The sequence below is a fragment of the Nitrospira sp. KM1 genome, from assembly GCF_011405515.1.
Lineage (GTDB): Bacteria > Nitrospirota > Nitrospiria > Nitrospirales > Nitrospiraceae > Nitrospira_C.
Window position 1 is genome coordinate 4,207,501 of sequence record NZ_AP022671.1, and the last position, 56,468, is coordinate 4,263,968.

At 54.0% G+C, this 56,468-nt stretch carries 55 protein-coding genes, 2 rRNA genes and 5 pseudogenes (2 of these 62 only partly in view); 38 read left to right on the forward strand and 24 right to left on the reverse strand.

Annotated features, from left to right (window positions below; translation table 11 throughout):
• Positions 1 to 2,837, forward strand: a 23S ribosomal RNA gene (locus W02_RS19880) (it extends 1,182 nt beyond the left edge of the window).
• 75 nt (positions 2,838 to 2,912) lie between these two features.
• Positions 2,913 to 3,029 (forward strand): 5S ribosomal RNA (gene rrf, locus W02_RS19885).
• Between the two features lie 505 nt (positions 3,030 to 3,534).
• Here the strand turns inward: rrf and W02_RS19890 are convergent.
• Positions 3,535 to 4,302, reverse strand: a complete 768-nt coding sequence (locus W02_RS19890; protein ID WP_173050915.1) for a hypothetical protein — start codon at positions 4,300 to 4,302, stop codon at positions 3,535 to 3,537.
• 668 nt (positions 4,303 to 4,970) lie between these two features.
• On the opposite strand from W02_RS19890, the gene W02_RS19895 reads away from it, so the two are divergent.
• The 3 genes from W02_RS19895 to W02_RS19905 all read left to right on the forward strand — a co-directional run bounded on the left by W02_RS19895 (position 4,971) and on the right by W02_RS19905 (position 7,453).
• Positions 4,971 to 5,585, forward strand: a complete 615-nt coding sequence (locus W02_RS19895; RefSeq protein ID WP_173050918.1) for a hypothetical protein — start codon at positions 4,971 to 4,973, stop codon at positions 5,583 to 5,585.
• A gap of 532 nt (positions 5,586 to 6,117) precedes the next feature.
• Positions 6,118 to 6,699: a hypothetical protein gene (locus W02_RS19900; RefSeq protein WP_173050920.1), complete on the forward strand. Its 582-nt coding sequence runs from the start codon at positions 6,118 to 6,120 to the stop codon at positions 6,697 to 6,699.
• Positions 6,700 to 6,703: 4 nt separating this feature from the next.
• A complete protein-coding gene (locus tag W02_RS19905) occupies positions 6,704 to 7,453 on the forward strand; it encodes a hypothetical protein (RefSeq protein ID WP_173050922.1) in 750 nt (249 codons plus the stop codon).
• Between the two features lie 884 nt (positions 7,454 to 8,337).
• On the opposite strand, the pseudogene W02_RS19910 reads toward W02_RS19905, so the two are convergent.
• Positions 8,338 to 8,496 (reverse strand): annotated as a pseudogene (locus W02_RS19910) (SDR family NAD(P)-dependent oxidoreductase); the annotation flags it as partial.
• Between the two features lie 155 nt (positions 8,497 to 8,651).
• On the opposite strand from W02_RS19910, the gene W02_RS19915 reads away from it, so the two are divergent.
• Positions 8,652 to 8,921, forward strand: coding sequence for a hypothetical protein (locus tag W02_RS19915; protein ID WP_173050926.1), 270 nt, complete (start codon positions 8,652 to 8,654; stop codon positions 8,919 to 8,921).
• 243 nt (positions 8,922 to 9,164) lie between these two features.
• A protein-coding gene (locus W02_RS19920) for an IS3 family transposase (protein WP_370467949.1) occupies positions 9,165 to 10,285 on the forward strand; the annotation gives its coding sequence in 2 pieces (ribosomal slippage) (positions 9,165 to 9,411 and positions 9,411 to 10,285; 1,122 coding nt in all).
• Positions 10,286 to 10,803: 518 nt separating this feature from the next.
• Here the strand turns inward: W02_RS19920 and W02_RS19925 are convergent.
• Entirely contained in the window at positions 10,804 to 11,280 is a 477-nt protein-coding gene (locus tag W02_RS19925) for a DUF2975 domain-containing protein (protein WP_173050928.1), read from the reverse strand.
• Between the two features lie 475 nt (positions 11,281 to 11,755).
• Between W02_RS19925 and W02_RS19930 the strand changes: the two genes are divergently transcribed.
• From W02_RS19930 to W02_RS19945, 4 genes are all read left to right on the forward strand, one after another.
• Positions 11,756 to 12,112 (forward strand): YciI family protein, encoded by a 357-nt coding sequence (locus W02_RS19930; protein WP_173050930.1) that lies wholly within the window; start codon positions 11,756 to 11,758, stop codon positions 12,110 to 12,112.
• Between the two features lie 108 nt (positions 12,113 to 12,220).
• Complete coding sequence (locus W02_RS19935; protein WP_173050932.1) at positions 12,221 to 12,706, forward strand: SRPBCC domain-containing protein; 486 nt, start codon at positions 12,221 to 12,223, stop codon at positions 12,704 to 12,706.
• 10 nt (positions 12,707 to 12,716) lie between these two features.
• On the forward strand, positions 12,717 to 13,157 hold the full coding sequence (locus tag W02_RS19940; RefSeq protein WP_197742079.1) for a GFA family protein: 441 nt from the start codon (positions 12,717 to 12,719) through the stop codon (positions 13,155 to 13,157).
• Between the two features lie 481 nt (positions 13,158 to 13,638).
• Positions 13,639 to 14,664, forward strand: a complete 1,026-nt coding sequence (locus tag W02_RS19945; RefSeq protein ID WP_173050934.1) for a hypothetical protein — start codon at positions 13,639 to 13,641, stop codon at positions 14,662 to 14,664.
• A gap of 65 nt (positions 14,665 to 14,729) precedes the next feature.
• Here the strand turns inward: W02_RS19945 and W02_RS19950 are convergent, their stop codons facing one another.
• Positions 14,730 to 15,233: a transposase gene (locus tag W02_RS19950; protein ID WP_173050936.1), complete on the reverse strand. Its 504-nt coding sequence runs from the start codon at positions 15,231 to 15,233 to the stop codon at positions 14,730 to 14,732.
• Positions 15,234 to 15,301: 68 nt separating this feature from the next.
• Here W02_RS19950 and W02_RS21850 point away from each other — a divergent pair, with 68 nt between their 5' ends.
• Complete coding sequence (locus tag W02_RS21850) at positions 15,302 to 15,427, forward strand: hypothetical protein (RefSeq protein WP_255458539.1); 126 nt, start codon at positions 15,302 to 15,304, stop codon at positions 15,425 to 15,427.
• A 380-nt stretch (positions 15,428 to 15,807) separates the two neighbouring features.
• Here W02_RS21850 and W02_RS19955 read toward each other — a convergent pair whose 3' ends face one another.
• Together W02_RS19955 and W02_RS19960 are read right to left on the reverse strand one after the other, a co-directional pair.
• Positions 15,808 to 16,959 carry an NAD(P)-binding domain-containing protein gene (locus tag W02_RS19955; protein ID WP_173050938.1) on the reverse strand — a complete coding sequence of 384 codons (1,152 nt, stop codon included), beginning with the start codon at positions 16,957 to 16,959 and terminating at the stop codon, positions 15,808 to 15,810.
• 177 nt (positions 16,960 to 17,136) lie between these two features.
• The gene (locus W02_RS19960; RefSeq protein WP_173050939.1) at positions 17,137 to 17,538 is read right to left on the reverse strand and encodes a hypothetical protein; all 402 of its coding nucleotides are present in this window, start codon (positions 17,536 to 17,538) and stop codon (positions 17,137 to 17,139) included.
• 226 nt (positions 17,539 to 17,764) lie between these two features.
• Here W02_RS19960 and W02_RS19965 point away from each other — a divergent pair, with 226 nt between their 5' ends.
• Positions 17,765 to 18,550, forward strand: a complete 786-nt coding sequence (locus tag W02_RS19965; protein WP_173050940.1) for an Fpg/Nei family DNA glycosylase — start codon at positions 17,765 to 17,767, stop codon at positions 18,548 to 18,550.
• Between the two features lie 503 nt (positions 18,551 to 19,053).
• Here the strand turns inward: W02_RS19965 and W02_RS19970 are convergent.
• Entirely contained in the window at positions 19,054 to 19,689 is a 636-nt protein-coding gene (locus W02_RS19970) for a hypothetical protein (RefSeq protein WP_173050941.1), read from the reverse strand.
• Positions 19,690 to 19,831: 142 nt separating this feature from the next.
• Here W02_RS19970 and W02_RS19975 point away from each other — a divergent pair, with 142 nt between their 5' ends.
• The 3 genes and pseudogenes from W02_RS19975 to W02_RS22305 all read left to right on the forward strand — a co-directional run.
• On the forward strand, positions 19,832 to 20,299 hold the full coding sequence (locus W02_RS19975) for a hypothetical protein (protein ID WP_173050942.1): 468 nt from the start codon (positions 19,832 to 19,834) through the stop codon (positions 20,297 to 20,299).
• A pseudogene (mazF, locus tag W02_RS22300) lies at positions 20,299 to 20,568 on the forward strand (endoribonuclease MazF). Before W02_RS19975 ends, mazF begins: the two are co-directional and overlap by 1 nt.
• A gap of 258 nt (positions 20,569 to 20,826) precedes the next feature.
• Positions 20,827 to 20,973, forward strand: a pseudogene (locus W02_RS22305) (FABP family protein); the annotation flags it as partial.
• A gap of 34 nt (positions 20,974 to 21,007) precedes the next feature.
• Here the strand turns inward: W02_RS22305 and W02_RS19985 are convergent.
• Positions 21,008 to 21,556 carry a nuclear transport factor 2 family protein gene (locus W02_RS19985; RefSeq protein ID WP_173050943.1) on the reverse strand — a complete coding sequence of 183 codons (549 nt, stop codon included), beginning with the start codon at positions 21,554 to 21,556 and terminating at the stop codon, positions 21,008 to 21,010.
• A gap of 221 nt (positions 21,557 to 21,777) precedes the next feature.
• Here W02_RS19985 and W02_RS19990 point away from each other — a divergent pair, with 221 nt between their 5' ends.
• Positions 21,778 to 22,392, forward strand: a complete 615-nt coding sequence (locus tag W02_RS19990) for an RNA methyltransferase (RefSeq protein WP_173050944.1) — start codon at positions 21,778 to 21,780, stop codon at positions 22,390 to 22,392.
• A gap of 40 nt (positions 22,393 to 22,432) precedes the next feature.
• On the opposite strand, the gene W02_RS19995 is transcribed toward W02_RS19990, so the two are convergent.
• Positions 22,433 to 22,582 (reverse strand): hypothetical protein, encoded by a 150-nt coding sequence (locus W02_RS19995; protein ID WP_173050945.1) that lies wholly within the window; start codon positions 22,580 to 22,582, stop codon positions 22,433 to 22,435.
• A gap of 94 nt (positions 22,583 to 22,676) precedes the next feature.
• Here W02_RS19995 and W02_RS20000 point away from each other — a divergent pair, with 94 nt between their 5' ends.
• The 3 genes from W02_RS20000 to W02_RS20010 all read left to right on the forward strand — a co-directional run bounded on the left by W02_RS20000 (position 22,677) and on the right by W02_RS20010 (position 24,085).
• Positions 22,677 to 22,922: a ribbon-helix-helix protein, CopG family gene (locus W02_RS20000; protein ID WP_173050946.1), complete on the forward strand. Its 246-nt coding sequence runs from the start codon at positions 22,677 to 22,679 to the stop codon at positions 22,920 to 22,922.
• On the forward strand, positions 22,922 to 23,338 hold the full coding sequence (locus W02_RS20005; RefSeq protein WP_173050948.1) for a putative toxin-antitoxin system toxin component, PIN family: 417 nt from the start codon (positions 22,922 to 22,924) through the stop codon (positions 23,336 to 23,338). The genes W02_RS20000 and W02_RS20005 overlap by 1 nt, the downstream gene beginning before the upstream one ends.
• A 234-nt stretch (positions 23,339 to 23,572) precedes the next feature.
• A complete protein-coding gene (locus tag W02_RS20010) occupies positions 23,573 to 24,085 on the forward strand; it encodes a nucleoside deaminase (RefSeq protein WP_173050950.1) in 513 nt (170 codons plus the stop codon).
• Between the two features lie 134 nt (positions 24,086 to 24,219).
• Here W02_RS20010 and W02_RS20015 read toward each other — a convergent pair whose 3' ends face one another.
• On the reverse strand, positions 24,220 to 24,705 hold the full coding sequence (locus W02_RS20015) for a hypothetical protein (protein WP_173050952.1): 486 nt from the start codon (positions 24,703 to 24,705) through the stop codon (positions 24,220 to 24,222).
• Between the two features lie 301 nt (positions 24,706 to 25,006).
• Here W02_RS20015 and W02_RS20020 point away from each other — a divergent pair, with 301 nt between their 5' ends.
• Positions 25,007 to 26,275: a M23 family metallopeptidase gene (locus W02_RS20020; protein ID WP_173050954.1), complete on the forward strand. Its 1,269-nt coding sequence runs from the start codon at positions 25,007 to 25,009 to the stop codon at positions 26,273 to 26,275.
• Between the two features lie 386 nt (positions 26,276 to 26,661).
• On the opposite strand, the gene W02_RS20025 is transcribed toward W02_RS20020, so the two are convergent.
• Positions 26,662 to 26,958, reverse strand: a complete 297-nt coding sequence (locus tag W02_RS20025; RefSeq protein ID WP_173050956.1) for a helix-turn-helix domain-containing protein — start codon at positions 26,956 to 26,958, stop codon at positions 26,662 to 26,664.
• 30 nt (positions 26,959 to 26,988) lie between these two features.
• A pseudogene (locus W02_RS22310) lies at positions 26,989 to 27,320 on the reverse strand (type II toxin-antitoxin system RelE/ParE family toxin).
• A 486-nt stretch (positions 27,321 to 27,806) separates the two neighbouring features.
• On the opposite strand from W02_RS22310, the gene W02_RS20035 reads away from it, so the two are divergent.
• Together W02_RS20035 and W02_RS20040 are read left to right on the forward strand one after the other, a co-directional pair.
• The gene (locus tag W02_RS20035) at positions 27,807 to 29,006 is read left to right on the forward strand and encodes a S9 family peptidase (RefSeq protein ID WP_173050957.1); all 1,200 of its coding nucleotides are present in this window, start codon (positions 27,807 to 27,809) and stop codon (positions 29,004 to 29,006) included.
• A 46-nt stretch (positions 29,007 to 29,052) separates the two neighbouring features.
• Positions 29,053 to 29,487, forward strand: a complete 435-nt coding sequence (locus W02_RS20040) for a VOC family protein (RefSeq protein ID WP_173050959.1) — start codon at positions 29,053 to 29,055, stop codon at positions 29,485 to 29,487.
• Positions 29,488 to 29,612: 125 nt separating this feature from the next.
• On the opposite strand, the gene W02_RS20045 is transcribed toward W02_RS20040, so the two are convergent.
• From W02_RS20045 to W02_RS20060, 4 genes are all read right to left on the reverse strand, one after another.
• Entirely contained in the window at positions 29,613 to 30,014 is a 402-nt protein-coding gene (locus W02_RS20045) for a hypothetical protein (protein WP_173050961.1), read from the reverse strand.
• 728 nt (positions 30,015 to 30,742) lie between these two features.
• Positions 30,743 to 31,078, reverse strand: a complete 336-nt coding sequence (locus tag W02_RS20050; RefSeq protein ID WP_173050963.1) for a hypothetical protein — start codon at positions 31,076 to 31,078, stop codon at positions 30,743 to 30,745.
• Positions 31,056 to 31,322, reverse strand: a complete 267-nt coding sequence (locus W02_RS20055; RefSeq protein ID WP_173050965.1) for a hypothetical protein — start codon at positions 31,320 to 31,322, stop codon at positions 31,056 to 31,058. Before W02_RS20055 ends, W02_RS20050 begins: the two co-directional genes overlap by 23 nt.
• On the reverse strand, positions 31,323 to 32,219 hold the full coding sequence (locus W02_RS20060) for a YEATS-associated helix-containing protein (protein ID WP_173050968.1): 897 nt from the start codon (positions 32,217 to 32,219) through the stop codon (positions 31,323 to 31,325).
• 433 nt (positions 32,220 to 32,652) lie between these two features.
• Here W02_RS20060 and W02_RS20065 point away from each other — a divergent pair, with 433 nt between their 5' ends.
• Both W02_RS20065 and W02_RS22315 read left to right on the forward strand, forming a co-directional pair.
• A complete protein-coding gene (locus tag W02_RS20065) occupies positions 32,653 to 34,605 on the forward strand; it encodes a C1 family peptidase (RefSeq protein ID WP_173050970.1) in 1,953 nt (650 codons plus the stop codon).
• Positions 34,606 to 34,774: 169 nt separating this feature from the next.
• A pseudogene (locus tag W02_RS22315) lies at positions 34,775 to 35,149 on the forward strand (SLATT domain-containing protein); the annotation flags it as partial.
• A gap of 386 nt (positions 35,150 to 35,535) precedes the next feature.
• On the opposite strand, the gene W02_RS20075 reads toward W02_RS22315, so the two are convergent.
• On the reverse strand, positions 35,536 to 35,892 hold the full coding sequence (locus W02_RS20075) for a hypothetical protein (protein ID WP_173050974.1): 357 nt from the start codon (positions 35,890 to 35,892) through the stop codon (positions 35,536 to 35,538).
• A 108-nt stretch (positions 35,893 to 36,000) separates the two neighbouring features.
• Complete coding sequence (locus W02_RS20080; protein WP_173050976.1) at positions 36,001 to 38,109, reverse strand: M6 family metalloprotease domain-containing protein; 2,109 nt, start codon at positions 38,107 to 38,109, stop codon at positions 36,001 to 36,003.
• Between the two features lie 567 nt (positions 38,110 to 38,676).
• Between W02_RS20080 and W02_RS20085 the strand changes: the two genes are divergently transcribed.
• The 3 genes from W02_RS20085 (at position 38,677) to W02_RS20095 (ending at position 41,106) form a co-directional block, all read left to right on the forward strand.
• Positions 38,677 to 39,036 (forward strand): hypothetical protein, encoded by a 360-nt coding sequence (locus W02_RS20085; protein WP_173050978.1) that lies wholly within the window; start codon positions 38,677 to 38,679, stop codon positions 39,034 to 39,036.
• Positions 39,037 to 39,282: 246 nt separating this feature from the next.
• Complete coding sequence (locus tag W02_RS20090; RefSeq protein ID WP_173050980.1) at positions 39,283 to 40,134, forward strand: C1 family peptidase; 852 nt, start codon at positions 39,283 to 39,285, stop codon at positions 40,132 to 40,134.
• Positions 40,135 to 40,185: 51 nt separating this feature from the next.
• On the forward strand, positions 40,186 to 41,106 hold the full coding sequence (locus W02_RS20095; RefSeq protein ID WP_173050982.1) for a hypothetical protein: 921 nt from the start codon (positions 40,186 to 40,188) through the stop codon (positions 41,104 to 41,106).
• A gap of 248 nt (positions 41,107 to 41,354) precedes the next feature.
• On the opposite strand, the gene W02_RS20100 is transcribed toward W02_RS20095, so the two are convergent.
• Positions 41,355 to 42,236, reverse strand: coding sequence for an exodeoxyribonuclease III (locus W02_RS20100; protein ID WP_173050984.1), 882 nt, complete (start codon positions 42,234 to 42,236; stop codon positions 41,355 to 41,357).
• Between the two features lie 315 nt (positions 42,237 to 42,551).
• Between W02_RS20100 and W02_RS20105 the strand changes: the two genes are divergently transcribed.
• From W02_RS20105 to W02_RS20125, 5 genes are all read left to right on the forward strand, one after another.
• Positions 42,552 to 42,998 (forward strand): SRPBCC family protein, encoded by a 447-nt coding sequence (locus tag W02_RS20105; RefSeq protein ID WP_173050986.1) that lies wholly within the window; start codon positions 42,552 to 42,554, stop codon positions 42,996 to 42,998.
• A gap of 204 nt (positions 42,999 to 43,202) precedes the next feature.
• A complete protein-coding gene (locus tag W02_RS20110; RefSeq protein ID WP_173050987.1) occupies positions 43,203 to 43,553 on the forward strand; it encodes a cupin domain-containing protein in 351 nt (116 codons plus the stop codon).
• Positions 43,554 to 43,613: 60 nt separating this feature from the next.
• The gene (locus tag W02_RS20115; protein ID WP_173050990.1) at positions 43,614 to 44,090 is read left to right on the forward strand and encodes a glutathione peroxidase; all 477 of its coding nucleotides are present in this window, start codon (positions 43,614 to 43,616) and stop codon (positions 44,088 to 44,090) included.
• A gap of 152 nt (positions 44,091 to 44,242) precedes the next feature.
• Positions 44,243 to 44,560, forward strand: a complete 318-nt coding sequence (locus W02_RS20120) for a hypothetical protein (RefSeq protein ID WP_173050992.1) — start codon at positions 44,243 to 44,245, stop codon at positions 44,558 to 44,560.
• A gap of 72 nt (positions 44,561 to 44,632) precedes the next feature.
• Entirely contained in the window at positions 44,633 to 45,193 is a 561-nt protein-coding gene (locus W02_RS20125) for a dihydrofolate reductase family protein (protein ID WP_173050994.1), read from the forward strand.
• A 44-nt stretch (positions 45,194 to 45,237) separates the two neighbouring features.
• Here W02_RS20125 and W02_RS20130 read toward each other — a convergent pair whose 3' ends face one another.
• Positions 45,238 to 45,732, reverse strand: a complete 495-nt coding sequence (locus W02_RS20130; RefSeq protein ID WP_173050996.1) for a hypothetical protein — start codon at positions 45,730 to 45,732, stop codon at positions 45,238 to 45,240.
• A gap of 751 nt (positions 45,733 to 46,483) precedes the next feature.
• On the opposite strand from W02_RS20130, the gene W02_RS20135 reads away from it, so the two are divergent.
• A complete protein-coding gene (locus tag W02_RS20135; RefSeq protein ID WP_173050997.1) occupies positions 46,484 to 48,775 on the forward strand; it encodes an amylo-alpha-1,6-glucosidase in 2,292 nt (763 codons plus the stop codon).
• Between the two features lie 105 nt (positions 48,776 to 48,880).
• On the opposite strand, the gene W02_RS20140 is transcribed toward W02_RS20135, so the two are convergent.
• Positions 48,881 to 49,552, reverse strand: coding sequence for an outer membrane beta-barrel protein (locus tag W02_RS20140; RefSeq protein WP_173050999.1), 672 nt, complete (start codon positions 49,550 to 49,552; stop codon positions 48,881 to 48,883).
• 280 nt (positions 49,553 to 49,832) lie between these two features.
• On the opposite strand from W02_RS20140, the gene W02_RS20145 reads away from it, so the two are divergent.
• From W02_RS20145 to W02_RS20155, 3 genes are all read left to right on the forward strand, one after another.
• On the forward strand, positions 49,833 to 50,843 hold the full coding sequence (locus W02_RS20145) for a cysteine synthase A (RefSeq protein ID WP_173051001.1): 1,011 nt from the start codon (positions 49,833 to 49,835) through the stop codon (positions 50,841 to 50,843).
• Positions 50,844 to 51,410: 567 nt separating this feature from the next.
• Entirely contained in the window at positions 51,411 to 52,193 is a 783-nt protein-coding gene (locus W02_RS20150) for a carbonic anhydrase (protein ID WP_173051003.1), read from the forward strand.
• A gap of 223 nt (positions 52,194 to 52,416) precedes the next feature.
• Positions 52,417 to 54,168, forward strand: coding sequence for a thaumatin family protein (locus tag W02_RS20155; RefSeq protein WP_173051005.1), 1,752 nt, complete (start codon positions 52,417 to 52,419; stop codon positions 54,166 to 54,168).
• A gap of 170 nt (positions 54,169 to 54,338) precedes the next feature.
• Here the strand turns inward: W02_RS20155 and W02_RS20160 are convergent, their stop codons facing one another.
• Complete coding sequence (locus tag W02_RS20160; protein WP_173051007.1) at positions 54,339 to 54,650, reverse strand: phosphoribosylpyrophosphate synthetase; 312 nt, start codon at positions 54,648 to 54,650, stop codon at positions 54,339 to 54,341.
• Positions 54,651 to 54,789: 139 nt separating this feature from the next.
• Between W02_RS20160 and W02_RS20165 the strand changes: the two genes are divergently transcribed.
• On the forward strand, positions 54,790 to 55,107 hold the full coding sequence (locus W02_RS20165; protein ID WP_197742081.1) for a hypothetical protein: 318 nt from the start codon (positions 54,790 to 54,792) through the stop codon (positions 55,105 to 55,107).
• A gap of 30 nt (positions 55,108 to 55,137) precedes the next feature.
• Here the strand turns inward: W02_RS20165 and W02_RS20170 are convergent, their stop codons facing one another.
• Together W02_RS20170 and W02_RS20175 are read right to left on the reverse strand one after the other, a co-directional pair.
• Entirely contained in the window at positions 55,138 to 55,626 is a 489-nt protein-coding gene (locus W02_RS20170; RefSeq protein ID WP_173051009.1) for a hypothetical protein, read from the reverse strand.
• A gap of 37 nt (positions 55,627 to 55,663) precedes the next feature.
• Positions 55,664 to 56,468, reverse strand: partial view of a transporter substrate-binding domain-containing protein gene (locus W02_RS20175; RefSeq protein ID WP_173051011.1) — the 3' portion only. Its footprint extends 674 nt past the window's final position; only the last 805 of its 1,479 coding nucleotides appear in the window; its start codon lies off the right edge, out of view; it ends in the stop codon at positions 55,664 to 55,666.

Sequence of the window (56,468 nt, forward strand, 5' to 3'; positions counted from 1 at the left end):
GTGCGTAATAGCTCACTGGTCGAGCGATGTTGCGCCGAAAATATAACGGGGCTCAAGTTTGTCACCGAAGCTGCGGACGTTCACCGTAAGGTGAACTGTGGTAGGGGAGCATTCTCTCAGCTGTGAAGGTTGACCGACAAGGACAGCTGGAGCGGAGAGAAGAGATTATGCAGGCATAAGTAGCGATAAATGATGTGAGAATCATCATCCCCGTAAACCTAAGGTTTCCTGGCCTATGTTCGTCAGGTCAGGGTTAGTCGGATCCTAAGCCGAGGTCGATAGACGTAGGCGATGGAAAACAGGTCAATATTCCTGTACCACTGTGATGGCGTTATCAGCGAAGGGGGGACGCAGAAGGGTAGGCACCGCCGGGTCCCTGGAATACCCGGTCCAAGCTGGTAGGCGGGTCTCGTAGGCAAATCCGCGAGGCCGTTACCGCCGAGAAGTGATGGGGAGGCCGCAAGGCCATAAACGGGCTGATCCCATGCTGCCGAGAAAAGCCTCGTAGCGAGTCGTCATAGTGTCCGTACCGCAAACCGACACAGGTAGGTGGGTAGAATATACCAAGGGGCGTGAGAGAACACTCCCTAAGGAACTTTGCAATTTAGCCCCGTAACTTCGGGAGAAGGGGTGCCACGCGTAGGTGAGGGTGTACAATCCGAGCCGATCGTGGTTGCAATAAAGTGGCTCTAGCGACTGTTTACCAAAAACACAGGACTCTGCGAACACGGAAGTGGACGTATAGGGTCTGACGCCTGCCCGGTGCTGGAAGGTTAACCGGAGGAGTTAGCCGCAAGGCAAAGCTTTGAAGGGAAGCCCCAGTAAACGGCGGCCGTAACTATAGAACGGACCACTGTAGTTCCGTAACAAATCTGGCTAAATGCTGGAACACCCGGTGTATCCTCCGATACTCGCCATGAAATCGATGGCAGTGACAATTCGCGAGGTGCGGGCAATCAGCAGGAAAGACTCAGATGATGCTCAACGTAAACGAGATTCCATCGGAGATCGGTCATTACTTGGCGGGTTTTACTGATGGGGAAGGAAGTTTCAATGTGTCGTTCCGTCCTCGGAACGATTACAAGCTTCCTTGGAAAGTCTCCCTCTGTTTCAACATCTCCCAACGAGACGAAGTCATCCTAGCGCTTTTCAAACGGCACCTGGGGTGCGGGACGATGCGACAGAGACAAGATGGCGTCTGGTACTACGAAGTAAACAACTTCACCGCCATCGTCGAGAACGTGATCCCGTTCTTTGAGCGCTTCGGGTTTCTTTCCGCAAAGAAGAAGCGTGACTTTTCAAAATTCAAACAGCTGGCCGACATGATGCGACAAGGGCACCACCTGACGCAGAAGGGAATCGAAGAGATTCTGAAAGTTCGGCTGATGATGAATGATGGAGGAAAGCGACGCTACCTCGATGCGGACATCCTGAAACAATTTGAGAATCCTCAGAGACTATATGCCGGACCTGCCGAAACACTGCAGGATGAGATAGTCCGAACTGTAGGGCAACCTACAGAGCTTGGCAGAAATGACCAAGCCCTCACAGATTCAAATCTGTAAGAGCAACAACATTGAACGGTCCTAAGGTAGCGAAATTCCTTGTCGGGTAAGTAACATTGCCCGTGGCGGGAGCAATCCCGTTCAAGCAACCGGCTCAAATCGGTGGAGCCCACACGGCGCCTTGCAGGGGCGCTGCGGGTAATACCGAGGGTAAGATCGTCGCAGGACGATCCCCGTAACGACTCAGGGGTTGAGATCCCTGGATGGAATTGTCCCAATTCCATAACACGCCGGCCCTGAAGATTAATCGAAGCGATCACTCAAATCGTGGGTTTCAGGTGAACGTATAGTCTGTGCCGCAGGAAACTGCGGAAGTACATGAAGTTCCGACCTGCATGAATGGCGTAACGACTGGAGCGCTGTCTCGGGGAGTGACTCAGCGAATTTGTTGTTCCGGTGAAGAAGCCGGGTGCCCGCAACTAGACGGAAAGACCCTGTGCACCTTTACTACAACTTGACATTGGATGTTGGAAAGAGCTGTGTAGGATAGGTGGGAGCCTGTGAAGCTTGGCCGCTAGGTCGAGTGGAGGCGACGTTGAAATACCACCCTGATCGTTCTGATATTCTAACTCGGCCCTGTGATCCAGGGCGAAGACAGTGTCTGGTGGGTAGTTTGACTGGGGCGGTCGCCTCCCAAAAGGTAACGGAGGCGCCCAAAGGTTCCCTCAGGCTGGTCGGTAATCAGCCGTCGAGTGTAAAGGCAGAAGGGAGCTTGACTGCGAGAGCGACAGCTCGAGCAGGGACGAAAGTCGGGCTTAGTGATCCGGTGGTTCTGTGTGGAAGGGCCATCGCTCAACGGATAAAAGGTACGCCGGGGATAACAGGCTGATCTCCCCCAAGAGTTCACATCGACGGGGAGGTTTGGCACCTCGATGTCGACTCATCGCATCCTGGGGCTGAAGCTGGTCCCAAGGGTTAGGCTGTTCGCCTATTAAAGCGGTACGAGAGTTGGGTTCAGAACGTCGTGAGACAGTTCGGTCCCTATCTGTTGTGGGCGGAGGAGAGTTGAGAGGGGCTTTCACTAGTACGAGAGGACTGTGAAGGACGGACCGCTAGTGTGCCGGTTGTCGTGCCAACGGCAGTGCCGGGTAGCTATGTCCGGTGTCGATAATCGCTGAAAGCATCTAAGCGAGAAGCGTGCCTCAAGATAAGCTCTCCCGGGGCGTATGCCCCCTAAAGACCACTCGTAGACCACGAGTTTGATAGGCTGGGTGTGGAAGGTCCGTAAGGGCCGTAGCTAACCAGTACTAATCGGTCGTGCGGTTTAACATCCTTTGCTCCTGATAGACATGGTCTTCAACAATCACACGGTGAAATGCCGTGAAGACCTGTTCAGTGTTGAATGTTCCCGGTGGCCATACCGGAGGGGCCACACCCGTTCCCATACCGAACACGGAAGTTAAGCCCTCCAAGGCCGATGCTACTGCTGCCGTGAGGCAGTGGGAAAGTAGGACGCTGCCGGGTTACAAAAAGGAGCCTGCTGGTGAAAACCAGCAGGCTTTCTTGTTTTTGTAACCCGTTGCAGCGTCCGTGAGGAAAGTCGAAGGGTTTTATCCGGCGACGTTGATTGTTGGAGAAGAAGGCTAGTGGTGCTTATCCGCTGACTGCAATTACGATAAGGCGATATGAGTCAGCGGTACGAACAAAGTTCGGTTTAGTCCTCCGTACGAGCGAGCTTGGTTTGGACCTCTGCTGGGTTACAACAAAGGAGCCTGCTGGAGTAATCTAGCAGGCTCCTTTCATTTTCAAGCTGGCAGCGATGACTACTTTTCAGAGGGCCGAAAGACCGATCAAGCGTGATGAGCGGGTCCTGTCCTGCCGAACAGCCCCACCGTGCTCGCACCCCCGCCCGGTGTGGGGTCCCCCGCTGCGCACGGTGCCAGGCCACCGCAAGAAGAATGTTTCACCCGTCGGCTAAATCATAGACACGCGCTGCAATCGCTTGTTGATCGTAGCGCTCTCAACGAGTTCATTTCCGATGAGAATTTAGTTTCCACTTCAAACTGACTCTTTTTTCTTTGGAAGGATCGAACTCATCAGATCCTTTGGACATGATCAGTTGCTGACCTGTGCAGGTGAGGATCACGAGTTCGCACGTGTGTTGGTAGTTGAGCAATCGTGCCTTCTTCCATCCCGCATCTGTGTTGCCAATCCTTAACCAATCATTACGACGCAAGAACAATTTTGCCGAGGTTTTGATTAGTTGATCATAGAATCTAAAAGGACTGTCTTGGACGATCTCTCGCAAATGAGGACTGAACAATCGGTAATACTTAGAAGCGTCCCAAAATGGAAGCGTGGAAACAGGTTGATCAGGAAGAATGAGAAGCCATACGAAATAGCGAGGCATCCCGACTTCCCCAAGGAGATGTTTGCAAACTGTTCCCCAGTAGTACCACAGTTTACTATCATCGCTTTGATCTCCATGTGGTAAGAACAGATACAGTTGAGCTCTATCCAGTGATTCAACCTCAAAGAAATATTTTGGGTCATTCACACCACCATAGACGTAATCAACCATTTGCCGCTGCCCAATCTTCCAGTCCGGCGGAAACGCATTACTTATCTCTTTGTGTACAGGTAGGTTCAGTCTCTTGCCAGTCTGCCGTGCTATAGGAGGAAATACATTATTTACAAGGCGCTTTCGCTTGAGAAACTCAGGGAGGAAACACTGTCCTTTTTGCACAATGGGATTAGATTCAAGGCTCCTTTTAAGGGCCAGGAAAAATCGCTCCATAGAGGACCTCCAATCGTCAAATGGCGAGAGCACCCGTATTCAATGGAGGTCGAAATTGTATGTGCAGGGATCCCTCAATACAAGTGTAGCCTCGGCATCTCGCTTTCGGCGAACCACATCTGATCGGCAAGTTCGGCAGCCCGAACCTCCGCAACTCGCGATGCGAGGATCCTGTCCGACCTTGCCGTTTGTGACGAGGCGAATGAGGTGTAGCCAGATGCTAGGTCGCAGGTCCGAAAGAACCGGAGGTGTATTCGTTGGATACATTGAGGATTATTTTGGCACCGAGAACGACGAAGATGGCTGCAGATCGTTCGTCGCAGTAGAACGGTCAATGTCGCAGACTCCTAAGTCCACCATCCCGCTGGATAACTACCCTTCAGCTAAGCGGGAGAGAATGGAGCACTGCAATCGCTTATAGATCGCAGCGCTCTGATGGTGGTTTCGCTTCAGTGATCACATTTCGCTGAGATTCGGATCAAGTCCCGCACGCTGCATGGCAACCCAACTATTGACATGCACCGTTGGCAAACGTAGCTTGTCCGGCATGGCTTGGCAACTTTCTAAGATCATGAACGTTGGAACAGCGAACCCAATTGTTGCACGTTTAGGGAAGAAACGGTGTCAAAATACCCGTCGCCCTTTGCGAAGTTGCAAGAGGAGAATCTATGAAGTACACGGAGAAAAGTGTTACGACAGGCTCCGCCGCACTGGTTGCACTCGCTGTCGTGGATACATTCGCGAGCATTCCGTCGTTCTTGCCCTGGCAACCAAGTACTTGGCCTCCAGCCCCAGTCAGAGTCGATGTGGGTTTCATCGGCAACCTGAGGAAGATCTTCGCCGAATCTGTTCTCGGAGAGATTCGCAACGTAATCGAAGACATTAAAAAGAGCAACGGCGACCTGCAGCACAGAGGCCATGTTGTGGCGATCGCACTCATGTGTGCCCTGGACTCAATTTCGTCTTACGGCTACCGAGGGCACAACGTCACCAAATTTGTAGGAGAGCATTTTCCAGGCGAGTACAAGCCATACGCCAACGACGTCTACCACCTGTATCGGAACAGCATGATTCATAGCTGGAATTTATTCGAGGCCGCCATACTCCCGGGGATCGAAAATATCACAAAGACTAAGGGAACTCTCTGCTTTGGGCTGCTGAATTTCTTTGGAGCACTAGAGAGTGGTGTCGAAGACTTCCTGAAGAAGCTGGCGACCGCCACTCACTTGCAAGCGAACACTCTCAATCGGTACAAAGCGCTGAGAAAAACCGCAAGACCGTAAGGATTGTCTGTGCGAGAGGGAAACCGTGTCGGGAGCAGTTTCAGCGTAACGGTGTGTGGCAGCGAGGGATTGGCTCAACAGTCCTCGGCATCCTGCGGACCGCACCTGTTCGGCAAGTCCGGTGACCCGAACCAAAAGATCCGCCATCCCAGTCAACAACATCTTCAGCTAAGCGGAAGAGAGGAATCCGCAATCGACCAAAGATCCTAGCGCTTCAGGGCCGCCGTGGCTGTGGGCATTCCGTGCAGAGCGCTGTGCTGGGATAGCATGTGAATACATCTGCTTGTGGAGAACCCTGTCTCGATTTTGAGATATGCCGGATTTGTGCGAAGCATCTTTTATTCGGATGACAGCGCAGGAGTGTACTTCTCAGGTGTTCATCGTCCGATCTGTGGTTGACACCAGTGATATCTGCCGCGTAATGTCCAATAATCTAACCAAAAGGTTGGTTGTCTGACCGATTCGAGCGAGTTGGAGGTCCTATGGCCAAAACTACTCCGAAGGCTGGTGGAACTCGAAAATCCGCTTCATCATGTTGGAAGCTGACCTGGCCGATGGTGATCTTACACAGATTACAAGCGCGATCACCCAAGCGATGAAGCAGGGTCAGCCGGGTGTCCGACAGCTAACGACGCACAGCACTGGCACTGGTAGCATACGGGAGCCACTCCCTGCAGCAAACGGGACAGCGCCAGAGATTAACGACGTCGACGACAACGCGGAGGTTGAGGTAAACGCAAACGATGGTGAATCGGCGATTGCCCCAAAGGGTCGCGTACCTCGGCGATTGCCAACACCGAAGGTACTCTCGGACGTTGACTTAAATTCCGGTGACGTTCCCTTTGAGGAATTCTCTAAAGAGAAGGGTCCAAAGGCGGCGCTGGGCCGGTACCTCGTTGTGGCGTATTGGTTCAAGACATACCGCCAGGTCGATGCTGTCAATAGTAACCACGTCTATACTTGTTACAAGAAGATGGGTTGGGGTACCGACATCAAAGACTTCGCTCAGCCTCTGAGAGACAATGCTCGGCAGGGCCGCGGTGAAATGAAAAAAGGCGCTTTTGTGATCAATCATATCGGCGAAGACATAGTTGAGAAGATGACCCCGGAGTAGATGTGTGCAGTTGGAGGACCTGAAGCGCGTCGTACCTGGATTCCAGGAGCTTTCACACCCTGAACGGATTAAACTCTTCACATGGTACCTGCATACCTATGCGGGGCGCGAGCGCGTAGACATCGATTCGATTCGGCGATGCTATGAACAATTGCATTATGGCGTGCCAAATCTTGCTCGCGACATGGCACGCCTAGCCGAGCGCAGACCGCCCGAGCTACTGAAAGACGCGACTGGTTACCGCTTGGAGGCCCGCGTGCGGGAGGTCTTCGACGGGAAATATGGCTATGCCCCGAGTAGCATCGCCGTTGCTAACCTGCTCGCTGATCTACCATCTCAGGTCCCTGGCGCGGATCAAAGTGACTTCCTCCGCGAGGCGCTAAACTGTTACCGAGTCAAATCGTTTCGGTCAGCTATCGTGATGGCATGGAACCTTGCGTACGACCACATGCTACGCTGGCTGCTCGCAGATGCCACACGCCTTCACACCTTCAATCAGCGCATCCCAATCCGATACCCAAAGAAGCAGGTGCGGATCGTGACGTTCGATGATTTCGAGGATCTAAAGGAGTCTGAAGTTGTAGAGATCGCGAGCTCGGCCGGGCTCTTAAACAGCGGAGTGATCAAAATTCTCGATAAGGAGCTCAAGCGCCGGAACAGCGCCGCGCACCCCTCACCGACGGTGTTTACCCAATATCAGGCCGAGGATTCTATTACTGACCTCGTCAACAACGTCGTGTTGCGACTGCGGTAGGGGCCAAGAAAAGGGGACAGCAACTGTCTTGAAAATCAAGCATGGGCACTCCGCTCCGGATTCCAGGGCGTGCGATGCTTGAGCATGGCATTGAAAACGAAAAGGGGACAGGCTGAATAAAATCGAGCGGGCGTAAATTAAGGGATCGTGAGTCACTGTTTTAAGTCTTCTCTCTGCTTGCCTAGGGAACTCGCCTCATCGATCAGCTTCGCTGAGATTCAGTTCAAACGACTCCTGCCGCGTCACCGACTCGCGGAGTGCGCAAAGAACAAAAGATGGGGCTCCGGTCTTGCCATACGACATCCACGGCAGCCGCGAATGTCAGGAGTTCGCCGTGTATTCCCATCTCGGCGGGTGGCCCGCCTGAGGTCGCGGTTCCAGGTCGAGTGTTGCATCTCACTGGTATCGACTGCATGATGTCGATGGACTATCATGCTCCTCCACTGCACCAAGAAACTGGCGGCCAAGCTGCCGCGAGAACTTTTCAAGGACGCAGCCCTCGCTGCCTCAGAAGGAGAACATCGTCAGCTTGGCGAATGGCATGGGCATCGGCTGATTCTGGATTGCCGACAGTGCGTGCTGTTTTGTCATGACCTCACGCGCTATGTGCTCTTTCCGGAATGCAATAGGGTCAGGTCTTGCAATCACACATCCGATGGTCATTTGCTTTTGAGCCCCCCAGGCAGGAGAAGCGTATCGCTGTTTCGCAGGCGTCCCCCAATTCGCGAGTCGGCCGAAGCCCAGGCGGCGTCGAACGGAGAGTCGGGGCTGTCGATATTGATGACCAGCGGGGCGTGATCGGAGGGTAAGTTTTTCCTTCTGCGCCTCGCGATCGATCTCGGCCTAGACAACGCGGTGGTTTAAAGGGCGCGCCGGGCGGATCACTGCACCGTTTCCCTCGTTGCCCCGTCCGACCCATCGGCGACTGCCACGCTGGTACCCTGGCGAGCGAATGCCAGCGCCGCCGCACGGCCGATGCCGCTCGCGGCCCCTGTCACGAACGCGACCTTGTCGGTATACGATCCATTTTTGTTCATGGCCATGTGTTTACTCCTCCTTCGTGTCTTCTCTTGTTTCTGGTTACTATTTTGGGCTTCCCCCGGACGTGCTCGGCAAGTTCTAAAATGGAACCATTTACGAGCAGACGACGAGGATTCTTCATTGATTTAAATAGAAGATTGGCCTATACATGCGGTCCATGAACAATGAAGCGATGGAAGAAATTAAGCGACATTTTGGTGTGATTGCCGAATCCCTTCGTAGCGATATTCAACAGATTGCCGAAGGGCACGATATGATCCGCCATGAATTGCGAACGCAACGTGAGGAAGTGAAGGAAGAATTCAAAGACGCCAAGTCGCTGATGCGGTTGTCATTCTCACAGCTTGACGAGCGAATTCACACGCTCGAAGCCGGTGTGTCTGCTGTTAAGACTCGCCTAGACCGTCTCGAATTCCGTCGGGGCTGACTGCACCCGTTCGCGTCTTTGTTCTTTCACCACTCGGTGACCCGAACCTCCCCAATTCGCGACACGAGGACCTCCATTCCCGCTAACATTACCGTTCTAGCTGCTGTCGCTATTCAGACTTGCATGGTGGGTGGACGGCTTAAGAGAGTGGGAAATTAACTGACGTCTCCCCCGAAAACGACGGCAACGTAAAACTGGAGTAGACTACCGGCTTCGACGGTCCTCGACGAAAGGAGTGGATCGATGAAGCGGTCGAAATTCTCGGAAGAGCAGATTGTCTACGCCCTGCGACAGGCCGAGTCGGGCACCCCGATTGGGGATGTCTGTCGGCAACTTGGGATAGCCGAGCAGACCTTCTACGCGTGGAAAAAGAAGTACGCCCACCTGGGAGTGAGCGAACTCCGACGGTTACGCCAGCTCGAGGAAGAAAATAGCCGGCTGAAACGGCTCGTGGCCGATCTCTCGCTGGATAAGCATATGCTGTCGGAGGCCTTGCGAAAAAAAGTCTGAGGCCCGCCCGCCGTCGAGAACTCGCGCACTGGTTGCACGAGACGTGCTCGGTGAGCTGTCTGCGGGCCTGTCGACTGGCGCAGTTTAGTCGCGCGGCCTGGTATCGAACAAGTCGGGCGAAAGATCAATCGGCACTACGGTTGCGTCTCCGTGATCTGGCTCACGCGCGACCCCGCTTTGGCTATCAGCGGATCTGGGTGCTGTTACGGCGTGAAGGGTGGGTGAGCAATCGCAAACGGGTGCGCCGCCTTTATCGCCTCGACGGTTTACAGCTGCGCATGCGGGTGCGGCGCCGCAAGCACATCGCGCTCCACCGGGGGCCGGCTCCGGTGGCGGTGGGTCCACACGAGCGCTGGAGCATGGACTTTGTGCATGATAGTCTCGCCGACGGCCGGCCGTTTCGGATTCTGACCGTCGTCGATAACTGGAGTCGCTCTAGCCCGGTGCTCGAGGTGGGATTTCGCATGACCGGCATGCTAGTGAGTCAGGTTCTGGATCGGGTGCTCGGCACAGCGGCGGGGCCGCGCTCGATTACGGTGGATCATGGGACGGAATTTCAGTCTCGCGCCTTGGAAGATTGGGCCTACCGTCGCGGGGTACAACTGGACTTCATCCGACCGGGCAAGCCCGTGGAGAATGCCTTCATTGAGTCATTGAATGGCCGTCTACGTGATGAGTGTTTGAATGTGCATCAGTTCGTCTCCTGGGCGGAGGCGCAAGCGATTGTCGAAGCCTGGCGGGTGGATTACAATCACCACCGCCCCCACAGCTCACTCGGCCACCTGACACCGATGGAGTTTGTCAGTCAACGTCAGATCATGCAGACCGTCGAGGAAGTCGTCTGTTCTGGGTAAGAGTTGTCTCCACACGGGGCCAACGTCATGACAGGCGTGCAGTAGAAGAGAGCCTGTCCCCATTTCCGGGTCTTCAGAAAACCAGAAAACGACCCGGCAGTAATATTTACTCCATTTTTTCAGCCTATCCCCTTCAGCTTAGGCTTAACCTCGGTTTTTCCGAAAAATGAGCTATAGTCCTGCCTCAGGGGAGGGGAATGTGGGTGACAAATCTGCCATAGAATGGACCGATGCTATGGGGCTGAACATAACTGGCGTAGGTTAGTCGACCGACCAGGAGATTCAGTAGAATCTCATTGATTGGCGTGGATTTTCGATAGACATTTTTGACGACACTACACGTATGCCGTGGGAGCATCGCTGATCCTTGCAGGTTTTATAGGGAGTGATTGTCACTGGATTCCGACTAGGAGAGAAATTGGGATTCTGGTAGGAACCTCATTGGACATTCTGCCGAAGAGTGAAAACGTCTGGCCAACATGACGTCGATATTGATACACATGGGCACGAACGGGACCTTATGCCGTCAAGTCATTTTCTGACTTCATGTCCATGGCGTTTTTCAGGATTCGCTCGAGGGCAGCCATTGCGGTAGCGACCACGACCGAGGCGAAGAAGATGAGGACCCCCATAAACACACCACCCGCTCGATCATCACTCTCGTGGAGCATGATGAAGACTTCTCCTCCTATGACGAATCCGATCAGGACGATCGCACAGTACTTGATGGTTCGCACCGATTTGACGGTCGAAGGTGAGAACTCCTTGCTCCGTCCGGCATACGCTAACACTTTGTATGCGTGATACAGCCCCATGAAAAATGGAATGGAGGCCGCGTACGCATACGCCAGGAAGGGGTCTTTGAAATAGATCGCAAACAGCGTGGCGTGCGCGTTTCGACCTTCGAAGTGCGGTTCAGAAAGTAAGAACGCGAGAGCGCCGACGGCGATGAGCACCAGCACAATCCGCAGAAATAGCGTCGCACCCGGTTTCATAAGCCACCTGGAGTTGGTAGGACGACGATGCCCAAGTTAGCGGAAGCATTTATAGTTGGTCAATGATATTTATCGTCGTGGTATGGGAAAAGAAAAGGGGACAGGCTGAATAAAAAAGGGGTAGAACGCGAACCAGCTCAGGCAACTTTTTCGAGAAAGTCTCATCGTGGTTTATCGTTGCCTCCGCAGGCACGGTGCAATTCGCGAATCCGCTGAAGTCCAGCTGATATCGAACGGACAGCCGAGGCTGGATTTTCCCTTCCGCTTCTCGCGATCGATCTCGGCTTAGTCTGCCTGATTGTTGCTCCGACGGCTGACGACCTCGCGAGTTGCCTGATATGACCGGTTGACTCCTGCCGGCGATTTCTCCTAACTAATTGATTCAATTCCACGGATACTCGATGTCGATTTCGGGCGTTGTGCACGACTATCTGACAAAAGCAGCGGTTCACATACACCTCGGAGCGTCGAAGCCATGAAATACCTGCTTCTATGTTGCCACGAAGAGAAAAAGCTGGATTCCATGTCCAGGAGCGAGTGCGACGCGATTATGGAAGAGACCGTGGTCTACTGCGAGGCGCTGAAGAAGAGCGGTCATCTCCTTGGGGTGGAACAACTCGAACCGATTCAGACGGCCACGAGTGTTAGAATCCAAAACGGGAAGTTGTCCGTGACCGACGGTCCCTTTGCTGAAACGAAAGAGCAGGTCGGCGGGTATTTTCTTATCGAAGCCCGTGACGTCAATGAGGCGATCCAGGTGGCCTCGAAGTTTCCGTCGGTGCGGTTTGGGACCATAGAGGTGCGGCCGGTCAGAGACTTTCCAGGCAGCTAGCCGCCGCGCAGGGCCATTGTGAAGGGCTCCTCGTGTGTCCGGCGTGTCGCACCATTCTGGCGTTTGTCTCGACGACAATGTATCAAAACTACAAACCGAAGGAAAAACATGACCACAAACACTAAAACACAGGAAGCGAACGAACTGAAACTCGTCATCACGCGCATTTTCGACGCACCTCGCGACATCATGTGGCGTGCGTGGACGGACACTGAGCGCTTCAAGCAATGGTTCAAGTCAAAGGACGGCATGAACATTCTTTCAGTCAAGATGGATGTGCGCGTCGGAGGAAGATACCGCATCCAAACGAGGCATCCTGAAAGTGAATACTTCACGTCAGTTGGCGTGTATCGCGAGGTGCATTCGCCCGAACGGTTGTTGTTCACGTGGGCATGGGAGAAGGATGGCAGCGAACCTGATTTCGGCGAGGCTGAACCGCCCGAAACGCTGGTGACTGTGGAATTTCATGCCTGCGGGAAGCAAACCGAAATGGTGTTCACGCAAACGACCTTCGCGTCTGCTCAAAGCCGCGATAATCACAGTCGAGGTTGGAGCGCGTACTTCGACCAATTGGCAAAGTTCGTGAAACAATAATGGAGCATCTATGACTACAATAACCACGCCTTTCAGCGGTGGCTGCGCGTGCGGAGCAATCCGCTACGAATGTTCGGCTGAACCCATCATGATGTTCAAGTGCCACTGCCGCGATTGCCAGCGGGTGACCGGTGGCGGATTCGTCCCTGGCTTGCTTATACCAGCGGCAGCGTTTCGTCTGACGAAGGGACGACCACGCTATCATTTCACGCCGAGTTTGGCGGGCGGCAACCACAAACGCGGGTTCTGTGCTGACTGCGGTTCGCGACTCACCGGCGGAGAGTCGGATGAACGACCCAGCGGATTTCTTGGAATCACCGCAGGTAGTCTGGACGATCCTAGTTGGTTTCGCCCGCAATTGGATTTCTTCGTTTCAGACGTACAACCATGGGACCAAATGGACCCGGTAATTCCGAAGCATGATCTCTATCCGCCAGTGCCCAAAGCCTAAAGGAATAGGCCTCATCAACTAGCTCCCTGAGATTCGGCTTCATAAAGCTCCCGCAGACGGCATCCGGTCGGCAATTCGGAGATCCAAACTCCGCCATTCGCGACGCGAGGTCCACCATCCCGCTCGCCAACACCCTTCAGCTAAGTGGGAGGGAATGCAGCGCTGCAATCGCTTATGCACCGCAGCACTTCTTAAAGACGTTCAGCTGTTCAGAGGAATGCGGCGGCACGAGCAAGCCTGGGGAAAGAGCCTGTCTCGGCAGGCTCGGGGGTGGGGGCGGGTGAGAAAGTCGCTCCGTTCGACGAGCCACCCGTATGGGAGTAGACTCACGCGTCCGCTAAGAAACAGACACTCGCCGGCAAATCGCTTATAGACCACAGCGCTCCAGGAGCCTTAGCGGCACTGTGACTTGACACAGAGCAAATCAATACTTAGCCTGCGGGGTGTGAAAGTCCTAAGATTTCCTCCATAAGGGGTAGTTTTGCGAAATCTTTCGTTTGATTTTAATCCTCGCACGCTTGTCGTCACATGCACAGAGCCTCATGCATCCCTTGCCGAGGCTTGGCCTTCTCTCGATGCCATATTTATTCCGACTCGTGGTCGGCCACAGTTTGTTCTAAGTCTCCTTCGGGACCTTCGACGTGAGGTCCCATCGACGCCAGTATTTCTGCTGCCGTCATCGAGTGATGAGTACAAATCGAATGGCAGTGAATTGTTCGAGAGCATACAGAGTTTATCCTCTAACGACGACATTGAGTTTGTAGAAGCAGTTCAGAGCCTGCATACTATGCAAAATGGGCTATTCGGGACTCGTGACATAGACTGGGACCTTCCAACAAAACGTAACTATGCTCTCTGGTACGCACGTCGCAATCGCTTCAGCCGTATTTTGTTGCTAGACGATGACATTCGTGACATTTCTGCCTCGATTATTAAGCATGGCAACTCTTTGCTTCAGAGTTTCATGGTCTGCGGTCTGTTTGTGGATGAGTTTCCGGATACCTCAGTTACAGGTCATGCCGAAATTGTTTTAGGGGAGGATGTGCGCACCTTCCTTAGCGGAAACTCTTTGTTTCTACGTGCAAATACCGATCTTGGCTTCTTTCCTAAGATTTATAATGAGGACTGGATCTTCATGATTCCGCATGTACATGCAAAGCAGGTAGCGGCGGCAGGTGTTATTCAACAAGAGCCATATGATCCATTTGTGAGTGCCGCTCTGGCGGAATTTCAAGAGCCAGGCGAGGTCATCGCTGATGGGCTACTTGCCCTTGTGAATGCTTGCGCCTACGATCGACGGTTTGATCAAGATACGTGGCGGGAGCTGTTGGGAATTAGGCGACAGTGGCTGGCCGATCTAAAGAGTAGAGTTCCTTATGAGCGACAGCGGGTTGCTATGGGCACGGCTTTGTGCCGATGTCAAAGTATTCTGGAGGATGACTGTGTTAGGTTCGTCGAAGATTGGGAGAAAGATTGTGAAACATGGCGTTCTCTTATTCGAGGATAAGATGAAAACCAAATACCTACATACTGTGGACGGGTTCAAAATCGCCACCGTTGTAACGGCAGGATCTAGTAGCGATATTGTGGTGTGGATGCATGGCATTTCAGTGAACAAGGACGAGTATCTCGGATTCTTTCGCGATGGGTCTGGGTGAAATCGGAAAAGGTGCCAAGCTGCCGTCGCCGCGTCAACAACGCCGCCAATGCCCGCGCCTCCGTGTCGGGTAGCGGCCGTGGGCGGGGGCGCATCACCTCGCCGAATTGTGCGAGGATTTTCGCATCGAGGGCGTCAGTCTTGGCCAACAGCCCACTCGCACGCGCAAAGTCTCGCACCTGACGAGGGTTGACGACAACGACGGGCAAGCCTGCGGTGGCCAAGGCACTGGTCAAGGGGATTTCCAGACCGCCGGTCGCCTCTAAGATGATCAACGTCGGATGGAGCGCGGCGAGCTGTTCCACCACGGTGGTCATCGCCGACTCATCATGAGGTACTGACCACATCTGGCCGTCGGTGAACGTCACATCCAACCGAGCCTGCGAGACATCAATGCCGACGAAGATGAGGGAACTCATGACCGCCTCCCGTGGGTGCCCAGCCTTGCGAAATGCGGGCTCAGTGGCTTTACAGGTGAAGAGGCCTGATGACCACGCTGACACTCGGTCTGGTACAGACCACGGAACCGACGGTCTATCAGACCTCGATATTTTATATACGAGAGTATCGTGCCACAAACGGAGAGATACAAGGAACCATTCCACTGTCGTGATAGAAGAAGTCGATACTGACAATTGGGGTGTGGCGGAAATGACGGTCGCGAGATGCAGGCAAGGAGAGCGTTCCGTGGCCAAACGCTAGTTGGAACTTGTTGCTGGGGAGCGAAAGAGCAAGCCGGTAGTCGAAATCCTGAGCTCGTACGTCGCCTGATCACGGGCGGGAATAAACGCTGCCGAACCGTACTCCGCGTCGACAAGGGGTGCGAGCCAGGTATAGCGGCGCCGCAAGGTGAACAGATCGATCGAGCGGTCGTTGGAGAGGGCGTAGGTGGTCCGCGGCTTCGCTCGCTCGTCTCTATGCCATAGCGCTAGTCACTATGGTCGGCGCGCCGCAATTCGCAAATCCGCTAAAGCCCAGCCGGTTGGTGTTTGACTATTTGCTTTGAGACACTGCTTCGCCGATGATTCTCGCCGCCACAGGACAAGCGACGGTGAAGCCAAAGAAGGGTCCGAAATCCTGCACCGCAGCGAGGCCAGTGACATACAGGTTGGGGAGATTCGTTCGAAATTCTGTGCTGAGCGTTGGAGAGCCGTTAAGCGTCTGCAGTTCTCGCGCAATCGTCTGACGGTCCAGAAAACCGACGTTCTGCATGTTCGGTACATAGCCAGTCGCCAGGATAATGTGATGCGCGTTCACGGTGGTATCGTCGTTCAACGAGACTTCGAATGTGCCATCAGCTAGGCTGCGCGCGGTGACGATCGTCGTTTTCTCGTGAATATGTATGTTCGCTTGATGCACGCGCGATCCCAGCCATGCTTCGAGTGTCAGACGTCCTACCGCCCAAAAGTCCTGACGGATCTTTTCCTTCGCTTCGTCTGTGGAGCGCCGCCACCAGCCGTGGTCTTCCAGCGTCCGCCGTACCATTGGCTGTACCCAGCTCCAATCCGGTTCGGTAAATTGCGGAGTGGGGTGGCGATGTGTGACATAAACTTCGTCGGCTCCTTTTTCTCGGATCAGCGCGGCCCATTCGAACGCGCTCTGTCGCCCGCCTACGATCAAGACCCGCTTGTCGCGGAAAAATTCAAAATCAACGACATTGCAGGTGTGCGTGTACGATCCCTCCGGCAGTTTGTTGATCAGCTCCGGGTAATGCTTGAACCATGCGAAGCCGAGACTCAATACCACCTTGTCTGCGCGAATCTGTGAGCCGTCGTCGAGAGTTGCACTATAGGTCCCGTTCGATCTGGTGAGATGTGTGACGAGGGTAGGGAGGGGTCTCAGATCATATTGACCCATGAACCAGCTTGCGTAATCGAGAAATGTGTCGAGCGGCACCGGCTTGATTTGCTCGGGCGTGATCCCGCGCATATTCACATACGCTGCAAAGGTCGCGACATCCCTCGCGTCAAGGTGCCAGTCGGGTCCCGAGCGCAAGAACATCCCGCGGGGCATATTCGCCTTCCAAAAATCGAGCGTCTTGCCCACAACCGTTACCGATACGCCAAGATGCTTCGCGTACGCCGCCGTCGCAATCCCGTATGGACCCGCGCCGATGACTAAAAGTTCAGTCCGTTCCTTTCCCATTCTCGACCATCCTTTCGCGGTCCCGAGCGCGGAGCGATTGTTCTTGGACTGGCTGGAAGGATACGCTCAGCCATTTGATAAACCAAGGTCTTCTAGGCTGGGACGATAGCGTTAGGTAGCTGGCGTAACCGTTTTTGTGTCGGCGGGGTGGGAACAGGCGGTCGTTCGTCTGACCTGCTATTTCTTGAAGAGATCGTTCAAGGCACGACGCGCGTCGTCAGGACGTCCTGATCCCGACGACGTTTCTCGCTCCACCGTGGCGCGGAGAGAAAAGAATGTGCAGTCATTGCGAGCGCGCTTATCGGCAATGCGTTCCGGGACAGGCTGGGTGCACTCAAAGCGCTGGCTTGGGGCAAAGTGGGTGCACTGCTGGCACGCATGCAGTTCTGCTTGGCACTTGGGACACTGGCCAAGCCCATCGGTCAATAATGGGAGAAGTGTGCCGCAGTCGGCGCAGCGGAAGACCGTTCGACTTGGAAGCATTCCGGGCTGACGCGTTCCCGACGATCCCCCGAGCTTTCCTTCTGTCTCCTTTTCGGAATCGCGGTATCCGCGCTGGCCATATTTTCTGTCCGTCATGCCGGTTGCCCTCACGTCTGGTTTTAGTCTACTCCAAAGCGGCCATGTGTTTCACTTTGATCCGTGAAAAGGGAGAGGCTACTTTTTCACAAACCATCTGGTCCGGCGATCGATGGCTACTAAGACGCTGCTCCGCGATTTGCGAATCCGTTGAAACCCAGCCAGACTGTGATCCTTAATGCCCTGCAGCGATCGCCCATTCTCATGGCTGGACTAACGTCGAACCATGCCCGAGCTACCAGACGTTGAGATAGCGCGTCGGCATCTGCAACGCTGGCTCGTCGGCGCGAAAGTGAGTGCCGCTTACTGCTTGGATGTACGCCTGACTCGGCCGCAGCCATCGCGTGCCTTCGTGCGCACCCTCACCGGAAGAACCGTCAATGCCGTGGCTCGCAAGGGCAAATGGCTGCGTTTTATCCTAGACGACGAGAGCCGGGTGTTCTCGCACCTGGGGATGACCGGGGACTGGCTGCAAGTACCGATGAACGCACCTGCGCAGCGCTCGGAACGTGCCCGCATCGACGTCATCCAACGCGGCCGGGCAATCAGTGTGCGGTATGTGGATGCGCGGCGGTTCGGACGTCTCATCGTGGCGCGCGATGACATCGCCGACTGGACTACTCTCGGCCCCGATCCCCTGGTCAATGGCGTTGACATAGGCCGCCTCTCGGAGACCTTCGCGAAGAGCCAACGTGCTGTGAAGATCATCCTCATGGACCAGCGAGTGCTCGCAGGGATCGGGAACATTCTCGCCACTGATGCGCTGTGGATCGCGCGTCTCGATCCGCGCTCGCCGGGCATCGCACTCTTGCCTCGCGACGCACGCGAGATGGCGAGGGGCCTCCATCAGGCCATTGCTCGGGAACTCGCCGATCCTGGCGACTCTTTCTTCGTTTATGGCAGCGCTGGCAAGCCATGCCCCCGTTGCGGAAGGCGTCTGTCCAGCATCGTGCTTGGTGGCCGCACGAGTGTCTACTGTCCCGGCTGCCAGGTGCGTCGGAAGATGGAGTGAGAGGCCTAGGCCATGGCGCTAGCCACTAAGGCTGTCACGACACAATTCTAGAATCCGTCGAAGACCAGGCGGCGTGGAAGGGATAGCCAGCGCCTTCGATGTCGACGACCAGCGGTGCGTGATCAGAAGCTAAAAGCTTTTCCTTTCCGCACCTCGCGATCAATCTCGGACCATGCGCGATCAGAGGCAAGAAAAGGGGACAGGCTGAATAAAATGGAAGTAGACATTATTGCCAGGCCGTCTTCTGGTTTTCTGAAATAGATGGTGCAGGCTTATCGCTGCTTTTGCAGCCGGGACGCGATTCCCGATTCCGCCGAGATCCGTCCGGCATCAAAGGGATGACCTGGGTTGTCGAGGTCGATGACGCAGTAGGCGTGATCTGAAGTTATCAGTTTTTCCTTCCGCGCCATCTCTGCCCAGACAACGCAGATAAGATGGTGTCAGTAACCATTCCACTGTCGTGATGGAAGATGCAGGCAAGGAGAGCGTTCCGTGGCCAAACGCTAGTTGGAACTTGTTGCGGGGGAGCGAAAGAGCAAGCCGGTAGTCGAAATCCTGAGCTCGTACGTCGCCTGATCACGGGCGGGAATAAACGCTGCCGAACCGTACTCCGCGTCGACAAGGGGTGCGAGCCAGGTATAGCGGCGCCGCAAGGTGAACAGATCGATCGAGCGGTTGCTGGAGAGGGCATAGATGGTCCGCGGCTTCGCCCGCTCGTCGGCAATGTCGTGGTACCGTCCCGAGATCCGATCCAATTCGTACGCCGTATGCAGGCCGATGAGGTTCGCCCAGGACTTCCACTTCAAGATGTGCGCATCGACATATATTTCATTGCCGCCCAAGGCATAGGTTTTCGGGCGTCCGTCCGGAAATCGCATGGTCACGAGAAATTCTTCCGGACCAGTCGATTCAGCGCGAACCGTTGCGACGAGATCTTCTCGCGTCAACGCCTGATAGCCCTGCAGCGAGAGATGGATTGTGAGAAAGAGCAGCCCGGTGGCAAGGCAGGCTAAGGCCAGCGCGCTGTGCAGGGAAAAGCGGAGAAACCGCTGCCGGCGAACCGCACCTACAGCAGCCCAGAGAAATGTCAAGCCCAGCACACTGAAACCGATCGCGACGATGGTCAGCGTAGAATCCATCTTGTGCTCTCTCAGTGCGATTGTTGCTCAGACGTTGACGACTGTCACGTGAAAAGCTGCTAGTTTGTTGATAGGGGCTCTCGGTATGGCGTATCGTTCACAATCATGGTGGAGTGTATAGAACCTTTGTGGAGGAACTCTCATGGTCATCTGGAAACTTCGACGATGGGCTTCTACGCTTGTATACAGTGTCGCCCTAGCAGCGATAGATTCAACTATTCACGCCGCACCGCCCACCGTCGATCCCTGCACGCTCGTCACACCAGCGGAAGTTGAACAGGTGATCGGCAAGCTCAAGGGCGCGCCGACCAGCGAAACGCTGGGTGACGGTGTGAGATGCGGGTACAACTTTGTTGACGAGAACAACGAGCTCGAAATCTGGGCCTCAGGGGGGGCCTGGTCGAAGCTGTTGCACAAAGATGCGAAACAGCCGGTCATGGTCAGAGGGCTTGGCGACGAGGCTTTCATGGATCGGGGCAAGAGCGATCCTGAAGCGGTGGATCTCTACATCAGGAAAGGAGTCACCTTGATCGTACTCATGACGAGAAAAGCTCTCGGCGATGAAGAGAAACTGAAGACCCTGGGCAAGAAAGCTGTAGGCCGGTTGTAATTCGTGATATCGTTTGGTCGAGTTCAACCCACAAGTCGGCCATGAGCAGGCGGACATCGTCCGGCACTTGTCTTGTCTCCGGCTAACTACAACCGGCTCAGTGGCTGATGCTTTGCTGCCCCATGACCAGTCAGAAGAAGGGCTATCCATTTGAGGTCATAGTAGATGAGGCGCCGGACCGCACGAGCGTTGTCCTTGCCGATCAGGTGAAGAGTCTGGATTGGAAGGTTCGAAAGGCAGTCAAGAAGGTTTCGTGTCAAGTGACGTGATCACGGAAACCCATCAGTAAGCTTCAGGCGCTCCTTTAACCTATGCGTTCAACAGGGAGAATTCACCGGACAGGTAAAGAGCTTCGAGACTTTGTCGGATGATCACTCTATTTATGCTTTGCCATGTCTGGGCGTTTCCGACTACGGTCGCTGCGCTTGGACATTAGGGAACGAAAAAGTGTCAGGAATCATTACGGATCTTGGCTTGATATACGCTGACTCCAATGGGCACTAAATGGTTCCTGACACCATTGCCTTCTCGCCGGGATGGCAGGCATCTGGATCGGCACGCGCGGTCTCGACGTCGCCCCGAAGCCTGATGGCCCCGAAAGACAGGCTTTCATCGAGCATATGAAGCTGCAGCCGATCGATGCACAGACCAATGGGCCGCAACCGTATTACGGGTAACGGTTTTCCCTTCCGCGCCTTCCAGTCAATCTCATTCCAGACCACGCGGTGTTTTCGCAGCCTCTATCAGTCCATTCAATGGGAGGGATGGATCGAGAAGGGTTCGCGCCTGTTCGGCGCCGACAACGGGGAGAGTCTTGAAGTCCAAAAGCCCAATTTGCACGAGCAGCGAGGCCTGATCCCAGTAGATGTGTTCGTGCGCAATCTTTCCGTCCTTGAACTTCATCACGACAACCACGGGCAACTCGACCCGCTTGCCGGTTGGCCTAACGCTGGGCAGCATAAAGGCTAGAGGCGTGTCGTGAGTGAAGCGAAGGAGGAGTTCATCGACGACCTGATCGGTGCCCACCGTACGGGATATTTGAGAGACCCGCGTATCCGCGGGCCATTTGCCGACAAAGTGCCGTTCGTAGAAGTTTCGAACCTCCGCGGCTCCATTTCCTCCCGTGAGGGTCGGTACATGGAGAAGGTATGGCTCCGTGACCATTGTGCGCATTGTCGCGTTCACATCATGATCGACGAATTCATGTTTCACATGGGCGTCAAAGACCGATCCAAGATCGGCGCTGTGTTCTCGCATGGCGGCTTCCTCCTCCGGGCGGATTGAAACTGCTGCGATGAATGGCAGGTGTTAGGCCATTCTGAGCGGTACGCCTTGCCCTTTCAAGAGGCCGGAAAAGGGGACAGGCTGAAAAAAAGCAGTACCTAAGCAGGGTTGCATCCAACGATGACTGGAGTGATCATGCGCCAGGATGAATGAACACTGGCATTAGGCAGCAAGACTGGACAGGGGAAAAGTGAGTGGATAAAGCTGAACAAAAAAGCAGCCTGAGACAGCGCATCGATCAAATAAAGGATTACAGATGCAAAAACATAATTGCGGTTATTGAGGATCCACGTGATGTGAAAAATATTGGGACTATCATCAGAAATGTGAATGCCTTGGGAGTGGAGAAGGTCTATATAGTGGATCCGAGACGAGCGTTGCCAGAATCCTGGCAAGACATGAGAGAAAAGAAATCGTTGTCTAGTACATCGGTTTCCGCAATCAAATGGAGTTTCGTGAAGAGGTTTGATAGCACGGAAGCATGCCTCCAGCACTTAAAGAATAATCGGTTCGTGTCTATTGTGACGTCGCCACATTTAAAGGGACGGAAGAACGTCGTTTTACATGAAGGCGACTATACTGCCCATGCCAAGCTAGCTGTATGGTTTGGGAATGAGGCGAGGGGAATCAGTGATCTAGCCGTAAAGCATAGTGAAATGTGTGTATGTATCCCGATGTTTGGGATTATTGAAAGTCTTAATTTGGGCACGACTTCGGGCATCGTTTTGTACGAGATTACTAAGCAACGTCGCGACTATCAGAGAAAATACAAGTTCCGCAACAGGCGTGGTAGGCGTTATATCGCCTAGCGTCAAGCAAGGACATTCTTCATTCTGACTGTCTTAAAAATCAAACATGGGCGACCCGCGCCGGATTCCAGGGTGTCAGATGTTTGAGCATCGCATTGACGATCGTCAGGAGCTTGCGCATCCAGGCCACGCGAACGACCTTCTGAGCCTTGCCCGCCACATACAAGCGGCAATAGAACACATGAATCACGGCCTCCAGAGCCCAACAGGAAGCGGCTGGGATTGCAGTTCTCGCAGGGCAGTGCTAGAGTTTAACTCAGTTAAACTCTAGCATTGGAGCCATCATGCCTCGTAAGACAACAGTGCTCGGATTTTCAGTCAGTCCAGCGCTTGCCAAAGAGTACGAACGTCTTGCCGAACGTGAGGGGGCGACAAAGAGCGACTTGTTCCGTCGCATGGTGGAAACATATAAGGCGGAACGAGCGGAACAAGAATTTTTCGCGCTTCAGCGGAAAATGGCCCGTCGAGCTCGCAAGGCTGGCGTGCTCACCGAAGAGGAGGTCGAACGGATCGTGTTTGAGGACCGCTGATGAAGGTCGTCTTCGACACGAATGTATTCGTGTCTGCGTTTCTCTTTCCGGGAAGTCAGGGCGAACAAGCGCTTTTGTTTGCGCAGCGACGGAAGGTTGATCTCTCTACTTCTGTTCCAATTCTCACCGAGACCGCTCGGGTTCTTCGGGAGAAGTTCGACCAATCAGAAAAAGATATTACTGCCGCGTTGAAGATCATCGGCCGGTCAGCAACGATTGTCAGACCGGCGCGCAAGATCACGGTGCTCGAAGATAAGCCTGACAATCGCATACTTGAATGTGCGGTGACTGTTGAAGCCGATCTCCTCGTAACGGGAGACCACCATCTCTTGAAGCTGAAGGAATTTGAGGGAATACCCCTTGTACGTCTTGCCGATTTTCTTCGATCGATCCCATCCGATGAAGGTGCAGAATAACTCGGATTAAAGGTCAGACTGAGGGCGGTTTCCTCTGGCGCGATGTAATTCGCGGCTCCGTCGAAGTTCAGCCGGCGTCGAACGGAGTGCCGGGTCTGTTGATGTTGCCGATCCGCGGTGTATGAACCCCGGTATAAAGGCTTTCCTTTCCGCGCATCGAGATTGATGCCGGCGTATACTCAACAGTGTCCGTCATCTCTTTGACAAATGCCGTATGAGAATGAGGAACCAATCATGGTGAAGAATTGGGAAAGGCAGTACCTGCGCCGCTGTGTCGAGCTTGCAGCAGAGGCCCTCGATGCAGGCGACGAGCCGTTTGGCTCTGTGCTCGTCGCAGTGGACGGGAAAATCCTTTTTGAGGATCGCAACCGCGTGGGCTCTGGAGATCGAACCCGGCATCCCGAGTTCGAGATTGCGCGGTGGGCGGTTGCCAACATGACTCTGGAGGCAAGAGCTGCGGCAAGCGTCTATACCTCGACTGAGCATTGCCCGATGTGTGCCGCAGCGCACGGATGGGTCGGGCTAGGTCGTATCGTGTATGTGAGCTCCGCCGAGCAATTGGCAACATGGCTTACCGAACTCGGAGTTCCAGCCGCTCCCGTCCGACCGCTGTCAATTCGTGAAATAGTCCCTCATCTGATGGTAGACGGCCCAGTTCCTGATCTTGCTGAACAGGTGCATGACTTACATCGTCGGTCCACAATTCGACATTGCATCCCAGAAGCTCGGCCCGCACCGAACCGGTAGCCGAGGCGGTCGATGACCAGCGGTGCATACTTCGAGCGTAACGGTTTTCCCTTCCACATCTCGCGATCGATCTCGGCTCAGACAATGTTGGAGAGGAGTTTGAACTCAGAGAAAATCTACGGTTCTAGAGGCTTTTAGCGAAGTCGGCTCACTGCCGCTTTAGCGACGGAGAGGACCGTTTGGCGCTGTTTCTGACTGACGCCGTCTACGGGCACGCCAAGCCATACTGTCACGCCGTTGTTGCCGGTCCGAACATAGATCCGGTTGTCCCAGTAATAGGCTGCATCGCCGACTCCAGACGCGTTCTCAAGAATTGCCCCGCCATCGGCAAGCGTCTTCTTGAACTCGTCGAAATCTTTCGGTGTGGTGGGCCAGAGCGAAAGATTCAGGGTGTCGGTGCCTCCTACCGAAAATCTACAGTTCGTTCCCTTTTCAGCGGTTCCTGGACGCGGCCGCCTGATGGGATTGTTGAGCAGCCGTCCGAGTTCTTCAGTGCTCAGCAACGTACAAGCGTTTGGTGCAGACGCCTTATCGGCAGCTGCGGCATAAGAGGGTTCACTCGTAATTGCGATTAAAACTGCAGTCAGGACGGCCAAGGAAATAAGGGGCGATGGCTTCATAACACGATGAACGTGTATATCCGCAGTGAGTTGCGCATTCGCCTGGGACACGAACTTACCCCCGAGACTGGGCAGCCCACGTCGATCACGCGGCGCAACTTACCCTAATCTGAGCTCGATCACAAGACCATGCCGTAAGTAAAAACAAATGCCTTAATTATGGTAGAAGCGCCTTGGATTTATGACTGTCTTCCAAAGATGATGGCCGAAAACCCATGCCTGGCAAGGGCTAAACAGACATGGCAGTTGCGATTCGGTCGAAAGCTCATGTATCCTCGCCACGCTTTAGGATAAAACCGCAATGAAGATCTCCCGCCTCTGTGTAGCCGGACTAATTGGTCTCTTCATGGCGCCCTCCGTGGTCCGCGCGGTCGATCTAGACCCCAATCCTCTCGTATTATCCCCAATCGAGGCTCGCGTCCTCAGGGCTCCCCATCCCGTGCTTGGTGCGGATGATCGCATCCATCTTGCCTATGAGATCGCATTGGTCAATTCGAGTGCCTTATTGGTGACCGTCGAGAAGATCAGCGTATTGTCACCGGACCATAACCGGGCGGTAATTCAAGTCCTGCAAGGCGACACACTGGCGGCGGTGATGTTTCGTCGCGGCGGCGAGGCGTTTGGTCGGCTCCTTCGTCCTTCTCATTCCGCTTTTGTATTCGTGGATGTGTCGTTTCCCAGGGGAACCCATCTTCCGCGCAGGCTCAATCATGAATTTACCCTGTCGTTGCAATCACGTGATCATGATCCCTCTGACCACAAAGATCTGCCCCCGCGTGACCCCAATGCTCCGCCGGAGGTCCCCCCTCCGCCGACCATGACGTTCATCGGTGACCCCACACGCGTAGAACACGACAGGCCGGTCATTGTATCGCCGCCTTTGCGCGGGCCACGATGGTATGTTGGTAATGGTTGCTGTGCGGAGGTGAATGCGCATCGAGGCGCCGTCCTTCCGATCAACGGGACTCTTGATGTGCCGGAACGATTTGCCATCGATTTCGTGCAATTGACATCGGACCTCCGTCTCTTCACCGGTGGCGGAAAGCGGTTGACCGACTATGCCTACTTTGGCAAGAAGGTCTATGCAGCCGCCGACGGTGTGATCGTCGGTCTATTAGACGGCCTACCGGACAACCTCCCCGGCACTTTTCCGTCGGACCCGACGCTTCAGACCGCAGGAGGCAATCATGTCGTAGTGAACATCGGCGACGACAAGTTTGCATTCTACGCTCACATGCAACGCGGGAGCATTACTCGGCTGGGGCTGAGGATCGGTCAACGCGTCCGCACGGGGCAGGAGTTGGGACTGCTCGGGAATTCCGGCAACAGCGATGCGCCACATCTCCATTTTCACGTGATGGACGGGCCCGATCCCATCGATTCGAATGGGCTGCCGTTTCAATTCACGAATTTCGAGGGCCAAGGGCGAGGCACGGCTGAAGGAGAAGGTCTGTTGTTTATCGGGCAGCCGGTACCGATCGATCCAACCAGTCTCGCCGGTCCCCATAGCGAAGAGCTACCGTTGAATTTCCAAGTAGTGCACTTCCCACACGGCAGGCGAGATCAGTAAGCAGTGGACAAAAACAGGATATCGACTTTTTCAGACCAAGATTATAGAAAACTATTGTTTGACGTCGAACGATCCTCGCATCTGAGCTCTTCGCTCATTACTCTTCCATAGGCGCTCGGCAATGCATGATTTCTCAGGAGGATCAGCCGTCGTTGAACGGATGGTCCGTGCGTGTCGATGTCAATGAATGGCTCCGCAGAACAATTGGCAACATGGCACACCGAACTCGGAGCTCCAGCTGTTCCCGTCCGACCGTGCCAATCCGTGAAATAGTCCCTCATCTGATGGTAGATGCTGCTTGCCTCGCGATCGATTTCAGCCCAGGACCGAACCAAAGTGGCTGTGATCTTATTTGGAAGCTCCGCTGCGCGACGCGTGGCGGCGCTTCACGCTGCAGGTCGAACTTTTACTTTGAGACGTACTTCCGCTCCCAAGCGTGCGAGGAGATCGATCAGTGCGTCCGTGCTAAACAGGTCGATCCGTCCACGAAGTAGATCGCTCACACGGGGCTGCGTAACGCCAAGAATCTTGGCTGCGGCCTTCTGCTTGAGACGGCGGGATGTGATAAGTTTCTGCACCTGAATCATGAGGTCCGCACGGACCAATAAATGTTCGGCTTCCTCGCGGGGAAAGCCAATGTCTCGGAAGACATTGCCGCTGGATTTTGTCATCTTGAGCTTCATGTCACTTCTCCCCATATGCTGATCTCCCGCTCAACAGTGAGCCAGGAGGGCTTGATAGCGTTGCCTTGCGAGATTGACATCATGCTGCGACGTTTTTCTGGTCCGTTTTGGGAACGCATGGAGCACATAGATGGCTTCTGCAAATTTCGCCACGTAACAGACACGGTGTTCCACGGCGGTATGCACTCTGATCTCATATACGCCCGAGCCAATCGACGGCATCGGCTTGAAGTCGGCCGGGTCCAGCCCCTGTTGTACCTGCCTGAGCTGAAACCGGCTAACCGCCTGGCATCCTGCGGAAACGCCTGAAGGTCACTGCGCGACGATCCAAGCCATACGATCGGTTTTGACTCACGACGCATAATATGCGAGTTTTAGTATATCCATGTCCATCGAGGGCCTAATAACAGGGACATTCTGTCGATGACCAGCGGTGCGTGATCTGATGGTAATGTTTTCCCTTCCGTGCTTCGCGATCGGCTGAGCGAAAGAGTTATCAAGCCGTCCGGTTTGGTCATGTCGGATTGCATCAGGCTTGACCCCATCACCAAGAAAGCTCTATAGGGATTGAGCGTCGAAATGTCGGCCCGAGCCGGAAGACGGATCTCGTGGAAAGAGGAAAGAACATCGACGAGAATAACCGTAATCAATCGCGTCGAGACTTTGTGGCCCACGGGACTAAGGCGGTGGCCAGCCTTGGTATAGGTGCACTTCTGGGCAACCTTGGCAATTGGGTGCTTTCATATGCTACCGACAAGGAGCCAATTAAGCATAACTTGGAAGAGTCCGTCGTGTCGCCTGTGGCCTCTGGCGAGCGCCGACGTGTTCCGATCGCAAAGGAGAAACTGATGCTCTCAACAGATGCGTTTTTCGAGGAGCAGGCGATGCGCACACTCGCCCATATTCAGTTCGGTGGGGCGGACTTGGGCGAATGCATCATGACGATGCAACGCGTGCCGCCCGGGGACATGGCGGCGTGGCATCGCGAATGGACTGCCACAGCGGATCGGGTCGCCGCCATCGGCGACACCTGCGCCGCCGCCGGGCACTCCATTAGCGCGCGGGAAGCGTACTTGCGCGCCTCCAACTACTACCGCACCTCCTATCTGATGCTGTTCGGCACCCCCGTATCTCCCGATTTGGTGCGCGCGTTCGAACGCGAATCTTCGACCTTCCGTGAGTTTGCTTCTCGTGCGGACCCTCCGCTTGAGCCGGTGGAGATCCCCTACGAGGGTACCACGCTGCCCGGTTACTTCTGCCCATCCGCACGGGCCAAGGGCCCCGGCCGGACGCTGATCGCCACCAATGGCTACGACTCGACCGTCCACGAGATGTATTTCGCGTTCGCGGTCGCCGCAAACCGGCGCGGTTATCACTGTCTTCTGTTCGACGGTCCGGGACAGGGCCGTGCTCTCATCAAGCAGCGTCTGCCAATCCGGCCGGACTGGGAAAACGTCATTCGCCCAGTCGTCGACTATGCGCTGACACGCCCGGAAGTCGATCCCGCACGGCTTGCGCTCGCGGGTTGGAGCTTTGGCGGCTACCTCTCATTGCGCGGCGCCAGCGGAGAGCCCCGGCTTGGCGCTTGTATCGCGGATCCCGCCTTGATCGGACTCTGGGGACCGATGAAAAAAATGTTTGCGGATTTGCCGCCCGATGCGCTGGCCAATCCGCGCGCAGCCGATCCTGCGCTGTTTGCACCCTACAGGGAGCGTATCGAATCCTCGCCGGTCATGCGCTGGAAAGTCGTGCAGCGGGCGTTCTGGGTGCACGGCATCGAGTCGCTCGCCGACTATCTCGCAATCGCCCGCGAGTTCGACAACCAACAAGCCGCTCGATCGATCCGGTGCCCGGTGTTTCTCGCGTATGAGGAGAATGACGATCTGGCAGCAACCGCTCCACAAGTTTTCGACGCGATGACCGGTCAGAAGACACTTGTCCGCTTTCTCGCAAACGAGGGCGCCGACGGTCATTGTGCCATGAAGGCGCGTTCGCTCTTCCATCAACGAATGTTCGATTGGCTCGACGGCGTGCTCGGCGGGAAGTGATTGAAGCAGACACTCCGGTTACGTAGAGCCACCTCATACGTGAGGGATGAACTGGGGGAATTCTGGATTGTTTGATGATTCAACCGCGCTTGAAGGGAAATTATTCAGAATGAAAACGGTGTTTACTGCATGCACGCCAATTCTGACCGTGCGTGACATCACTAAAGCGAAGAGCTTCTTTGTCCACAATCTTGGCTTCACCCTGGACTTCGACTGGGGAGCGCCACCGACCTATGCCGGACTTCACCGGGACGCGGTATGCATTCACTTGATCCAGGAAGGAGCTTCGCGGCAAAAGGCCGGTACCGGAAATATTACGATTTTGTCGAACGAGGTCGACGAACTGTTTATCCAATGCCAACGCAATGGCGTTGACATCGTTGTTCCCCCAGAAGATCGTCCTTATGGCCTGCGCGACTTCGCCTTTCGAGACCCGGATGGGAATGTCATCAATGTGGGATGCGACGCGCTTGTAAAATGACAGACCGATTAAACAACCGACGGCACCCCTACGAGGCGTCTGGATTATGAATGACTTCTCGATTTACTTGACAGAAAGATCCTACACAACTGATTGAACTGCGAAAGGGTGACAAATTACAGAGACTACTCTGAGCCCTCTTTCTTCTCACGTTTCGGAAAAGGGAGTAGCTTCGTCCTATCGCGGATAACCGACACCTGGCTGCCATATATGTCCCGCAAGGCTTGCTCTATTTCAGGTTCTAATTGGTGGAATAGCTTGCCCCCAAGTCCAGCTGACCGGAATATCAGATCTACCACGATCATCTCTTCATAAAGTCGAGCGCCGAGATGGGTATAGGAGAGGTCGCCTTTGGCAATGGCATGAAGGGATGATATCAAATGGTCTTCATGGATATGGGGAACAACAAATTGTACGTGATCAAAGCTTTGGCAACCAGCGAACGCTGTGAATGCTAGAAAAAGCATCACTAAAGACCATCCAGCTTTTTCCCGCCATTTTGTCTGATTTCGATTCTGTTGGATCATGAATAGGTACATAGCGATCCAGAACGATTCTTTTTGACCACTGCGAGGGTACGTCAAAACCCGCAGGAAAATCGATCGAGACAAGCAGGTTCCACCGGAACACGGAATTACAGTCGAGAAAAGGGGACAGACTGAATACAATTACGCCCGAGCCTGTGCAACTCATCGCTGCTTCTCCAATCGCGACGCAATGCGCGAATCGACCGCTGCCCCAGCCGGTATCGAACGGTTGGTCAGGGCTATCAATATCGATGACCAGCGATGCGTGATCCGGGGTAAGGGATTTACTTACGCACCTCGCGCGATTGATTTCGATCCAGACAACGCGGGGTGCCTAATGTATTCAGGCGAGAAGGTGGGGACTAATCGTCTAAGCAAGTTCTCAACGCGTAACCAGATTCTGGTTCAAGCCTGGGAAGGCTACTTGCTTCATTTGGCCTCATGAGACCTATCAGTAGAAACTCGGCCTAGAATGTAGCCTGAAAGTCCTCCAAGCAGCGCAGCCAATTCTTTCCCTTCAAGAATTCCGGTGATGCCGAATAAGATAATCGCGATAACTAGAGAAAAAAGAGTGAGAAATTAAATGCCAGATTGACCAGAGAATATTGCTTGCCGCATCTTCTCGTCTCTGAATGCGAGAACAAAAAAGCCGAATATCAAGACTCCAACCAGAATGGCGAAGGTCAGGCTCATCTTTGACTTGAACTCCTGTCTCTTAAGTTCTCGATTCAGCAAATTATTAATGTTGTTTGGTCTCGCTTCTCCATCGCAATCGTTTCAAGAATTGACATGGAAAGCTTAGGTTGTTCGTTCAGTGCTTTGCAGGAAGGAGCTTCAACCACAAAAGTATCAAGGAAGGCATCTCGACGTTCTGCTACAAGGCGTTCCCTGGTTTCAGGTTCTCGGCCGAGCTCATCTACCTTTATCCAGTCAGTCGAACCGCCAATCTTCTTAATGCGATCTCCCATACGTTTAAGCCAAGTATCCTTAATGGGTTTATTTGTGAAAGCAACTTCTCGAATTTCTAAGTCTCTTATGTTCTCAAAGCGAAACTCTTGTGGCATCTATTTCAAGATCCAATACACCATCGAATCGTTTTTGAACGGCTGTCACGGTATCGACAAGCTTCACGTCTGATGCCGCTTTGGTGGCAGCTTGCCCTTGTTTGTCGCGTGACTGATTGTATAGATAGCAGCCGGAAAGCATGACCATCATTAGGCCTATGGAAAGATGTGACCAAGGAAGCCGATCCAGGACAATGTTCATAGTCCCTCCCTGAGAATGGCCTTCGTGGATATCTTCAAACATCTATCGGGACTTCCACGGCTCCCAGGCGTCCGGATGCTCTGACAAATCGAGTTCAAGTTTGGTTCCGTCATCGCATACCGCTCCCACCGTGAATGCACCCCAGGACGTCAAGTTGAGCAGCGCTTTCCCCTCAATAACAGGGACTAAAGGGTCGTATTTCCCAAATGACTGATGAATATAGAACTGAACTGTGCCGGTAAGAGGACGGAGGGGATCCATAGAAATCACTCGTAAAGATATGGACGCCGTGTCGCCTAAATCCGTTAAGCGGGTAACTTCCGCGTCTAGCCTACGGCCGTTTGCTTCGGCTTTCCCGTCAAACTTACCTTTCCATGGATCGTCAGTCTTAAACGCTGCATCGACTAGCGCTTTGTCGAGGTGCGGTACGGACGCTGGGACTGGTTTTCCCAGATCATCTTCTTTTATGCCGTATTGGATTGCGTCTTTTGTTGCCAGTACGACTTTTTTCGTCTGTTCTGCGGATGCTCGGGTTTCGAGAACGACCTGTTTGGTTTCCTCAACAGATTCCCTTGATTGCTCGGCTTCCGCTTTAGCTTCCTGGGCAGTAGTTCTTGCATCCTTCGCAATTTGAAGAACTTTTTCACTCAAGGTTGTAATGAGGCGCTGGGCTGAGATTGCCCCAAGCAAACAATACCCAGCAAAAACAAGGTATTTGTCGATTCTTGCTGCTGAGCCATCCGTAAGCGCCTGCAGGACATTGCTTGACACTGTAGTGAGAAGGACTGGGATTAGAAAGGAAGCAGATACACCGATGACACAATTCCATTTGAAGGCCTCCCAGCTCCGTTCATCTTTATTCAGCGCGGTGCTTGCAGCAGCACCAAGGAGTCCGGCGGTCACCATGATTGGCACGATTTGAAGAATTCCTTCAATCATGTATCTCCTATTCTATTCAGCCCCGTGAATCAAATTTTGGTCGCTCCGCCCATACAGCAAACATTGGGCCGCAGCGCATGACTTCTATTTGTCAGCAATCCGCGGGTTCTACTTACGTAGTGACTTGTGAGATGCGAAATACTGAATCCATTTTTTCGACACAGAATCCTATTAGATTCTTTTTGCGAATCGATTAGGAACGGAGGTAACAGGTGGACTGGTTTATAGGCCCGCACTCTTCGAAAGCCTAGTAGTCAGAAGTTTCTCCCAAACAGCACGCCCAATCACTGGATCCCGCCTCGACCGGCTTCTACAGTCTGCTCATCAAAGTCATATCTGCGGACGAGTTCTCGAATTGCGGCGACAGCTGGCATTGAAGTTGATAGGTGTGCCGCGATGTTTAGGGCATTCAGTGGACTGCCAAGGAGGACATATGCCAGTTGTGAATTTTGCAAGGGTGAGGAATGCCAAGGAGTTTCGGACGCTGGATGTACGGCCGGATGACACGGATGCGCGCGATTATATTTTTGAGCCAAGTCTCACATTGTTGCCCAGAGACAAGCAACCGCTGCGAAGTATTCCAGTTCTTGATCAGGGCGAAGAAGGCGCGTGTGTGGGATTTGCGTTGGCCACCGTGATCAACGTCAGCATATGGCAACGAGGTCCTAAGAGAAAATCCACGGGGAAGTTCAATCAGGTCAGTGCGCGTATGTTATACGAGCTCGCAAAGCGGTACGACGAGTGGAAAGGGGAGAACTATGATGGAACCAGTCCCCGTGGAGCGATGAAGGGATGGCATCACCATGGGGTGGCTTCTGAGAGTGTATGGAACTCAAAGGGAAAGCGAAGCAAAACTGGACTATGGACTACCGATCGAGCATTTACGCCAAAGCGTGTGGAGGAGGCCAAGAGCCGGCCGATTGGAGCCTACTATCGCGTCGTCGACAGTGATGTGGGTCATCTTCAGGCCGCTATTGTCGAAGGGGATGCGGTCCTAGCGTCCGCATGGGTGCATGACGGGTGGGATGCAAAAAGCCTTGAGAAGGCAAAAGCAAAGTCATTCCCCGCTATTTCATTCAAACAACGGGTGACCGGTCTCCACGCCTTCGCTATCGTGGGATACACACCTGATGGATTCATCATTCAGAATTCTTGGGGCTCTAGCTGGGGCCAGAAAGGACTGGCTCTCCTTCATTATGACGATTGGATGGAGCATCGACAGGATGCGTGGGTGGCCAGGCCGGGCCCTGAGACACGGGATCGTGAAGGGCGGGCTGAGATTTTTGTCGTCGGGTTCAGCGGTGTCACCGAGTATGGGGCCAAAAGCGCTCGCGTCAGAAGTTCCGGCAGTGGTCTCGATCTCAAGAATCCTGACGTCCTATCCTACATGATCAATACCGATGATAAAGGAGCCCTTTCGAAAAGCGGTTCTTTGACGACCAGTGTGAACGAATTGCCCGGCATGGCGCAGAAGGTTTTATCGTCGCCTGTACTAGACGACGGATACCATCATGTTGTGTTGTATGCACACGGCGGGTTGAATTCTGAAACCTATGCTGTCACTGTCGCCGACCGGTTATGGGGCGAGGCCCGCAATAACCGCGTATGTGCCTATTTTTTTGTGTGGGAGAGTAGTTGGGATGAATCGTTGTTGGGTTATTTCAAAAGCGAGGATGACCAAAAAGGTCCTGCAGGGTTCGCTCTAAGAAATGCTTGGAATAAGTTCAAGGATAAACTTGGCGACGCCGTTGAAGAAGGTCAAAAGTTGATAGGCAAGAACCTGGCTCCAATGGTTCGTAATGTATTTTGGAATGAGATGAAAGGGCGATGTCAGGGGGCATCTCAGGCACAAGGCGGGGGAGCCCTGTTCCTCGAGCAACTATTCATCGCCATGCGCACGACACCAAACGACAAATACAAGCTTCACTTGGTTGGCCACAGTGCCGGCTCGATTTTTCACGGGTTCCTCTACCAAAACCTGCTGAAGCCAATGCTGAAAACACAACCAATTCCAAATCAGGTCGTTTTAGCGTCGATCCATTTACTTGCTCCTGCCATCTCAGTAGATCGAGCCTCGCAAGCTTTTAACTCGGGCGGGACAGCCGTTCCCAAATCACGATTTTTTGTCCATACGCTGGAATCCCAAGCGGAGGAATCAGACAGTATTACGATCTATCCCAGTTCATTACTGACCTATGTGGCAGATTATTTGGAAAGTGGGAACAACCGCATCCCTGTGCTGGGTATTAGGAAAGACTTTCTAGCGGCTCCCGTCACGTTCGCGACAAATGTACCTGCCATACAATCGCATCGCCACGGCGAATTCGACGATCCAGGCCATGAGATAGAACAGGTTATGGAAGATATTGGGATGCCCTTGTACTGAGTTGTTTCATCGATTATGAATACGTAAGCATGGTGCCGGAAACGAAAGCCAATCGCGGCAGAGGCGAAGCATCTATCCGCGTAATTGAGAACTCCGACCAGTCCCTCCTGAATCTCTACACGCACGATGCCGGCTCGCTATAGTTAAGGTGTGATGATGGTATGTCAACGCTGCGGACAGGAATGGTAAATATGCCAGGTGGGTCCGTGTGGCGGCCATCGTGCTTGGGACGGTTGGCGTTGTAATGCCATTGATTCACGGCGCTCTCCCGCCCAACACAGTTCACATTGGTCCTTGGGGATACGTGCTCGTAACTGTAGCGGCTGGTCTGTTTTCCATGGATCGTTTTGGCGGGTTCTCTTGGAGGTGGACCCGCAGCACGATAATCTGGGTCGTCCTGCGAAGGGAATTTGCTGAGTTTCAACATGATTGGCACATGCTCATGTCGCAGCCAGATCCCCTTCAAAGACCGCCTCGAAAAGCTAAAGCTCTTTCGTCAGAGCGTCGAGACAATCACTGCGCAGGAATGCAAGCACTGGGCTGACATGACCATCCAAGCTCGCCTTGAACTAGAGCAGGCGCTGCAACGAGATCTCAGCAAAGCCCACAGTTGAATCAGTGGCCAGCAAGTTCTGTTGCAGCTACCGAAATGGAAAGACACATAAAAATCCCCGGCAGGTGGCCTTTCAATGTCCATTGCTATTTCTGTGCGTATCCAAACCGTTCAATGATTGCCCTGGCCATTCCTTCATGCATGAACTCCAAGAGGGTCTTTGCAGCGGATGTCTTATCAGCGGACCTGTAAGTAGCTGTGAACAATCATTAATTGGGCGTGACGAATCGTGCATAGACTCTTGGGAACACGATCTCTGAAGTCGTGCCACCGAACATTACATTGCGCACACGTTGAGACTGCCACTTAATGGCAGTTCAAAAAGGGATCACCGAAAGACTGCTTACCCGTGAGTGCGAGTCCATCCTTAACGAATATTCGATCACTTCCGCTCTGCACATGAATCCTTCGACCGTCGCCGTTCCAGATGCTTCGAAAGCCACTTGAATTTCTCCCAGACGTCCAGAGCCATGCCGATGAAGCTCCAGAGTGGGAATTGCAGAATGAAACCAGTTGTCTGTGCCCGCCTTCCCGCGGTATCGCACGTCCCATCCTCGTCGATACCCTAGGACATCTGTCCAGGCGATCCCATCGAGATTCTCGAATTTTCCCAGCCACGGCGATTCAGGCACAAACTGCACGCCGTGTGCGCTAGATACAAACCAAGACGTCATTATGAGTTTCTCCTTTGAGCTACTAGCACTAATGAGCCCAAAACGGTTTGATGCCTGTTCCTCATACAGCAAACGTCAAGTTAAGAGAGTTACATTTGGGTTCTTCCGCTATCCACTCCACCACAGTTCATGGATATGGGTATCGGTACCGCGGTAGACCACGTGTTGGGTGCCTTGCGCATCGAACATGTAGCCGGCCGGATCGCCGGTGGCCGGCGGCGCGCTGGCGGCCACTGTGAGGTCGTTGTGATGCCAGCCATCGTTATCCCACCACAGTTCATGGATATGGTTATCGGTGCCGCGGTAGACCACGTGCTGGGTGCCTTGCGCATCGAACATGTAGCCGGCCGGATCGCCGGTGGCCGGCGGTGCGCTGGCGGCCACTGTGAGGTCGTTGTGATGCCAGCCATCGTTATCCCACCACAGTTCATGGATATGGTTATCGGTGCCGCGGTAGACCACGTGCTGGGTGCCTTGCGCATCGAACATGTAGCCGGCCGGATCGCCGGTGGCCGGCGGTGCGCTGGCGGCCGCCGTGAGGTCGTTGTGATGCCAGCCATCGTTATCCCACCACAGTTCATGGATATGGTTATCGGTGCCGCGGTAGACCACGTGCTGGGTGCCTTGCGCATCGAACATGTAGCCGGCCGGATCGCCGGTGGCCGGCGGTGCGCTGGCGGCCACTGTGAGGTCGTTGTGATGCCAGGTAATTGTTGCAGGCACGACGAACGTCATCGTTCCTGCAGAGGCAGATACATTTAAGATATTTAAGCCGGAGTTGCCGCCGTCCCACCACTTGCTATTAGGGTTGGTACTATCGGAAAACTGAGTGGCAGATGGGGATGCGAAGAGATCCGCGCTGTCGCCTACATTGATATTCTTCTCCAGGTCGAAGCGGTTATCGGCCTGTTCGAGAGAGCATTCGTAGTGTTGAGTGGGAGTCATCTGCTCATTGCTGTTGCTTCCATTTTCATCGACATGCCAGATCGCTAGCCCGGCATCAGGCAAATATATGTCACGCCCTGTTTTCTGCCTGTTTTCGATCACGAAATACTCCGTTGAGGATTTGGTATAGATATAAAAGTCGTTGTGGGCCGCAGAGAGATTTGCCGTAGTTCCCGGGGTGATCACGATGGCCTTTGTTGCCCAACCCGACTCATTTTTCAGGTAGGCATTTATTTGCACTGGGTTCTTATCATTTCCTCCATAACACATGAGGCAGTAGTTACCCAATCCGGCTGAATTATTCTGATAATCGTACAAATCAGGATAGTCGCAAATCATATGGCCATTTTCATGGCAGAAGGTTCGCAAAGTCAGTTCACTCCCCATGTTTGTGATCTGATAGTCAAACAGCTTTTTCCCTCCTCCCGCGTCGAATGCTGAATTCAGACTCCACGAGTGCGGCCACAGTCCCTCGGACCAATTATTAACAGTCGGTCCGACGTAAAATACGTTCAAGGCGTAAATATAGCCGCCGCTGTCGCTGCTGAGTTGGCCAAAATTAAAATTCTGGGCTTTGAGCCAATTCAGCGCTTCGATGATCAATTCCTTGGCTCGAGTTCCATAGGCAATTGCGGGGTCAGTATAGTAAGAACGGTTATGTGAGGCCGTGTAATATTGCGTGACGGCATTTGTATAAGTTAATTTGCCCTGCGAATTGTCGTAGAAATAATCCCGTACGGAGCCATTATTCCCAAATCCAGTGTACGACGGCATGTTACAAAAATTATTCACCTCTTGCTGGGAGATCGTATCCGCAACGTCGGCAAAGCGGATCAAAATACACAGCCCGACATAGTTGCCTACGGTTACTGTTCCTGCCGGCAATGCCTCGGCAGCCGTCGTTGGCATCATTGCCCGTACGCGACTCTTTTTTTGCTCACGCCGGATTTCCCACCGACGCTTCTGTCCTGCCTGCAAAGGTGATCTCAGTGCTCGTTCTCTCGCGCTCCGTTGACGGATTCGGATGTGGGGCTGCAGCCTTAAACTTTGGGGATTTGTTTCACCTACTTTGGCAGCCGTCGGTACAAGCTCATTTTCATCCCGGGAAAGCTCCGCGTAGTTGTAAAAACCCGTCCCGCGATCTTTAATAATCGTGTACCCGTCAAGCGTTTCAAAAACAGCATAATCCTGGTTGCCAGAACCCTTAACCTGGATAGTACTTCCATCAGGATTTGTGAAGGTGAATTGCTTGTTAACAAATGGTGTGCTCATGACAAGGTCTCCCTATGAATTAGAACTCGCGATTTCTGATTCCTTTAGCCGGCATTGGATCAACCTTCGTTCGCATCATCAGCAAAGTCTGCGCCAAAAAATGGGTTCTCCTATCCAACCAAAAATATTATGCTGACCAGTACGCACGGGTCCAAATGGACCGGATCAGTTTAGAGTCAGGACGCATCAATTTCGATACATGAAAGATATAAAGGAAGTTGGTCAACGTCACAGTGTCTTCGAGAAGGTAGAAAACATCCTTCAACAGGGTGCTTCGTCATGCAAGCCCAAGGTTCCTTTTGTTTTCTTCGTGGAATCGAATTTGGGTATCTCTGCCTGAATCTTTTTGAGAGTATCGTTGAAATGCTCGTGTGATAGACATTCTCTACGCCTTCTTCCCACTCAAGTAGTTAGTGAAAAACTTCCTATGATTTGACTCGGATCTGTGGCTGGCACTTGGCTTGCTTTCGTCGTTAGCGCGGCCTCAGCGTGGACCTGAACAAGAATGTTTCACGCGCTTTGGACTGTCAGACACGTCGTTCAGCGACGAGCAAGGAAGGAGTTGCTATGGCTAGACAGTGGTTGAACGTGTTCATTGATCAGGGTGGCAATGCACCGCCATCTCAGTGGGTGACACGCAGTGACGTCGTCCAGTTGAATGCGAAAGCAATCCGTATCATCGAATCGGATCGCAGCGGCTCGGTCACTATGACACACAGTGAACTGAGCTCATATGGCGATTCGGAGGTGTACCTGAAAATCAACTTTCAAGACGGCACCTTCCGATATTTGTCGGCGCCGCTTCACACAGACGTGGAGGTCCCCAACGTCGCATCGTTGGAATTAACCATTCTTTTACTCGTGGGACCAACGGGAACACCGTATCGTGCACTTGTTAACGCGCACTGCGTGTACGAAGTATTGTGAAGAATTTGGCGCATTATCCATGATTGCGGCTATCAGGCCGGCAAAACTTGGCTATGGACTACCGAATTGAGCGGTTATCCTCGAGCGTGGAGGAGGCCAAGAAGCGACCGATTTGAGCCTACTAGCGTGTCGTTGACAGTGATGGAGACATCTTCAGAAACGCTATCGTGGGATATAACGCCTTATGGTGCCTTACTTGAAGGATGTCGATTGGATGAAGGAGATCTTAATCGAAAGGAGATCGCTATGAATCACATGGGGTTCAAGGGGATGGGGTGGACGCCGGATCGTCCAGACTTTCGAGACTATACGGCCAATTCCCATGAGGTAGAGCCGATTCTTGAGAAATCCAAGGGACTAAAAAAGAAAACGAGTCCGAAAGTCGTGGATCTTCGTCCTTGGTGTTCTCCCATCGAAGATCAGGGCGATCTTGGGTCTTGTACTGCTAATGCCGGGGTTGGTCTTATGGAATACTACCAACGACGGGCGTTCAATAAGTATCTCGATGGATCGAGGATTTTCCTATACAAGGCTACCAGAAATCTACTGAAATGGAATGGAGATACAGGAGCCTATCTGCGTGACACCATGAAAGCCATGATCTTGTTCGGAATCCCGCCTGAGGACTATTGGCCATATAACATCAGCGATTTTGATGTTGAGCCACCCGCATTCACCTATGCCTTTGCTCAGGCCTATCAAACGGTCAAGTATTATCGCCATGATCCTCCTGGTACCACTCCGGTGGAGGCATTGGCGAGTGTCAAACAACATCTTAGCGCAGAGTTGCCATCTATGTTCGGATTTACGGTTTATAGCTCTTTCCCTCCGGTCAATGACGGGAAAGGTGAGATCCCCATGCCAACTGAAGGTGAGACTGTAAGAGGTGGGCACGCAGTTGTCGCGATTGGGTATGACGATAATAAGAAGATTGGGACGGAAAAAGGGGCGCTATTGATCCGGAATTCATGGGGAGTGGGGTGGGGTGTTCAAGGGCATGGTTGGATGCCTTACACCTATGTTGAAAAAGGACTCGCTGAAGATTTTTGGTCTATTGTCCAAAGCGAGTTTACAGATACGGATTTATTTAAATCATGAATTCGGCTAATCACATGCTCAGATTGTGGCCTGTTATGAGGAGGGCATAACATGAGCTTCGTTGGTGCGAACAGTATTTTTCAGCAGCTGTCCGGAAGTGCTCGCACGGTTTATCTTCTAAATCTCTGGACAGCAATTACCGTTCTGGTCGCGGTGCTGGCAGTGCTGGCTTACCGGTCGACCCATTATGACGCAGGACCACACCAAAGATTTCGAATGAGAGCACTGATGCTGTGGGGTGGATGGTGGTTATCGTTAGCTGTTCTTTACCTGATGTTTTGCACCGCTGAGATTAGATGGCATGGAATTGCATTGGCTGTGATCGACAGCGGAAGCATCTCAATGCTTTGCTTCGCTACTGCGTATACCAAGGGTACCGTTTTTCACTGGCGTCAGACTCACACTATTGCTTTTGGCGGACTACTACTTATCGTTTGGGACATCCTGACGGGTGAGTTCTATCAAAATCCTACTCAGCGCCTTATTGCAATAGCTCCCTCGGCTGTCCTTACCACGTCATGGGTTATATCAGTCGGCTGGGCCTTCTATGTTCGATGGGGAGCGACAGCGTTCCCGTTTTTACTTCTAACGATTGCATATGTCACGCTCCAGATGCCTGCATATTTTTATACCTTCGTGGTCGCCCCCTTCTCAAGCACGATGCCAGCATTGGCAAGTGAGTTTGAGAACTTGAAATTCATATATTGGTGGCTCTTCATTGGGAAAATCGGCTATGCGCTCATGTTTTTTATTCTCTTCTTTAGTCCCAGACCCTTTTGTCCCGACATGGAGGTCGAGCAACTCGCACCTCCCATCACCCCGGTTCAAATCTATCCGAAGCTTAAGGTTGTCATGAATTCACTGTTCCTCGTTTTTGCATCAGTCTTTTCGGCCGCAGCAGCCTCTGTATTTTCGAAAACGATAGAAATCTGGCTCCGACATATCGGCTTTCCAACCGCCGTAGGTGGCTGATATCTTATGCACATTCGCGAAATTCTCACCCAGGGCCTTAGGAGGACAGAGATACTCTATGCGTCGCCCGTGGCCACGATGCCTATTTATTTCAGTGCTTTCATCTCGTGGTAGACGGTCCAGTTCCTGATCTTGCTGAACAGGTGCACTCCTTACACCGTCGTATCCACAGTCGCCGTAGGTGACATCAGCATCTATCTCCCTTACTCTCGGAGCCGAGGCTGCAGAGAGCAAAGTCTCACTGTGGCTCAGGGCATCTTCCGCAGGCGCGCCGCAATTCGCGAATCGGCCGAAGACCAGCCGGCATCGAACGGTTGGCCAGGGCTATCAATATCGATGACCAGCGGTGTGTGATCCGAGGGTAACGGTTTTCCCTTGCGAGCCTCGCGATCGATCTCGGCCCAGACAACGCGGTGTTTTAGGGAGGTGGTTACCAATAAGTGGTCAATGCGCATGCCGAAGTTTTTATGGAAATTGCCCGCGCGGTAGTCCCACCACGTGTACCGCCCGGGTTCCGGGTGATGCAATCGGTACGCATCGACGAATCCCGCCCTCGAAAGCCGTGCAAAAGCCTGTCGCTCGCGATCTGAGACATGTGTACCGCCAGCGCAGGTGCGTGGGTCCCACACATCGATATCCTCTGGCGCCACATTGAAATCGCCGCCGATGACTGCCGGTGTATCAGGAGTGACGGCCTGATTGATCCAGCGGGCCAGCCTGTCGAACCACGCGAGCTTCGCCATATAAAACGGCGAATCTATCTCCCGGCCGTTCGGCGCGTATACACAGATGGTGCGCACGCCGCTGCATTCGGCCGCCAGCATTCTCGCCTCAGCCAACGGTTCATCATCACCGGTTTCAGAGGTTCGCGCCAGCCGTAACGGCTCGCCAAAATTTGTGATGACACCGCCAATGCCACACCGGCTCGCGATCGCCACGCCGTTCCATCGACCTTCGCCATGATGGACCAGCTCGTATCCTGCCTGCTCGAAGGTTCTGACAGGTGCATCCGCGTCTGCCAGCTTCGTTTCCTGCATCAGCAGCACGTCCGGCTTTGCCCGATCCAGCCACCATAGGACTTTTTCAAGTCGAGCCTTCAGCGAGTTGACATTCCAAGTTGCGATTCGCATGTCTGAAGACTATCCCATCTCGGACTGGTCGGCTGGGGGATGCGGACAAGTCGGTGTCAGTAGCTCTCCTTTTGGTGTTCCTCAAAATGTGGCTTATTCTTTATATTAACAATACGGTGTTTGTCACTGCCCGTGCCCTTCGGTTCAACCGAGACCAGCGTAGGGACATCAAGGGATTTCAATACGTTGCCTCGTTGGATGTGCGCAAATCGTCAGGCTTTTAAATTGATGTCGATTTTTCCAATCTCGTTCGACTACTGGATAAGAGGGTGTCGTAATCGGTTTGTCCTTTAACCAGAGAAAGGGGAAATAGTCGTGGGAACCAATACCATTCGGCTTCATCGCGTGTTTCGTGCAACCCCGGAACGGATCTACAAGGCGTTCCTCGATGCGGACGCCATGGTGAAATGGCTGCCGCCGAACGGCTTTACGGGCAAGGTGCATCATATGGATGCCAAAGTCGGCGGCACCTTCAAGATGTCATTTACCAACTTCACGACGGGCAAGAGCCACTCGTTTGGCGGCCAATACCTCGAGCTCGTGCCGCATGAACGCCTCCGCTACACGGACACCTTCGACGACCCGAACCTGCCTGGAGAAATTCGTGTGGCGGTCTCATTGAAGAAGGTATCGTGCGGAACAGAAGTACACATTGTGCAGGAAGGCGTACCGGACGTTATTCCCGCTGAAGCCTGCTATCTCGGCTGGCAAGAGTCGCTCATCCTTCTCGGAAAACTGATCGAGGCGGAGATTCCGGACTAATGGATTAAAGAGTTGGATCTGTCTTGTTTAGTAAGGATAACGGCTTTAGAACTGTGGTTGATGGTATGAAAGATGTCAGGCTGCAGCGGAGTGTCCCGCTTTTGGCGCATGCGGATTTGAATGAGACAGAAGTTTTTGAGGGAACCGAGCAGTTGCGCTGCTCGATCCCCTTTCCTATTAGGCCAATGCTGAAGGAAACATCGCATGGATGTGGCCAATCTCAAAAACATTGCCGGTGTATCGGAGCTCAATAAACGGGGCAGAGTGCTGGCAAGAATCGGCGAAGTAGATGTTTGTGTGTCGAGGTTTTCACAACACCCGAAGTGGGAGATTCACCCCAATGGAGAAGAAGTATTGGTGGGGATCTCCGGGGAGCTGAGTCTGGTCATTTTGGATGAGGTCAATCCCAAAACGATTGTACTCAAATCCGGTGATGTAGCGGTCATACCTCAAAATACATGGCATTCCCCGATTCCCAATGGCGAGGTGTCCGTGCTCAGCATGGGAGATTATGCCGGAACGACTATTTCTAATAGCGATGATCCACGGGTATAGACCACAGAGGGGCAAACCAGCAAAAGTGGATAGCTTAAACACGGAACCAACTCCGGATCGATGAACTTCTACGACATCGACATTGTCACAATCAACGGCATGCCGCAGAAGATTGGCGTCTATCGCGGCAAGACGCTGCTCATCGTCAATGTTGCGAGCCAATGCGGTTTTACGCCGCAGTACGTCGGGCTGCAGGCGCTCTACGACAAATTCAAGGACAAGGGATTCATAGTGCTCGGGTTTCCCTGTAACCAGTTCGGGCATCAGGAGCCGAGCGGCGAAGCGGAGATCGGGCGGTTCTGCACCAGGAACTACGGCGTCACATTCCCGATGTTCGCAAAGATCGAAGTCAACGGCGAGAATGCACATCCGCTCTACAAATACCTCAAGTCGGAGAAACCAGGAATTCTCGGTACCGAGACGATCAAATGGAACTTCACCAAGTTCTTGGTCGGTTCCGACGGCACGGTACTGAAACGCTATGCACCAAGCGACAAGCCTGAGGCGATCGAGGCCGACCTGGCGGCGAGGCTATAGGCCCCGCGAAGCCCTATGCGCTCTCACACAGGGCGAAACGGTACTCTGTCCATGTCATTGACTCGCGGCTCAACTAAGCTGAAGATGGCCCGCTGGGGTGGGCAATGTCGCGAGGGTTCTCGCGACTCCTCGGACCGGAGGGGCTATGGGTCTTGAGCAGCCTGTGCGTGTACCTTGCTGCACTTTGGAACAACCCATCCACGCCGGCCGCCAACGAATTCCTTGAATCGCTCTGGATTGCGATCCCTCTCGCTGGAATTCCGGTTACGTTTCTTACTGCATACCTGCCGGGAAATGGCGGGTGGTGGTGGCTTTTGCGGGTTGTTGTGGGGTCGTTCTTTGGTGTGATGATCGCTTCATTTATTGCCGCCAGCGGGGTTGATTATCACGATTCCCGTAACTCAGGCTTGCTAGGGGCGCCCTTCTACAGCCTGGCCATTGGATTGTTCGTTTTGGTCCTGGAGTTGTGATTGCAGCGATAATATTGCTCTGGCAAAAGCGCAGAAACAGAATGGCAGCTTCACAATCGGCGGATTGATGTCATGACAGAGCATAATCATCCTGAGCCATGGTGCTCGGTCTTTGTGGGAGTGAGCCTCGACGGATTCATCGCGCGGCCGAACGGTGATCTCGACTGGCTGATGGGAGAGGGTGGCGGTGACAGCGAAGAGCATGGCTACAACGAGTTCATTGCCGGCATCGATGCGATCGTCATGGGTCGGAAGACGTTTGAGAAGGTCTTGGCGTTCGACAAATGGTACTACGGCAACAAACGAGTCGTCGTTCTAAGCCATCAGTCACTCGATCTCTCAACCGCTCGGTCACTCGGCGGGGTCGTTGAAACGATGGCAGGAACTCCGGGAGATATTGTCTCCAAGCTTGTTGCATCAGATGCGCCCCGCCTTTACGTTGACGGTGGCATCACGATTCAGCACTTCCTACGAGCCGGACTCATACAGCGTGTGATCATCAGTCGTTTACCTGTGCTCATTGGCGAAGGTGTTCCGCTCTTTGGCTCAGTGCCGCGAGATATCCGGTTTCACCATGTCATGACACGCACCTTTCCGGGAGGCATGGTTCAGAGTGAATACCGTATCGTGTAACTTCAACTGTCTCTTTCCACAGAAGTAACCGGATCAGGGCTGCGTTAATATCTTGTCATGACGGCCATGAGCGGTCGTTCATGGATTAGTGAGCGAAGACCGTCGGTGAGGCCGTAGGCGAGAGCATAGCAGAGGAAGATGGCGAGGCCGCCGGCAAGACCGGCTATGATGGAGGTCGTCCAATTGCCATGCGAAACGCGCTTGGCTAATACGGTGAGCAAAATCGCAATGCCGAATTCACCGAGGATGATGTAGTAGGGTGTGTGGGACAGCATCCGGCAGTTGCGATATACCCACCAGTTGATGTGCCGTGCCATTTCTTCATAGTAGGGGATATTGATCGCACCCAAGACACCGATGGAGACCAGCCCCCACCTGCTGAAGCGATTCCAGAGGCACAAACCGACATAGCCGAACCGTACGGCGACTACCTCCCAGGCGAATGGCATCCATAGTGGCGAGCGCCAAATCATCGGGCCTCCTCCGATGGAATAATCCAACGTCTTGGTGTAATCGACCAGCCAGGCGTCTGTCGCCAACTCCGCGAATCCTACCCCAAGACCGAAGACGATGAACCGAGCGAGCAGCGTGTCATGACGCCATGCTACGAATCCGAGCAGGAAAAATTATCTATGAGGTTGAGCGCACTTCAGTTTTCCAATTTGACCACGGCGCGAAGGCCAGCAATGTGACGGCGATAATGTTGATGGCGATTGTTGCCGTGATAATCTTGATGCGGGCACCGGTAAGCGAGTTTTCAGAGGTCAGCCCCATGCCCTGGTCTACGTGCTGAACAATGAGCCGGATGTCTCGCTGGGGTGCAAGGAAGATCCACGTCGTTCATGACTACATCTCCTGCATCACTGATTGTGGCAATCACCATGAGTCTGCACAATTCCCACACCTCCCGAGTCCCGATCCATCTGAGAAGACTCCCCTTGGAGATGGTCCGTCTTGGTGCAGCTTGACCGCATCACTGGCCTCCTCCCCCCGCACCTAGAAATGAGCTATACCCCAAGGGATGTCCGGAACATAGAAGCGTTTTGCATAAGGGTAGCTCCCAGCTTGACGGGCTTTCGTAGTTGTTGGTAGAGCGTTAATGAATAGGATAAATACGGACATGGCTGATCGGATGATCTTCTCATGGACTGGCGACAAATCACATGTCGAATCACTGGCCCCATTTCTGCTCAGGCCCGATCATTCCCCTCAGGGCGAGATCAAACGAAACGCGATGGTGTAAGTCAAGGCCGACGCAGGAGCATCTATCCCTCCCTGCAGGAAGGCTGCGTGCTCTCCCGCAGACAGTTTCTTACCCTCGTTCCATTTCTCGCCTCTCTCCCTCAGTGGTCGCCGGTATTGAGTCCTGGTGGGCCGGCGTCCCGGTCATACGGACGGCAAGTGTTGAATCGGCCTCAAGATGCCACATCCGTCATCGCCGCGACATTTGAGAATGCCATTGTTCTAAAGAATGGCGACCTTTTCTTGATCACTGATGCGAACGGCACTATGCCGATCAAGGAGAAACATGGATTCGGTCTCTACTACCAGGACTGCCGGGTCCTCAACGGGTTCGAAATGCGGCTGTCGGGCCATTCGCCCCTTCTCATTGCGGCGAGCGCTCCGAGTGGAACGATGGCAAGGTTGACTTTCACAAATCCGGAGACTCAGGGACCCGATGGCAGATTGATCCCGAGCGAGACACTGGCCATCCAATTGCACCGTCTCATTGATGACGATCCGCCGTCCATTCACGAGCTGCTGCGATTTCAAAACCTCGGCAAACGGCCTGTCGAATTTTCCGTCTCACTGAGCTTCCTCCCCTCCTTTGAAGACGTATTGGCGGTCAGAGGGTTCCCCCAACATCTGGGGAACCTGCTCGCACCAATGTGGGATGGCGGACTCCTGCATGTACTTTATGAGGGGAAAGATAGCCTCTTTAGGGGTCTCACGATTATTTTCGATCCTGTACCCAATTCGACCGACGGCACAAACGCCTCCTTCGATATGGAACTCGCCCCCCGGGCCACGAGAGAACTGCGCGTGTCGCAGTTCGTAAACTTCTCTCCTCATCGACAAAAGGCAGCGACAACGGTCAGCAAGCCCGATGACTTCAGCCGGATGGCTTCGGGCCTCACCCGGACCTCGGAAACCTGGATGGCCTCCATCACGCGCGTAGAGAGCGATAGTTTCGCTTTGGACAAAGTCCTCACACGTGCGTTGCACGACCTTCGCCTTTTGCAGACGAGGATCGACGATCTGACCTTCTATGCAGCCGGCACGCCCTGGTTCGTCACCTTGTTCGGGCGGGACAGTGTGATTGCGGCGCTGCAGACTCTTGCGTTCGATCCAAGTGTGGCTGAGCAAACCCTTCGCTTGCTGGCCAAGTATCAAGGGCGGCGCTATGACGCCTGGCGAGACGAAGAGCCCGGCAGGATATTGCATGAGTTGCGGACGGGAGAACTTGCCCGGCTCGGACTTGTCCCTTACAGTCCGTACTACGGCACGGTCGACGCCACGCCGCTGTTCCTGATCCTGCTCGGCAGGCATGCGGCCTGGACCGGGAGTCTCTCCTTATTCGAGGAGTTGCGCGGGGCTGTCGAGCGGGCCGTTGAGTGGATCGAGATGAGTCAAGATCGGCACGGCCATGGATATTTGGCCTATGAAAGTCGGTCTCCATTGCCGTTAGGGAATCAGGGATGGAAGGACTCGGGTAATGCGATCGTCAATGCCGACGGAAGTCTTGTCGCTCCTCCGATCGCGCTCAGCGAGGTTCAGGGCTATGTGTATCAGGCCAAACGACAGATCGCCGGGCTCTATGACCGCGTCGGTGAGACGGTTCGAGCCGGCCAATTGAGGCGCAAGGCGGATGAGCTCCGTGCGCGCTTCAACCGGGATTTCTGGCTTGCGGACAAAGGGTTCTACGCATTGGCACTGCAAGTTGACGGGACGTCCTCCTCGGTGATCAGCTCGAATCCCGGCCAAGCGCTCTGGGGTGGGATTGTCAGCGCGGATAAAGCAGGGCAGACAGTCGAGCGGCTTATGGCCCGCGACATGTTCAGCGGCTGGGGCGTGCGAACACTTTCGGATCGCGAGCGGTCGTATGATCCACTGGGTTACCATGTCGGAACGGTGTGGCCCCACGATAATTCGCTCATTGCAGCGGGTTGCCGACGATATGGATTCGATCAAGCCGCCAGCAGAATTCTCTCCGGCCTGTTTGATGCGGCGATGCATTTCAACAGCAACCGGCTTCCCGAACTGTTTGCGGGGATTAGCCGTGAGAACTATGAAGGTCCCGTTTCCTATCCAGCAGCCAATCCACCGCAGGCCTGGGCTGCCGGAGCGATACCGTACCTTCTCGAAACCATGCTCGGTCTGGTTCCTCAAGGCCTGGATCATCGACTTAGAATCGTGCAGCCTCTATTGCCGCCTTTCTTGAATGAACTCGAGGTCCACAAGTTGAGAATCGGCGGAGCGGAGGCGGACTTGCGCTTCATACGAGCATCGGAGGACACCGTCAGGGTTGAAATTATGAAGGTCGAGGGTCGCCTCGACATCCTGGTAGAGGAGCGCCGGTAACCCGGATCCGTGACGATACACGCAACAGGCGTGCAATGGGAAAGCAGCGATGCTGAAACTTGCAGCATGGGAGATGAAGACAATCGGCACGGTGGGAAATGAAGTTCAATGATGTGAGGAGCCGACTGGCCGGTCGAAGTGCAGTGAGATTCCGAAGACAAAAATCTGAGAAGAGTATTCTCCTTCGATGCCTTGTGCCCGTATTGTGCCGCGATTGTACTTGAATTCACCGAAGAGTGCCGTCTGCGGCGTCACGAAATATCGTGCGCCGGCTATGAGATTGATGCCCAAACTAATGTTCGTTGCCCCGCTGGTCGCAAAGAATAACGCCGGGCCGATGCCGCCGTATGGTTCCAACTCAGCCACCAAGGATGGGCTTCGCACGATCGCGTTCATCGCCCATGTCGTCAGCTGGATGTGAGATCCTGGCAGTGTCTCGGCGAACACTTTGCCTGGCACGCCGCCGACTACTGTCTGCTGGGTTACATTGAGTTGGGTCGTGAAGGCTTCCGTCTCGATGCCGAACCACTCGCGTTTGGGGAAGAAGTATCCTGCTTTTGCCCCATAGAACGGTGATCCCTTTTCAAGGTCAATATCTGCAATTCGAGCCTCGCTTACGCCACCTGCGAGGGTAGGGCTACTCAGGGTGACATTTGACAGACTCCCCGGTAAAACGACCCCGGTTTGACCTATGACGTACCATTCTCCCTGGGCCGGGAGCACGGCCTGAATAACAGCCGCGCAGATGCACAATAGTGTGAGATCACGTCGTGACAAAATTACTCGTAATGTTTAACCACAATTGATGAGCAGAGATATAACTCAAGTTGCGATTGAAATCCATTTTTCTAAATTTCCAACGACAAAAATGCCCTTTGATTTTTCATCCCCTCTTTCGTGTACAATCCGTGCATGCAATCGACAACCGTCTGTTCCGGATCGTGATGCTGCTTCAACGACTATCCAAATCGCTGCCCATACGATCTATGCCATCCAGGGACCGGATCAGCACAGGACGCCTACCCGGATCGCAGGATTGGAACGGCAAACGTAGTAGATGAACGCTTCACGCTATCATGGAGTTGACCGCCATGTCGGCAACACCCCGCTCATCCGCCTTCGCCACCTTTCGGAATTAACCGGCAGCGAAATACTCGGCAAGGCCGAATTCATGAATCCAGGCGGGTCGGTGAAGGATCGAGCCGCGCTTGGCATCATTGAAGACGCCGAGGCCAAAGGCTTGCTGCGGCCCGGTGATACTGTCGTCGAGGGCACCGCTGGGAACACCGGCATCGGCCTTACGGTGATCGGCCACGCCAAGGGCTACCGTTGCGTCATTGTCATTCCGGAAACCCAGTCACAAGAAAAAATCCACCTTCTGCGCGCATTGGGTGCGGAAGTCCTTCCCGTGCCGGAGAAGCCGTATTCCAACCCCGGTAACTACAACCATGTTGCAAGGCGTATGGCGGAGGAGAAGGGCTGGTTCTGGGCCAATCAATTCGACAATACGGCTAACCGCCGCGCGCACTATCGCACCACCGGCCCTGAAATCTGGGAGCAGACCGCAGGGAAAGTGAGCGCCTTTGTTTCCGCCGTCGGCACCGGCGGGACGTTGGGTGGAACGACGCTGTATCTAAAGGAGCGGAATCCGAAAATCTTCGTCGGCTGCGCCGATCCCTACGGCGCGGCGATGTGGTCGTGGTTCACGAACGGCAACACGGAGACGAACGACGGAGATTCGTTTGCCGAAGGCATTGGCCAGGGGCGCGTGACCAAAAACCTCGAGGGCATTGCCGTTGACGGTGCGTGGCGCATTCCCGACCAGGACGCGCTCACCATCCTCTATCAGCTGCTGCGGGAAGAAGGGCTTTTTCTCGGCTTGTCCTCCGGCATCAACGTCGCCGGCGCGGTGCGGATGGCTCTTGAGCGTGGACCGGGGCAGACCATCGTGACGATCCTTTGCGACTCCGGCGCGAAGTATCAATCCAGGATCTTCAATCCTGAATGGCTTGCGGCCAACGGCTTGAGGACGGACTTGTCCGTCGACACCCTTCTCGGCAAGTTCTGATCGCAGGCGCAAAGCCTCGGGCAACTGTCCGAACAATTTTGTAGCAATCACTTCACGAACAGCTGCAGAACCTCTAAACAAGGCTCTAGCAGGCTGTTGACAAAGTCCTCCAGCGGCGTTCTCGCATCGCTCAGAGGCTCGGCGTACGGCCAGGGAAAACGACTGTTCCCACAGTCAGTGGGCGGGCGGGTGAGAAAGAATACGCTTCGCCTCAACACACTGGGCGCTCACCGTCCGCTTATTCTTCGCGCCGCGGACCTCGCTGCAGCCTTGCTGGACGGCCTTTCTGAGCAGCCTTCAGGGCAGGCTAATGACGCCCGTGACCTCAGACGCGACTCCATTTCCGAGGTCATCACGTAGTTTGTCAACACACTGCTGGTAACCGTGTGGCTGCCGAATGCTTGGGCACTCTTGCTGGTCGGTCATTGGCGGCATAGATAACGGCTGTGCTTATGTCAATCGGCTATAAGAACTATTGACCCTACGTAGGTGAACTCATTACAGTAGGGCCCGTTTTGTCAGAAAAGGTCGCTATTTTTTCTCACTAGTGCGATTAGGGGCTAGAGAGTGCGGGTTGGCCTAACGGTTGTTTTCGGCATAGTCTGCGTTCTTGTTGGTGGACCTGCTATTGCCGAGGAGCTGGCTGCAGTTGAAGCCGCTGTTGCATCGTTCGGCCAAGATATCGTCTCATCCTCTCCTGTCAGCGACGGCCCTTCCAAGTTAGGCGACTTGGGTTCCGGCACTGCGGCTTGCGAGAAGGGCACCCATCAATCGCCGATCAATATTAAGACCGTTCATCAGCCCAAAGTCCATGACGGTTTGTTGGTTCACTACCACCCGGCTCCCGTTCATATTCTGAATAGCCATCACACGATCACTGTGGACTATCAATCCGGCGGGACCCTCGAGGTGGCCGGACGCGCCTATGATTTGGAGGAGTTTCACTTCCACGAGCCCAGTGAGCACCAATTGAACGGTAAGACCTACCCAATGGAAGCGCATCTGGTGCATCGGGACCAAGCCGGGCATCTCGTCGTCGTCGCCGTGTTGATGGAGCAGGGGCCGGAGATCCCTTCATTGGCTCAAGTGTGGGATCGGATTCCGAGTAGTAAGCAAGACCAGGTCCGGGACCTGTTTTTTAATGCTCAGGATTTGTTGCCCCGCAACCTTCACCATTATGCCTACGACGGCTCGCTCACCACGCCTCCCTGTACTGAGGGAGTACATTGGATTGTCCTTAAAGAGGCAATATACATCACGGCTGCGCACATCCAGCGCTTTGTCTCGCTCATCGGCCATAATGCAAGATCGATTCAACAGCTCAATGAACGGGACGTCGATGAGGAATGAGAGGGGATTGTTTGGCCCTTTGCTTCCTGCTTCTCTCGGTGCCCGGAGCCTACCATGCGAAAGTTCCCAAGGCGAATCCTGAAATCTTTCCTCTTCAGCGACAATTGGCTAAACAGAAAACAGCTTCAAGGCATCGTACTGAGAGCATTGTTCCTGTCATGCACTGGCGTGAGATGAGAGATTTCTTCAAGCGAACTAGTGTTCATTAGATGGGGGGGTAGGTATGTTCGATACGCTTTTGTCGCGCGCGGTTACGGCGGTGTGTCCACGCATGGTTCTGACCTCTGTCTGTGTCCTTGTGGTCGTTGTGGAACTGACAGGATGCAGCAGTACGAACGACCGGATCGCCGGTTCTGACGGTTCGGTTGCCCCGGCGAGGGAGGACGCCATAGGTCATGGAGCTGCGGGAGATCGTCGTGGCAAGAGCTTCGTCAGCGCGAGACGGCAAGGCAGCCCAGCTGATTCTTGTTGGGCCAACCTTCCCGTTCCCACACCCACTCTACCGGCCCATCGCGTCGTCCAACTTGTGAACTGTTCCAATCAAACGTTGCTCGGTGCGGCCAATGCGGCAAAACAGCCTGGACCCATACCGCTCACGGCTGTTTTCCCGAGGGAGAAAACCTGGGTCATGGCACCGTTTACCCCCGGCAGCACGGCGAACGTCCTGACTATCGACATTCCACCGCAATGGGAGAACACCAAGTGCGCCCCGGGGGTGCAGAGTTGTGATGCCGTAGGTCCACGATTCTGGGCGCGGACCGGCTGCCGGTATGATATTGCGTCGGACCGTGCTCAATGCGAGACGGGTGGCTGCGGGGGAAAATATGACTGTAGTGCGGCCAAGCAGGGCGCTTCAGTTGGAACGACCATTGCGGAGTGGACGTTCTATGAGCCGGTGGTGGCTCCGCTTCCGCCGGACAAGCCCATCCTTCACTACAACAAAGATTCTCCAGACATCAGCGCCGTCGACGGTGTCAACCTGACCATCGATATTCAGCCGCTCAACAGCAGTCCCCATGATCCGTTCGATGCATTAGGTGGACATGACATCCAATGGCTGGCGGAGCAATATCCTTTGAGCAAGGCCGGTGAGGATTTGCGGGCTCCTGGTCAGTGTCTGGATACGTTTCGGCTGAAGCGCTCTGATCTCACGTCGGGCACACGTGCGTTCGTCATTGTCGATAACAATGGTCAACCGGTCGGAGGGGACAGCACGGTCGCGTGCTTTTCGAACTGTGCAAAGTATGCGTATCCGGCCCCTCCACCTGAGAACTGCGACGATTCAGACCACAACTCGCAGTGTTATCTCTGGAAAGCGTTTTGTTTGGGCGATCCGAGTCAGTATGGACCGGCCAGGGGAAAGTGCACGCAGAACAGCGATTGTCCGGTGGGCGGCGCCTGTTGGGATCTCAAGGATCCGAAGTCCCCCCTTGATCACACTTGTCAGGGCCGGGCATTTATCAAAAATGCCATCTGTGATCCGAACGTGTGCACCTATCCATACGGCTACGTCGATCCGGTGAAGAACGTTCAATTCTATTCCACACAGCCTCCCTTCGGTCGCTGCACAGACGTCACGTCGGATCCGAAGAAATGCATCGGCGACGATACATTGCATAACGTCCTTCCAAAAGCGTACACCTGGCCCAATGATCCGCAGGTGTACGGCGGCGACGCCACGGCCTATCGCGTGATCTTTGCCCCGGGCGGCACGACCGTGCCGGTTACTCCAGCCGGTCCAATTCCCATGTGCAGCGCACTGCCGACGATTTATGGCTATGCAAGCCAATATGGAGGGCCAAACAGCGATAGCAAGCCCTGCGATACCCCGGTCAACCAGGGTGGCGCCATGTTCGGGGTGGCGTTTCCCAACGCCACATCTCAAAAGCCGTGGGCCTGCGATGTGGGCGGAGGATCGGGGGATAACGGCGTGATCTGTCGTTGGAAGTCGGATGACAAGAAATCACAGAAATAGCGATGAGGCTTCGGACCCTGTTGCAGGTAAGGCAAAGAGTGTCCGGAGGCTGACAATCATATATGCCGCAGCTGATTCAAGGGATCAGCTAAACAGATAGCGAACTCTTGATACCGAATAGGCTGGCCGGCTTGGCCGCCCGGAGTTTTTGAGCATGAACAGAATGAAGGTTACGGCTCGCTGATCGGCACATCCTTCAAAAAAGCTGAAAGATCGGGATTGGCATAGGCTCCGTACGCATCGACCAGATTGCCGCGAGTGCCGTCCACCGCCTGAATCGCATAGACCACCGCAAGTTCCTCCGGATCGCTGGCTCCTTCGAAGCGATAATGTTCCACAATCTTCAAATCTCCGGACATGAAGGTCCTGCCGCTTCCTGCCGCTTGAAACTTTTTGTCGATCATCTCAAAGTTGGCAGTGAACCCCCGTTTCTCAAGATCGCGAACCGCGTCAGCAACGGTCTGATAAGCATGCAGCTCCATGCAATCAATATAAGACGCCTAGGCTGCTAGTTCCAGCGTGAATCTTTGTTGTCCACTTCCGCGAAGTCCAGGAGACAGATCGAGGTCTTCCGTCAAACTTCCATTGCATAGCAGTGCCGTCGGGCATAAGAGTCAATCAGTGAAGCAGAGATCGAAGGACCAACAACTTCATGACAAGATCTGCTTGGCGATCGGGCAGAAGCACCTTATTGAGTTTACCTACCAGAGGCTCCGGCGCATTGCAGAACCGCATGACTACGGGGAGATGAACGGCAGCGAACAACTTCTTGTCTATCAGGTTGAAGGGGAGAGTCGCTCTGGCAGATTGCCTGATTGGCGTCTCATACGGGTCTCACAGATGAGCCGGCTTCAGGTATTGGATCGAGCATTTCCTGGCAACCGGACGGTGCCCTCCGGTAAGCACAAACAGTGGGAGCGACTTTTCATCAGAGTGTGAGAACGCGAAAGGGAGGTTCCATGGCCCTTTTCAGGGCATGGCGGACTTCGGCGCGTTGCATCGAATGCCAGGCAGAAGTGTGCAGGCGGTCTTTTCGCAACTGCTTCTGATCCTGTTCATGACCTCGCTCTGTTGAATATCGTGATCGCGCCAGGTGCGGTCGTCTTTGGTCATTTGTCCGACTTCCTTCAGATACACGTCCCACAGGGCCTTGCATCGAAGGTCTGACGCGGCGGCGTCTCTGGTATCGGCGGCGTTGCAACTCCCACCGAACTGTCCAAGATACAATACCGCTCGGTCATCGTGTGCGCGCCATTCGACCTGATCGTCGGTGATGAGCCGTGCCTCATCCGAGTAATGCTTCCATAAGTCGGAACAAGATTCCACTGGAACGACGACCACCTGAGACTCGGTTTCCGGCCCCGGGCCTGCTTCGTCCCATGCAAAGAGCGCACATCCGCCAAGAGTGCAGAGACCGCCTGCGAAAATGACGTTGCGCACCAATCCTTGAAGTGTCATGAGACGCCTTCGAATGGTTGACCTGCCATGCGTATCCCTAGGGGGAACCGGAGACGGTATGCCGAAGTTCATTGCGGACTTTTTCGTTTTCCGCCCGCTGGTCTTCGACGAGCTTATAGGCAATGTAGTACTTGTAAATATTGGAGACGTAGGTAACTGTTTCTTCGCCGATCCGTTTGGCGGCGATGATTTCCACGTTGTTGAACCAGACGTTCGGATCGAGGCCGCGCTGTGCCGCTTCTTTTCTGAGTTTTTGTACCCGGCCCGGCCCCGCGTTGTAGGCGGCAAACGAGAATAATGTTCTGTTTCGCGCATCCATCTGTTCTTTTGCAAAAAAATCATCCCGCAGAAACCGCACGTATTTGATCCCGGCGTGAATATTCGGCTCGATCAGCGTAATGTCTCCGGTATCCATCTCCTTGCCGGTAGCCGGCATCAGCTGCATGACTCCGATGGCGCCGACCTCGCTCCTGGCGTTTTGATCAAGCAACGATTCCTGGTAGCCCTGTGCGATCATCAGCAGGTAATCCATGTCATACTGGGTTCCATAGGCTTTGAAGAACTTGACCGTCGCCTCGAATTTCTTCATCTCACCGGCGGACGTGGCCTGTTTCACCACACGGGGATTGCCATCGCCCCCGTACTTCTTGACGAGGGCCTTCCCGAAGTCTGATTTCTGTCCGTAGGCCTTCGCGAACGCGGCGATCTCCTCCTTTAGCTTGGGGCTATCTTTTCGGATCATCCAGGCCAAGTCGCCGCCGGCATGGACGACGATCTTCTTGTGGGGGGTGAGCTTCTTGAACACCTTAGACCACAAGAGCGCCTGGTACTGGTCGACCACG

What these genes read in the sequence shown, in the direction of transcription:
- W02_RS19890 (WP_173050915.1), bottom strand. Translation starts at nt 4,302, where the DNA reads ATGGAGCGATTTTTCCTGGCCCTTAAAAGGAGCCTTGAATCTAATCCC.
- W02_RS19895 (WP_173050918.1), top strand. Translation starts at nt 4,971, where the DNA reads ATGAAGTACACGGAGAAAAGTGTTACGACAGGCTCCGCCGCACTGGTT.
- W02_RS19900 (WP_173050920.1), top strand. Translation starts at nt 6,118, where the DNA reads ATGTTGGAAGCTGACCTGGCCGATGGTGATCTTACACAGATTACAAGC.
- W02_RS19915 (WP_173050926.1), top strand. Translation starts at nt 8,652, where the DNA reads ATGAACAATGAAGCGATGGAAGAAATTAAGCGACATTTTGGTGTGATT.
- W02_RS19925 (WP_173050928.1), bottom strand. Translation starts at nt 11,280, where the DNA reads ATGAAACCGGGTGCGACGCTATTTCTGCGGATTGTGCTGGTGCTCATC.
- W02_RS19930 (WP_173050930.1), top strand. Translation starts at nt 11,756, where the DNA reads ATGAAATACCTGCTTCTATGTTGCCACGAAGAGAAAAAGCTGGATTCC.
- W02_RS19935 (WP_173050932.1), top strand. Translation starts at nt 12,221, where the DNA reads ATGACCACAAACACTAAAACACAGGAAGCGAACGAACTGAAACTCGTC.
- W02_RS19940 (WP_197742079.1), top strand. Translation starts at nt 12,717, where the DNA reads ATGACTACAATAACCACGCCTTTCAGCGGTGGCTGCGCGTGCGGAGCA.
- W02_RS19950 (WP_173050936.1), bottom strand. Translation starts at nt 15,233, where the DNA reads ATGAGTTCCCTCATCTTCGTCGGCATTGATGTCTCGCAGGCTCGGTTG.
- W02_RS21850 (WP_255458539.1), top strand. Translation starts at nt 15,302, where the DNA reads ATGACCACGCTGACACTCGGTCTGGTACAGACCACGGAACCGACGGTC.
- W02_RS19955 (WP_173050938.1), bottom strand. Translation starts at nt 16,959, where the DNA reads ATGGGAAAGGAACGGACTGAACTTTTAGTCATCGGCGCGGGTCCATAC.
- W02_RS19960 (WP_173050939.1), bottom strand. Translation starts at nt 17,538, where the DNA reads ATGACGGACAGAAAATATGGCCAGCGCGGATACCGCGATTCCGAAAAG.
- W02_RS19965 (WP_173050940.1), top strand. Translation starts at nt 17,765, where the DNA reads ATGCCCGAGCTACCAGACGTTGAGATAGCGCGTCGGCATCTGCAACGC.
- W02_RS19970 (WP_173050941.1), bottom strand. Translation starts at nt 19,689, where the DNA reads ATGGATTCTACGCTGACCATCGTCGCGATCGGTTTCAGTGTGCTGGGC.
- W02_RS19975 (WP_173050942.1), top strand. Translation starts at nt 19,832, where the DNA reads ATGGTCATCTGGAAACTTCGACGATGGGCTTCTACGCTTGTATACAGT.
- W02_RS19985 (WP_173050943.1), bottom strand. Translation starts at nt 21,556, where the DNA reads ATGCGAGAACACAGCGCCGATCTTGGATCGGTCTTTGACGCCCATGTG.
- W02_RS20000 (WP_173050946.1), top strand. Translation starts at nt 22,677, where the DNA reads ATGCCTCGTAAGACAACAGTGCTCGGATTTTCAGTCAGTCCAGCGCTT.
- W02_RS20005 (WP_173050948.1), top strand. Translation starts at nt 22,922, where the DNA reads ATGAAGGTCGTCTTCGACACGAATGTATTCGTGTCTGCGTTTCTCTTT.
- W02_RS20010 (WP_173050950.1), top strand. Translation starts at nt 23,573, where the DNA reads ATGGTGAAGAATTGGGAAAGGCAGTACCTGCGCCGCTGTGTCGAGCTT.
- W02_RS20015 (WP_173050952.1), bottom strand. Translation starts at nt 24,705, where the DNA reads ATGAAGCCATCGCCCCTTATTTCCTTGGCCGTCCTGACTGCAGTTTTA.
- W02_RS20020 (WP_173050954.1), top strand. Translation starts at nt 25,007, where the DNA reads ATGAAGATCTCCCGCCTCTGTGTAGCCGGACTAATTGGTCTCTTCATG.
- W02_RS20025 (WP_173050956.1), bottom strand. Translation starts at nt 26,958, where the DNA reads ATGAAGCTCAAGATGACAAAATCCAGCGGCAATGTCTTCCGAGACATT.
- W02_RS20035 (WP_173050957.1), top strand. Translation starts at nt 27,807, where the DNA reads ATGCTCTCAACAGATGCGTTTTTCGAGGAGCAGGCGATGCGCACACTC.
- W02_RS20040 (WP_173050959.1), top strand. Translation starts at nt 29,053, where the DNA reads ATGAACTGGGGGAATTCTGGATTGTTTGATGATTCAACCGCGCTTGAA.
- W02_RS20045 (WP_173050961.1), bottom strand. Translation starts at nt 30,014, where the DNA reads ATGATCCAACAGAATCGAAATCAGACAAAATGGCGGGAAAAAGCTGGA.
- W02_RS20050 (WP_173050963.1), bottom strand. Translation starts at nt 31,078, where the DNA reads ATGCCACAAGAGTTTCGCTTTGAGAACATAAGAGACTTAGAAATTCGA.
- W02_RS20055 (WP_173050965.1), bottom strand. Translation starts at nt 31,322, where the DNA reads ATGTTTGAAGATATCCACGAAGGCCATTCTCAGGGAGGGACTATGAAC.
- W02_RS20060 (WP_173050968.1), bottom strand. Translation starts at nt 32,219, where the DNA reads ATGATTGAAGGAATTCTTCAAATCGTGCCAATCATGGTGACCGCCGGA.
- W02_RS20065 (WP_173050970.1), top strand. Translation starts at nt 32,653, where the DNA reads ATGCCAGTTGTGAATTTTGCAAGGGTGAGGAATGCCAAGGAGTTTCGG.
- W02_RS20075 (WP_173050974.1), bottom strand. Translation starts at nt 35,892, where the DNA reads ATGACGTCTTGGTTTGTATCTAGCGCACACGGCGTGCAGTTTGTGCCT.
- W02_RS20080 (WP_173050976.1), bottom strand. Translation starts at nt 38,109, where the DNA reads ATGAGCACACCATTTGTTAACAAGCAATTCACCTTCACAAATCCTGAT.
- W02_RS20085 (WP_173050978.1), top strand. Translation starts at nt 38,677, where the DNA reads ATGGCTAGACAGTGGTTGAACGTGTTCATTGATCAGGGTGGCAATGCA.
- W02_RS20090 (WP_173050980.1), top strand. Translation starts at nt 39,283, where the DNA reads ATGAATCACATGGGGTTCAAGGGGATGGGGTGGACGCCGGATCGTCCA.
- W02_RS20095 (WP_173050982.1), top strand. Translation starts at nt 40,186, where the DNA reads ATGAGCTTCGTTGGTGCGAACAGTATTTTTCAGCAGCTGTCCGGAAGT.
- W02_RS20100 (WP_173050984.1), bottom strand. Translation starts at nt 42,236, where the DNA reads ATGCGAATCGCAACTTGGAATGTCAACTCGCTGAAGGCTCGACTTGAA.
- W02_RS20110 (WP_173050987.1), top strand. Translation starts at nt 43,203, where the DNA reads ATGGATGTGGCCAATCTCAAAAACATTGCCGGTGTATCGGAGCTCAAT.
- W02_RS20115 (WP_173050990.1), top strand. Translation starts at nt 43,614, where the DNA reads ATGAACTTCTACGACATCGACATTGTCACAATCAACGGCATGCCGCAG.
- W02_RS20125 (WP_173050994.1), top strand. Translation starts at nt 44,633, where the DNA reads ATGACAGAGCATAATCATCCTGAGCCATGGTGCTCGGTCTTTGTGGGA.
- W02_RS20145 (WP_173051001.1), top strand. Translation starts at nt 49,833, where the DNA reads ATGAACGCTTCACGCTATCATGGAGTTGACCGCCATGTCGGCAACACC.
- W02_RS20155 (WP_173051005.1), top strand. Translation starts at nt 52,417, where the DNA reads ATGTTCGATACGCTTTTGTCGCGCGCGGTTACGGCGGTGTGTCCACGC.
- W02_RS20160 (WP_173051007.1), bottom strand. Translation starts at nt 54,650, where the DNA reads ATGGAGCTGCATGCTTATCAGACCGTTGCTGACGCGGTTCGCGATCTT.
- W02_RS20170 (WP_173051009.1), bottom strand. Translation starts at nt 55,626, where the DNA reads ATGACACTTCAAGGATTGGTGCGCAACGTCATTTTCGCAGGCGGTCTC.